Here is a 57,671-nt window from a genome sequence, read left to right on the forward strand (position 1 = left end):
TAATCGATGATAAAAATAATGGACTTTTATTTAAGATGGGTGATTTTAATGATATGGTTTTAAAAATATCACTTTTAATGCAAGATGAAAACTTGAGACAAGAAATTGTTAAAAAGGCCAAAGAAAAAGTTGAATCTTATAAAATAGAAGGCGTGATGAAAAAATGGGACGAATTGTTTGATATGATTAAAACTACTTAATATATTTCCAAAAAGTATATTGGGCATAAAGCTTTGCTATGATAAAACCTCTTTTGCCTTCTAAAAAACCTAATTTTACAAAATAAAGTTTAAAAAAAGTCCAATAAGGATTTATTAAAGCTTTAAGAAGGTTATTTTTTTTAGGATTTAAACTCGAGTATTTGTTTTGCTTATCTATAAATTGCTCGATATTTTCATAAGCATAATGTAAAAAATGATGTTTTAATTTCCCTATTTTTTCTTGACAGATTATGCTTTCATGAACTTCTCTTTCATTAAATTTGGCATATTTTTTATGAAATAATCTTATGTTATAATCAGGATATAGCCCCATTTTTGTTATTGCTTCTCCAAAGAAAAAATTTAATCTTGCTACTTTGTATGCTTTAAATGATGGATTTTTAATTATTTGCAATACTTCCTCTTTTAATTCTTCAGTAAAAACTTCATCACTATCTAAAACAAATATCCAGTCATTATTTGCTTTTTCAACTCCAAATTGTTTTTGCTTTCCAAAACCAAGCCAATTTTGATGGAAAATTTTCACGTTTTTAAAATTTTTTGCTATTATTAAACTATCATCCGTGCTTCCGCTATCTATTAAAATAATTTCATTGGCAAAATTAACACTTTGCAATACTTCTTGAAGATATTTTTGACTATTAAAAGTTAGTATTACTATTGAAATATTCATGAGTATATTCCTTGATTATAACTAGCAAAGCGTCTATGAAAAAAAAAGTATTCCCAAGGTCTTTTTTTAATCATTTCTTCGCAACTTTGTGCTTGATAAAGTGTCAGTTCTTCTAAGCTTGCATTTTGAGAATCTTTTGCTTTAAAAAACTCTATGCAAAATTTACCACCTTCTTTATAGCCATAAACAGGGATGATCAAAGCATTGCTTCTTTGTGCGATAAGGCTTGCTCCCATTTGATAATTCACTTCTTTGTTAAAAAATTTTAATCTTACGCTTTCGTTTTCTGCGCAGTCTTGATCGGTTAAAATTCCTAAAGTTCGCCCCTTTTTTAGGGCACTTAGCATTTGTCTTATACCGCCTTTTTTGTCAATAAGCTCTATGTTAAATTGGGTGCGATTTTTACTTAAAATTTCATACATAACTTCGCTTTTTAACTTTTTCCCCACTATGGAAATCGCACCATATTTAGCTGCATAAGCAAGGCTTAAAATTTCCCAGTTTCCATAGTGTGCAGTTGTGAAGATAATAGGACGCTTTAAAGCTAGAGCGTCTATAAGAAAATTTTCATTGATAAAATTTACTTTATTGAGAATTTTTTCTTTGGTGGTGTTTTGATTTTGTAAACAATCAATTCCAAATTGAGCAAAATTTTCATAAATTTTCAAAGATAGTTTATCGCGTTCTTTTTGAGTGTATTGAGGAAAACAGATTTGCAAATTTATATCGATGATCTTGCGATGTTTTTTGTTAAGATAAAAAGTGATTCTTGCTACAATCAAAGCTAAAAAATGCAAGATACACTCAGGCATAAAAGTAACAAAAAATTTCAAAATATAATAAAGACTAAGATATATTCTATCACTATTTTTCATTAAGTAAGCCTTTGGCAAGTTTGAAGATATCTTCTTCTTCTATACGCGTGATACAAAAATCACTTTTATCGATATGCTTGGCATTTTGGATTTTTTTACCTGCATCAATGATTTTATTGATATGAGTTTGAAAAGCATTGCGGTAGCTTGGTGTTGCACCAAAAATCGTAATAGATGCTTTGTTTAAAGCAAAAGCTAAATGTGTTGGACCACTATCATTTCCTATGATAAGATCCATCATTTTTGTAAAAGCCATTAGTTCTTCAAGGCTAAATTTTGGTGCTAATTCTATATGTGTTTCATCAATGCCGCTAAGATTTAAAACCTCTTTAGCAAATTCGTATTCTTTTACATTTCCCCAAGCGAGCCAAATTTTTGCTTGTTGAAATTCATTGATTAAAAGCTTACAAAGTATAGCAAGTTTGGTTTTAGGATAGATTTTATTTTCTACGCTTGAACCCACGTGTATGAGTATGTTTTTTTCGTTTTTATCGAGCTTGAGTTTATTGTTTAAGAGTTGCTTTAAATTTTCATCCACGCTAAAAATATCTTGTTTAAAGGCTAAATTTTTGACATTAAAATCAGTATTTAACATAAAGGAGGTAAGACTTAAGTATCTTACAAATACATTTTCATTGTAATCTAACTCAAGTTTTTGGTTGTAGAAATTATGAGCAAAACTTTCTTTAAGGCTATTTTTATCAAAACCAAAATTATTTCTACTTAAAATTCGACTTACAATAGCAGATTTTATAAGCCCTTGTAGATCTATTACTGTATTATAGTTGTTTTTTCTTGCTTTAAGAAGAATTTTTAGGCTTTTTAAAATTTTTTTGTCTTTTAAGGGCAGGGCATAGAGTTTGTCTATTAAAGGATGGTTTTTGAGTATGCCTTCAAATTTTTCATCTACAAACCAATGAATTTTTATATCTTTTTTAAAATTTTTGATAAATTGCAAAACCACGGCACTTTGGATAATATCACCAAGTGCTGATAAACGAACAATTGCTATTTTCATTAAAAGCCTAATATTTTAAAATTTTTGCTATGATTTTAGCGAAATTATTTAAAAAAAGGTTAAAAAATGGCAAAAAATGAAGGTTATATTTGTGTTTTTGATTGTGAGAGTGTGCCAGATGTTGAGCTTATCCGCAAAACTTTAGGTTTTGAAGGAAGTGATTTAGAAGTAAGTTTGAAAGCATTTCAGTGGCAAAAAGAACAAAGTGGGAGTGAGTTTTTGCCTTTGCCTTATCATAAAATCATCAGTATTTGCGCGGTTTTAAGTGATAATTTTGGAAAATTTATCAAAGTAAGTAAAATTGATGGGCAAAATGAAAAAGAAATGATTGCTAATTTTTTTAATTTTATAGAAAATTATGAGCCAAAATTAGTCAGCTTTAATGGTAAAAATTTCGATATGCCTGTTCTTGTTTTAAGGGCTTTAAAATACAATTTAAAAGCAGCAACTTATTTAGATACTCAAAGCGATAAATGGAATAATTATAAAACAAGATTTTCAGAATTAAAACATTGTGATTTATTAGAATCCTTAGGATCTAATGGGCGTGGAATAAAGCTTGATACACTTTGCTCTATGGTGGGTTTGCCAGGAAAATATGATGTGCATGGCGATGAGGTGATGAAACTTTTTTATGAAAATGAAATTGAAAAAATTCACGAATATTGTGAAAGTGATGTTCTAAATACTTATATGCTTTTTTTAAAATATGAACTTATTAAAGCTAATGTTAGTGAAGAAGATTATGTTGATTTTCTTTTTTATATGAGGGATTTTTTGCGTGAAAAAAAATCAGATCGTTCTTATACAGAAGTTTTTGCAAAAGCTTGTGAAAGTGAAATTTCAAAAGTTCAATCTTAAGTATTTAAGAAAATATATTAAAATTTATTTTTGACATTTTTAAAAAAAGGAATGATGATGAAAATTCTTATTAGCGGTGGCGCAGGTTATATTGGTTCTCATACTTTAAGACAATTTTTAAAAACAGATCATGAAATTTGTGTTTTAGATAATCTTTCTAAGGGCTCTAAAATCGCAATAGAAGATTTGCAAAAAATAAGAGCTTTTAAATTTTTTGAACAAGATTTAAGTGATTTTCAAGGTGTAAAAGCATTGTTTGAGAGAGAAAAATTTGACGCTATTGTGCATTTTGCAGCAAGCATTGAAGTTTTTGAAAGTATGCAAAACCCTTTAAAATATTATATGAACAACACTGTTAATACGACAAATCTCATCGAAACTTGTTTGCAAACTGGAGTGAATAAATTTATATTTTCTTCAACGGCAGCCACTTATGGCGAACCACAAACTCCTGTTGTGAGCGAAACAAGCCCTTTAGCGCCTATTAATCCTTATGGTCGTAGTAAGCTTATGAGCGAAGAAGTTTTGCGTGATGCAAGTATGGCAAATCCTGAATTTAAGCATTGTATTTTAAGATATTTTAATGTTGCAGGTGCTTGCATGGATTATACTTTAGGACAACGCTATCCAAAAGCGACTTTGCTTATAAAAGTTGCAGCTGAATGTGCCGCAGGAAAACGTGAAAAACTTTTCATATTTGGCGATGATTATGATACAAAAGATGGTACTTGCATAAGAGATTTTATCCATGTAGATGATATTTCAAGCGCGCATTTAGCAGCTTTGGATTATTTACAAGAGAATGAAAGCAATGTTTTTAATGTAGGTTATGGACATGGTTTTAGTGTAAAAGAAGTGATTGGAGCGATGAAAAAAGTTAGTGGAGTGGATTTTAAAGTAGAACTTGCCCCACGCCGTGCAGGCGATCCTAGTGTGTTGATTTCTGATGCAAGTAAAATCAGAAATCTTACTTCTTGGCAGCCTAAATATGATGATTTAGAGCTTATTTGTAAATCTGCTTTTGATTGGGAAAAACAGTGTTAAAAAAACTTTTTTTTATTTTAAGCAAGGAAGATAAAAATTTTTTATTTTTCTTGCTTGTTTTTTCAGTATTTGTTTCTTTTATGGAAACTTTTGCAATTTCTTTGGTAATGCCTTTTATCACTTTGGCTAGTGATTTTTCTTATTTTGATCGTAATAAATATTTAATCAGCCTAAAAGAATATCTTAATATCCCTGTTTTTGAAATCATTGTTTATTTTGGAGTGGGGCTTATTGTTTTTTATGTGTTTAGAGCTTTGTTAAATGCGTATTATTTTCATCTTTTGGCAAGATTTTCTAAAGGGCGTTATCACGCGATTGCTTATAAGGTTTTTTCTAAATTTTTAAATATTAACTATGAAAAATTTACTCAAAAAAATCAATCTGAAATTTTAAAGTCCATTACAGGAGAAGTTTATAATCTAAGCACTATGATTTCATCATTTTTACTTTTGATGAGTGAAATTTTTGTAGTACTTTTGCTTTATGCTTTAATGCTTTTGATTAATTATAAAATCACTTTATTTTTAAGTATTTTTATGGTGTTAAATGCCTTTATTTTAGTGAAAATTTTAAGCCCTGTCATTAAAAAAGCAGGACTAAGACGCGAAGAAGCGATGAAAAATTTCTTCGAAATTTTAAATACAAATTTAAATAATTTTAAATTTATCAAGCTTAAAACCAAAGAAGATGGAGTATTAAGCCTTTTTAAAGCACAAAGTGAAGCTTTTTCTAAAGCAAATATTACCAATGAAAGCGTAGCTGCAGTGCCTAGAATTTATCTTGAAGGAATAGGTTTTTGTGTACTTGTTTTTATCGTGGTATTTTTGGTTTTGAAAAATGAAAGTGATATTTCAGGTATTTTATCCACGATTTCTATTTTTGTTTTAGCGCTTTATCGCTTAATGCCAAGCGCAAATCGTATTATCACAAGTTATCATGATTTGCTTTATTATCATTCTTCTTTGGATATTATTTACCAAAATTTAAGACAAGAAGAAGAAAATTTGGGCGAGGAAAAATTAAGCTTTAATCAAGAGCTTAAAATTTGCAATCTTAGCTTTGGTTATGAGGGAAAAAAATATTTATTTAAAAATCTTAACTTAAACATTAAAAAAGGCGAAAAAATCGCTTTTATAGGGGAGAGTGGTTGCGGAAAAAGTACCTTAGTAGATCTTATCATAGGACTTTTAAAACCAAAAGAAGGGCAAATTTTAATTGATAAGCAAGAGTTAAATGCAAGTAATGCAAAAAATTATCGCCAAAAAATAGGCTATATCCCACAAAATATCTATCTTTTTAATGACAGCATAGCTAAAAATATTACTTTTGGAGATGCGGTTGATGAAGAAAAACTTAACAGGGTTATCAAGCAAGCAAATTTAGAGCATTTTATAAAAAATTTACCTCAAGGAGTGCAAACAAAAGTAGGTGATGGGGGGAGTAATTTAAGCGGGGGACAAAAACAACGCATAGCTATAGCAAGAGCTTTATATCTAGAGCCTGAAATTTTAGTGCTTGATGAAGCAACTTCTGCGCTTGATACTCAAAGTGAAGCAAAAATCATGGATGAAATTTATAAAATTTCTAAAGATAAAACCATGATTATTATCGCACATCGCCTTTCTACGATAACGCAATGTGATAAGGTTTATCGTTTAGAACACGGTAAGCTTAAAGAGGAGAAATGATGAAAATAAGCTTTATTATCGCAACTTTAAATTCAGGAGGCGCTGAGCGTGTTTTGGTAACTTTAGCTAATGCACTTTGTAAAGAGCATGAAGTAAATATTATTAAATTTCATACAGGAGAATCTTTTTATAAGCTTGAAAATGAAGTTAAAGTTACAAGTTTGGAACAATTTAGATTTGACACACTTTATCATAAAATCGCAAGTCGTTTTAAGAAATTTTTTGCCTTAAGAAAGGCTTTAAAAGAAAGCAAGGCTGATGTTTTTATTTCTTTTTTGGATACAACTAATATTGCTTGTATTCTAGCTAATATAGGACTTAAAACTCCACTCATCATTAGCGAGCATAGTAATGAAGCGTATTTAAAACCTAAAACTTGGCGTTTTTTAAGAAGGGTAAGCTATCCTTTTTGTGATGCTTTAAGTGTGCTTGGAAGCAGTGATAAGGTGTATTATGAAAGATTTGTAAAAAGGGTTAAGCTTTTATTAAACCCTTGTCATTTTAGCGATGAAATTCCTTTTGATTCTAGTTTTGAAAAAGAAAATTTGGTTCTTTTTATAGGGCGTTTAGATCACAACAAAAACCCTGCAATGTTTTTAAAAGCTATAGCGCATTTGGATAAAAATTTGCAAGAAAATTATAAATTTGTTATAGCAGGAGATGGAGAGTTAAGGCAAGAACTTGAATACAAGGTAAAATCTTTAGGAATAAAAGTTGATTTTTTAGGACGCGTTGAAAATGTCAAGGCTCTTTATGAAAAAGCAAAAGTGCTTTGCCTTTGTTCTTTTGTAGAGGGTTTGCCAACGGTTTTAATTGAAAGTTTGTATTTTGAGGTTTGTAGAATTTCAAGTTCTTATTATAATGGTGCTAAGGATTTAATCAAAGATAATCATGATGGGCTTTTGGTAGGTTGTGATGATGAAATAGCACTTGCTAAAAAACTTGAACTTGTTTTAAATGATGAAAATTTTAGAAAAGAACTTGTAAATAGTGCCAAACAAAGGTGTAAAGACTTTGAAATTTCTCATATCAAAGAAGAATGGCTTAAGCTTATAGCCGAGGTTAAAAATGCCTAAACTTTCTGTTATAGTACCAACTTTTAATCGTCAAGCTTTGTTGGAAAAGGCTATTAAAAGCATACAAAATCAAGATTTTAAAGATTTAGAAATTATTATAAGTGATGATAATTCTAGTGATGATACTAAAAGTGTGGTGCAAAATTTACAAAAAGATGATGATCGCATTAAGTATTTTTTAAATCAAAATTACAAACAAGGTCCAAATGGCAATAAAAACAATGGCTTAGATCAAGCAAGTGGCGAGTTTGTAACTTTTTTAGATGATGATGATGAGCTTTTATCCGGGGCTTTAAGTACCTTGATGCAAAAAGCAAATGAGGGTTATGCTCATGTTTTTGGAAATTGTTTGATAGAAAAAGAAGGAAATTTAAGCAAGGAATTTAGCGGCAAGGGCTTGGAAAAAGATAGTGAAATTTCTAAAAAAGATTTTTTAATGGCTAAATTTAGCGGAGAGTTTTTTTCTGTTTTTAAAAAATCTCTACTTGAAAACAAGCGTTTTAATGAAGAATTTTATGGCAATGAAGCCACGCTTTGGGTAAATTTATACAAGGAAAAAAGTTTTTATATCCATAAAGCTTTTAGGATTTATAGGATTTTTAGGCAAGATAGCGTGACTTTAGGTGCGAGTAAAAATGCTTATAGGGTGTATTTGGGATATTTAGAGCTTGCTAAAATTTTAGAAAATGAACTTAGAATGAGTAAGGATAAAGATTATAAAAAAACTTGTGCGAGTTATTATAAAATGGCAGCTTATTATGCAAAACTTGCAAAAAATTATAAAGCTCTTTATAAATGTTTGTTTAAAAGCCTGAGTATAAAAATCAACGCTCCTGCTTTGATATTACTCATTTTAAGTATAATTCCAAATAATATGATTGAAAAATTATCAAAAATTCGGGTGGCTTTATGCAAAAATTAGGCATTTTTATTTATTCTTTAGGAAGTGGTGGTGCTGAAAGAGTTGTGGCGACTTTATTGCCTATTTTAAGTTTGAAATTTGAAGTGCATTTGATCTTGATGAATGATAAAATTTCTTATGAAATTCCAGAGTGTCAAATTCATTTTTTAGAATGTTCAAAACCTAGTGAAAATCCTATTTTGAAATTTTTAAAACTACCTTTTTTGGCTTTAAAATACAAAAAACTTTGCAGAAATTTAGGCATTGATACAGAATTTGTTTTTTTAAATCGACCTAATTATATAGCTTTAATGGCAAGAATGTTTGGAAACAAAACTCGCCTTGTGATCAATGAATGCACTACACCAAGTGTGATGTATATGAAAAATAATTTTAATTCTTTGGCAAATAAATTTTTAATTTCTTTACTTTATCCAAGGGCTGATTTAATCTTGCCTAATTCTAAAGGAAATTTAGAAGATTTAGTGCAAAATTTTAGTATAAATCCAAAAAAATGTGAAATTTTATACAATGCCATCGATTTAGAAAACATAGAGCAAAAAGCTCTTGAAGATATAGCTTTAAAAGATAAATTTATTTTAAGTGTAGGCAGGCTTGATAAAGGTAAAAATCATGCTTTATTAATTCGTGCTTATGCGAGATTGAAAACAGATTTAAAGCTTGTGATTTTAGGTGAAGGTGTGCTTAAAGATGAGCTTTTGGCTTTGATTAAAGAGTTAAATTTAGAAGAAAAGGTTTTGCTTTTAGGATTTGATAATAATCCTTATAAATACATGGCTAAATGTGAATTTTTTGCTTTTGCTTCTGTGTTTGAAGGTTTTTCAAATGTTTTAATTGAAAGCTTAGCTTGTTCTTGTGCGGTAGTTTGCACTGATCATAAAAGTGGTGCAAGAGAGCTTTTTGGAGATGATGAATTTGGACTTTTAGTAGAAGTAGATAATGAAAACTCTATGTTTCAGGGTTTAAAGACTATGCTTGAAGATGATAAATTAAGAAAAGCGTATAAAAATAAGGCTAAAACTAGGGCTAAGGCTTTTGATAAAGTAAAAATTGCACGTGATGCTTTGAAATATTTATTAGGATAAAAGATGTTGAAAAAAGAGTATTTAAAAAACCCTTATTTAGTTTTGTTTGCGATGATTATATTAGCTTATGTTTTTAGTGTATTTTGCAGGTTTTATTGGGTTTGGTGGGCAAGTGAGTTTAATGAGTATTTTTTCAATAATCAATTAATGATCATTTCAAACGATGGCTATGCCTTTGCTGAGGGCGCAAGAGATATGATAGCAGGTTTTCATCAGCCTAATGATTTGAGTTATTATGGATCTTCTTTATCCGCGCTTACTTATTGGCTTTATAAAGTCACACCTTTTTCTTTTGAAAGTATCATTTTATATATGAGTACTTTTTTATCTTCTTTGGTGGTGATTCCTATTATTTTGCTAGCTAATGAATACAAACGTCCTTTAATGGGCTTTGTAGCTGCTCTTTTAGCAAGCATAGCAAACAGTTATTATAATCGCACTATGAGTGGGTATTATGATACGGATATGCTGGTAATTGTTTTACCTATGTTTATTTTATTTTTTATGGTAAGAATGATTTTAAAAAAAGACTTTTTTTCATTGATTGCCTTGCCGTTATTTATAGGAATTTATCTTTGGTGGTATCCTTCAAGTTATACTTTAAATGTAGCTTTAATTGGACTTTTTTTAATTTATACACTTATTTTTCATAGAAAAGAAAAGATTTTTTATATAGCTGTGATTTTGTCTTCTCTTACTCTTTCAAATATAGCATGGTTTTATCAAAGTGCCATTATAGTAATACTTTTTGCTTTATTCGCCTTAGAGCAAAAACGCTTAAATTTTATGATTATAGGAATTTTAGGTAGTGCAACTTTGATATTTTTGATTTTAAGCGGTGGGGTTGATCCCATACTTTATCAGCTTAAATTTTATATTTTTAGAAGTGATGAAAGTGCGAATTTAACACAGGGCTTTATGTATTTTAATGTCAATCAAACCATACAAGAAGTTGAAAATGTAGATCTTAGCGAATTTATGCGAAGAATTAGTGGTAGTGAAATTGTTTTCTTGTTTTCTTTGTTTGGTTTTGTATGGCTTTTGAGAAAACATAAAAGTATGATTATGGCTTTACCTATATTGGTGCTTGGGTTTTTAGCCTTAAAAGGGGGGCTTAGATTTACCATTTATTCTGTACCTGTAATGGCCTTAGGATTTGGTTTTTTATTGAGCGAGTTTAAGGCTATATTGGTTAAAAAATATAGCCAATTAACTTCAAATGTTTGTATTGTTTTTGCAACTATTTTGACTTTAGCTCCAGTATTTATCCATATTTACAACTATAAAGCACCAACAGTTTTTTCTCAAAATGAAGCATCATTATTAAATCAATTAAAGAATATAGCAAATAGAGAAGATTATGTGGTAACTTGGTGGGATTATGGTTATCCTGTGCGTTATTATAGCGATGTGAAAACTTTAGTAGATGGTGGAAAGCATTTAGGTAAGGATAATTTTTTCCCTTCTTTTGCTTTAAGCAAAGATGAACAAGCTGCAGCTAATATGGCAAGACTTAGTGTAGAATATACAGAAAAAAGCTTTTATGCTCCGCAAAATGATATTTTAAAAACAGACATTTTACAAGCCATGATGAAAGATTATAATCAAAGCAATGTGGATTTGTTTCTAGCTTCATTATCAAAACCTGATTTTAAAATCGATACGCCAAAAACTCGTGATATTTATCTTTATATGCCTGCTAGAATGTCTTTGATTTTTTCTACGGTGGCTAGTTTTTCTTTTATTAATTTAGATACAGGGGTTTTGGATAAACCTTTTACCTTTAGCACAGCTTATCCACTTGATGTTAAAAATGGAGAAATTTATCTTAGCAACGGAGTGGTTTTAAGCGATGATTTTAGAAGTTTTAAAATAGGTGATAATGTGGTTTCTGTAAATAGTATCGTAGAGATTAATTCTATTAAACAAGGTGAATACAAAATCACTCCAATCGATGATAAGGCTCAGTTTTATATTTTTTATTTAAAGGATAGTGCTATTCCTTACGCACAATTTATTTTAATGGATAAAACCATGTTTAATAGTGCTTATGTGCAAATGTTTTTTTTAGGAAATTATGATAAGAATTTATTTGACTTGGTGATTAATTCTAGAGATGCTAAGGTTTTTAAACTTAAAATTTAAGGGTTGAAAATGAGAATAGGATTTTTATCTCATGCAGGAGCAAGTATTTATCATTTTAGAATGCCTATTATAAAAGCATTAAAAGATAGAAAAGATGAAGTTTTTGTTATAGTGCCACAAGATGAATACACGCAAAAACTTAGAGATCTTGGCTTAAAAGTAATTGTTTATGAGCTTTCAAGAGCTAGCTTAAATCCTTTTGTGGTTTTAAAGAATTTTTTTTATCTTGCTAAGGTTTTGAAAAATTTAAATCTTGATCTTATTCAAAGTGCGGCACACAAAAGCAATACCTTTGGAATTTTAGCAGCAAAATGGGCAAAAATTCCTTATCGTTTTGCTTTGGTAGAAGGCTTGGGATCTTTTTATATAGATCAAGGTTTTAAGGCAAATTTAGTGCGTTTTGTTATTAATAATCTTTATAAATTAAGTTTTAAATTTGCACACCAATTTATTTTTGTCAATGAAAGTAATGCTGAGTTTATGCGGAATTTAGGACTTAAGGAAAATAAAATTTGTGTGATAAAATCTGTAGGGATCAATTTAAAAAAATTTTTTCCTATTTATGTAGAATCGGAAAAAAAAGAGCTTTTTTGGAAAAATTTAAACATAGATAAAAAACCCATTGTGCTTATGATAGCAAGAGCTTTATGGCATAAAGGTGTAAAAGAATTTTATGAAAGTGCTGCTATGCTAAAAGACAAAGCAAATTTTGTTTTAGTTGGTGGAAGAGATGAAAATCCTTCTTGTGCAAGTTTGGAGTTTTTAAACTTGGGTGTGGTGCATTATTTGGGTGCTAGAAGTGATATAGTCGAGCTTTTGCAAAATTGTGATATTTTTGTTTTACCAAGCTATAAAGAAGGCTTTCCTGTAAGTGTTTTGGAGGCAAAAGCTTGTGGTAAGGCTATAGTGGTAAGTGACTGCGAAGGTTGTGTGGAGGCTATTTCTAATGCTTATGATGGACTTTGGGCAAAAACAAAAGATGCCAAGGATTTAAGCGAAAAAATTTCACTTTTATTAGAAGATGAAAAATTAAGAATAAATTTAGCTAAAAATGCCGCCCAAGATGTTTTGCAATACGATGAAAATAATATCGCACAGCGTTATTTAAAACTTTATGATAGGGTAATTAAGAATGTATGAAAAAGTTTTTAAAAGAATTTTTGATTTTATTTTAGCTTTAGTGCTTTTAGTACTTTTTTCTCCGGTGATTTTAATCACTGCTTTACTTTTAAAAATCACTCAAGGAAGTGTGATTTTCACTCAAAATCGCCCTGGGTTAGATGAAAAAATTTTTAAAATTTATAAATTTAAAACCATGAGTGATGAAAGAGATGAAAAGGGTGAGTTATTGAGCGATGAATTGCGTTTGAAAGCTTTTGGAAAAATTGTTAGAAGCTTAAGTTTGGATGAGCTTTTGCAACTTTTTAATGTTTTAAAAGGGGATATGAGTTTTGTTGGACCTAGACCTCTTTTGGTTGAGTATTTACCCCTTTATAATGAAGAGCAAAAATTGCGTCATAAAGTGCGTCCAGGTATAACAGGATGGGCGCAGGTAAATGGAAGAAATGCTATTTCTTGGCAGAAAAAATTCGAGCTTGATGTGTATTATGTGAAAAATATTTCTTTTTTACTTGATTTAAAAATCATGTTTTTAACAGCCTTAAAGGTTTTAAAACGAAGCGGGGTAAGCAAAGAAGGTTATGTTACAACAGAGAAATTTAATGGCAAGAACTGAAAAAATTTATATTTATGGTGCTAGTGGTCATGGGCTTGTTTGTGAAGATGTGGCTAAAAATATGGGTTATAAAGAATGTATTTTTTTAGATGATTTTAAAGGAATGAAATTTGAAAGCACCTTGCCAAAATATGATATTTTTATAGCCATAGGAAACAATGAAATTCGAAAAAAGATTTATCAAAAAATTTTAGAAAATGGCTTTAAAATTGTTAATCTTATTCATAAAAGTGCGCTTATAAGTTCTAGTGCAAGTGTGGAAGAAAATGCAGGAATTTTAATCATGCCTTATGTAGTAGTTAATGCTAAAGCCAAAATAGAAAAAGGCGTGATTTTAAATACTTCAAGCGTGATTGAACATGAATGCGTGATAGGGGAATTTTCTCATGTGAGTGTGGGGGCTAAATGTGCGGGCAATGTAAAAATCGGTAAAAATTGTTTTTTAGGGATTAATTCTTGTGTTTTGCCTAATTTAAGCTTAGCAGATGATAGTATTTTAGGTGGTGGAGCAACTTTAGTTAAAAATCAAGATGAAAAAGGTGTTTTTATAGGAATACCTGCAAAAAGGATGTAAATTGCATTTTAATAACAATCTTGTTGTTCACTATATAGTAAATCCTTCGCCTTTGGGGTGGATTGTCATTAATTTACTAACCATATGTCTAATATGCTACATATTTCCTTTGAAAAATTCTTTAAAACACAAAAAACTTTTTAGTCTTAAAGCAAATGTAAATTCTAAAAATAGTAGGATTGTAAAATATACAGGTATTGCTGCTTTTTTGGGTGGATTAATAGGAATTTGGTATAATTTTGAAGGTTTTTATCAACTTCTTTTTTTCTTTGAATTAGAAAATGAAAATTTAAAAACACTTTGGAGTTTGCAAGTATCAGTTTCTTCTGTGATAACAGGTATGTTATTATTGTTGATGTACGTTATAAATTTAGCAATAGTTTGTGAAAATGGAATTTATATAGTTAGTAAATTTAATCTTTTTTATATGTATTTTATAAAACGAGAAGATTTGGAAATTGTTAAAATAGAAAAAATGAAATTTTTAAATCAAGTTGAAGTTTGTTTTGTTATCAAAACAAAAAATAAAATACTCCTTAAATGCTTTGAAAGTATTTATAAAAAAGAAGACTTAGAAAAGCTTAAAAATTGGTATGAAAACAAGCTTTGACTATAAAAAGAATTTAAATATTTGAATCTTGGTAATTTTTTTTAGATAAAATATATAAGGATAAAAAATTCTGCTTTATATAAAGGATAAAAAATGAGATTTTTTCTTTCTCCTCCGCATATGGGTGGTAATGAATTAAAATACATAGAAGAAGTTTTCAAAAGCAATTATATAGCACCTTTGGGTGAATTTGTAAATCGCTTTGAGCAAAGTGTAAAAGATTATAGCAAAAGTGAAAATGCCTTAGCTTTAAATTCAGCCACAGCGGCTTTGCATTTAGCTTTAAGGGTGGCAGGGGTAAAACAAGATGATATTGTTTTGGCTTCTTCTTTTACTTTTATCGCTTCAGTAGCACCTATTTGTTATCTTAAAGCAAAGCCTGTATTTATAGATTGTGATGAAACTTATAATATTGATGTAGATTTGTTAAAACTCGCCATTAAAGAATGTGAAAAAAAACCAAAAGCATTGATTTTAACTCATCTTTATGGCAATGCTGCAAAAATGGATGAGATTGTTAAAATTTGCAAAGAAAATGACATTGTTTTAATCGAAGATGCTGCCGAAGCTTTAGGAAGTTTTTATAAGAATAAAGCTTTAGGAACTTTTGGAGAATTTGGAGCTTATTCTTATAATGGTAATAAAATCATCACCACTTCAGGTGGAGGTATGCTTATAGGAAAAAATAAAGAAAAGATTGAAAAGGCAAGATTTTACAGCACTCAAGCAAGGGAAAATTGTTTGCATTATGAACATTTAGATTATGGTTATAATTACCGTTTAAGCAATGTTTTAGGAGCTATTGGTGTAGCACAAATGGAGGTTTTAGAACAAAGAGTGCTTAAAAAAAGAGAAATTTATGAGTGGTATAAAGAATTTTTAGAAGAGCATTTTAGCTTTTTAGATGAATTAGAAAATTCAAGAAGCAATCGCTGGTTAAGTACAGCTTTGATTGATTTTGATAAAAATGAACTTAATGCTTGTCAAAAAGATATAAATATCAGTCAAAAAAATATCGCATTGCATCCAAAAATTTCAAAACTCATAGAAGATTTGAAAAATGAACAAATAGAAACAAGACCATTATGGAAAGCTATGCACACTCAAGAAGTATTTAAAGGAGCTAAGGCTTATCTTAATGGCAATAGTGAGTTATTTTTCCAAAAAGGAATTTGTTTGCCAAGTGGCACGGCGATGAGTAAAGATGATGTTTATGAAATTTCAAAACTGATCTTAAAGAGCATAAAGGCTTAAAATGATTTTTTATAAAAGCAAAAGATTAGCATTTTTTTTAACTTCAGATATTGTTTTAATTTTACTTAGCGTTTATCTGGCTTTTTCTTTGAGATTTAGTGGAGATATTCCGAGTATTTTTTATCATGGTATGATGATTTCTGCTATTATTTTGCTTGTTTTAAAACTTTCATTTTTGTTTGTTTTTAGAATTTATAAAGTAGCTTGGAGATTTTTTTCTCTCAATGAAGCAAGAAAAATTTTTATTGCTTTGCTTTTAGCTGAGTTTTGTTTTTTTCTTATTTTTTATTTTTTTAGTGATTTTTTTAATCCTTTTCCAAGAAGTGCTATTGTGATAGATTTTGTTCTTTCTTATATGTTTATAGGTACTTTAAGAATTAGCAAAAGAATGCTTGTGGATTTTAAACCTTCTAAAATGAAAGAAGAAGAAACTCCTTGTGTTGTAGTAGGGGCAACTTCTAAGGCTTTGCATTTGTTAAAAGGCGCAAAAGAAGGTTCTTTAGGACTTTTTCCTGTGGGTGTAGTTGATGCGAGGAAAGAGCTTATAGGGACTTATTGTGATAAATTTATTGTAGAAGAAAAAGAAAAAATAAAATCTTATGTAGAACAAGGGGTAAAAACTGCCATTATTGCTTTAAGACTTGAACAAGAAGAGCTTAAAAAACTTTTTGAAGAACTTGTAGCTTATGGTATTTGCGATGTAAAAATATTTTCTTTTACAAGAAATGAAGCAAGAGATATCAGTATAGAAGACTTGCTTGCTAGAAAACCAAAAGATTTAGACGATAGTGCTGTGGCGACTTTTTTAAAAGACAAGGTAGTTTTGGTAAGTGGAGCAGGTGGAACTATAGGCAGTGAACTTTGTAAGCAATGTATTAAATTTGGCGCTAAGCATCTTATCATGGTTGATCATAGTGAGTATAATCTTTATAAAATCAATGATGATTTAAATTTATATAAAGAAAAAATTACTCCTATTTTGTTAAGTATTTTAGATAAGCAAAGTTTAGATGAGGTATTAAAAACTTATAAACCTGAGCTTATTTTACATGCAGCCGCTTATAAACATGTGCCTCTTTGCGAACAAAATCCACATTCAGCAGTAATTAATAATATTTTAGGAACTAAAATTTTATGCGATAGTGCTAAAGAAAATAAAGTAGCTAAATTTGTGATGATAAGTACAGATAAAGCAGTGCGACCAACAAATATTATGGGTTGCACTAAGAGAGTTTGCGAGCTTTATACTTTAAGTATGAGTGATGAAAATTTTGAAGTTGCTTGTGTGCGTTTTGGTAATGTTTTAGGTTCTAGTGGTAGTGTGATACCGAAATTTAAAGCACAAATTGCCAATAATGAGCCTTTAACTTTAACACACCCTGATATAGTGCGTTATTTTATGCTTGTGGCTGAGGCAGTGCAACTTGTTTTACAAGCTGGAGCTATTGCAAAAGGGGGAGAACTTTTTGTTTTGGATATGGGTAAGCCTGTAAAAATCATAGATTTAGCTAAAAAAATGCTTTTACTTTCTAATCGTAATGATTTAGAAATTAAAATCACAGGCTTAAGAAAAGGCGAGAAGCTTTATGAAGAGCTTTTGATTGATGAAAATGATGCTAAAACGCAATATGAGAGTATTTTTGTAGCAAAGAATGAAAAGGTTGATCTTGATTGGCTTAATAAAGAGATAGAAAATTTACAAATATGTGAAGATATTTCAGAAGCTTTATTAAAGATTGTGCCTGAATTTAAACACAATAAAGAAGGTGTATAATGTATATAAAAGATATACAAAGATTTGAAGATAATCGCTATCGCGCTAGAGCTTATATGAGTTATATTTTAACAAGAAATTTACCTAATAAACTTCCTGACATTCACCTTGAAACGATTAAAACAGCTTTAGATAAAATAGCTCATGAAGTTGTTGTTTTTGATGCTCTGTATATTTTAGATATTTCAGGCATGCAAATAGAAAATGCAATTTCCTTAAATAAGGCTCATGAAATAGGGCAGGGTGAGGATAGAAGTACTCGTTCTTATTTTTACAGAGCTGTAAAATTAAGACGATGCGTTTTAAGCGATCCTTATCCTTCGGTTTTAAACAACGAACTTTGCGTGACAGCTTCTATGCCAATTTACGATGATAAAAATAACTTGCTTTTTGTTGTTTGTATCGATATCAAGCTTGAAGATATTTTAAGGATTATTCAAGCAGGAAAATTTGAGTTTGTTTTTACTCAATTTAGTCGTTTGGTATATTTTTGTTTCGCACTGGTTTTATTTGTGATTACTTGCTTTTTATTTCAAAAAGGTTTTTTTAGTCTTTTTGATAATCAAGCTATAGGTATAGAACATATGTTTGAAAGTACTATTGCTATAACTTTAGCTTTAGCTATTTTCGATTTGGCAAAAACTTTGATCGAACAAGAAGTATTAGGAAAAACAAAAAAAGAAGAAGGCGGAATTCAAAAAACTATGGTGAGATTTTTAGGTTCTATTATCATTGCTTTGGCTATAGAAGCTTTGATGTTGGTATTTAAACTTGCTATTGGTGATTTTTCTCAGATGATTTATGCGATTTATCTTATCGGTGGAGTGAGCTTGCTTCTTTTAGGTTTAAGTGTATATTTATTTACGGTTAAGTATAAAAATAATAATATTTGAGTAAAATTTTAAATAAAAGATGATATAATGCTATTTTTTAAAATTTTTTAGCTTGATTAATAAGGCTAAAAAGGGTAAAATAAAACTATAAAAACTTTGAAAGGACGAAATTGTGAAATTGTTAGTTGTTGATGACAGTTCTACTATGAGAAGGATTATTAAAAATACCCTAACAAGACTTGGACACGATGATGTTTTAGAAGCCGAGCATGGCGTTGAGGCTTGGGATTTATTAACTAAAAATGAAGATGTAAAAGTTTTAATTACAGATTGGAATATGCCAGAAATGAATGGCTTGGAGTTGGTAAAAAAAGTAAGAGCAGAGAAAAAATATGAAGATATGCCTATTATCATGGTTACAACTGAGGGCGGAAAAGCTGAAGTGATTACTGCTTTAAAAGCTGGCGTAAATAACTATATTGTAAAACCTTTTACTCCACAAGTTTTAAAAGAAAAGCTTGAAGATGTTTTAGGAATAGGAAGTGGAGAAGGTACAGCTGAGTAAAGGCTGATTTTTAAAATTCTAAATGCAAAAAAAATATTACGAATTGTTCTTTATCGTAGAAGAGCAGTATAAAAATTTATTTCTTGATTTTGCTTTTGATTTAGGTATAGAAGCTATAGAAGAGAAAGATAATGGTGTTTATATTAGATCCCATGAGAGTTTAGAAGAGCTTTCATGGGCACTTGAAATATTTGCTCAAAAACTTACAACTACTTTCAATTTAAACCATAAAATTATTTCTAATTTAAGTCTTGTAGAGAAAGAAAACAAGGACTGGATACAAGAATATAAAAACGGCATAAAACCTATTTTAGTGGATAATGTTTATATCCATACCACTTGGCAAGAAGAAAAAAAGAATTATATAAATATAAAGATTAATCCAGCCTTAGCCTTTGGCTCAGGACATCATGAAAGCACATATTCTTGTGTAAAATTTTTACAAAAATTTTCTAAAAGTAAATTAAGAGCCTTAGATCTTGGTTGCGGTAGTGGAATTTTAGGTATTATCATGGCAAAGTTTGGCTGTAATGTTGAAATTTGTGATACTGATGAGTTGGCTATTGATAGTTCTTTGGAAAATGCAAGATTAAATGATGTCGATTTTCATAAGACTTGGTGTGGATCTATAGATAAAGCAAATGGTTTATATAACCTAATTGTTGCAAATATCATTGCAGATGTGATTTTAATTTTAGAAAAAGATATTAAAAACCATTTAGAAGATAATGCTATACTTATTTTGTCAGGAATTTTAGATAAATATTCAACAAGAATTAAAGAAAAATTTCAAGATTTAGAACTCATTGATGAAATGCAAATCAATGAGTGGTGTAGTTTTGTATATAAAAACAATAAAAAGGATAAGTAATGAATAATAATACCCCAAATAATAAGGGTAATCCGCAGGGTAATAATTTTTTTAACAAAAATCCCATTTTTATTTTTGCGATTTTTGCAATTGTAATGATAATTATTTTTAAGGGATTTTTTGATGGCAATGGTTCTTTTGGTGGGGCATTGAATGGTAATGAAGTAAATAAAAATGTCCCTTATTCTGAGTTAAAAAAGCTTATTGAAAGTGGACAAATCAATCAAGTTAGTATAGGACAAACAACAATCAAAGCAATTTCAAGCTCTCACAATACTGTTTATACAGCAAAAAAAGTTAACGATCCTGAGCTTGTGAGTTTACTAGATAGTAAAAATATCGCTTATGGTGCCTATTCTGAAACAAATTGGTTTACGGACATACTTTTTTCATGGGTTTTGCCAGTATTTATTTTCTTTGGTATTTGGATGTTTTTGGCAAGTCGTATGCAAAAAAATATGGGAAGTTCTATATTGGGTATAGGAAGTTCTAAGAAGCTTGTAAATTCAGAAAAACCTAAAGTAAAATTTAGCGATGTAGCTGGTGTTGAAGAAGCTAAAGAAGAAGTAAAAGAAATTGTAGATTTTTTAAAGTATCCTGAAAGATATATTAAATTGGGAGCGAAAATTCCAAAAGGACTTTTGCTTGTTGGACCTCCAGGTACAGGAAAAACTTTGCTTGCAAAAGCAGTTGCAGGTGAAGCTGATGTGCCGTTTTTTAGTGTTTCAGGTTCGTCTTTTATAGAAATGTTTGTGGGTGTAGGTGCTTCTCGTGTGAGAGATTTGTTTGAAAATGCAAAAAAAGAAGCTCCTGCTATTGTTTTTATTGATGAAATAGATGCTATAGGTAAAAGTCGTGCGGCAAGTGGCATGATGGGTGGAAACGATGAAAGAGAGCAAACTTTAAATCAGCTTTTGGCTGAAATGGATGGCTTTGGGACAGAAAGTTCTCCAGTCATTGTTTTAGCAGCAACAAATCGCCCAGAAGTTTTAGATGCAGCGCTTTTAAGACCAGGAAGGTTTGATAGACAAGTTTTAGTTGATAAACCTGATTTTAAAGGTAGGTGTGATATTTTAAAAGTGCACATGAAAGATGTAAAAATCTCCCCAAAAGTTAAGGTAGAAGACATAGCACGCTTAACCGCAGGGCTTGCAGGAGCTGATCTTGCAAATATTATTAATGAAGCGGCACTTTTAGCGGGTAGGGATTCTAAAAAATATGTAGAACAAAATGATTTAGTTGAAGCTGTTGAAAGAGCTATAGCAGGACTTGAGAAGAAATCACGTCGTATTAATGAAAAAGAAAAGAAAATTGTTACTTATCATGAATGCGGTCATGCTTTAATCGCTGAAACTACCAAAGGTGCAAAACGTGTAAGTAAGGTTTCTGTGATTCCGCGTGGTCTTGCGGCTTTAGGTTATACTTTAAATACTCCTGAGGAAAATAAATTTTTAATGCAAAAACATGAACTTATCGCTGAAGTAGATGTACTTTTAGGTGGTCGTGCAGCTGAAGAAGTGTTTATAGGTGAAATTTCAACGGGTGCAAGTAATGATTTAGAAAGAGCAACCGATATCATAAAAGCTATGATTTCTATGTATGGTATGAGTGAAATTGCAGGACTTATGGTGCTTGAAAAACAAAGAAATACTTTCTTAAGTGGTGGACAAACCATAAAAGATTATTCTGAAAAGATGGCAGAATCTTTAGATGATTATGTAAAGAAAACCTTAGATGAACGCTATAAAGATGTTAAAGATACTTTAAATACTTATAAAGGAGCGATTGAGACTATGGTTGCAGCCCTTTATGAAGAAGAAACTATTGAAGGTACTAAAGTGCGCGAGATTATTAAAGAGTTTGAGGATCAAAATAGTCTACCAAGTCGTTTACAAGAACTTGAAGAAGTTAAAACTGAAGTTAAAGTAGAAGAATGAAAGATTTTATTGCAAAAGATGGATATTTAAGTCTTATTATTTTAAGCTTGATTTTTATTTTTGTGTGGATTTTTTATTCTTTTTCCATCTTGCTATTAACATTAATTGTAATTTGTATTTTTCTTTTTAGAGTGCCTAAAAGAGAACTTGTTTGTAGTGATGAAAAAGCTATTTTTGCACCTATAGATGGTAGGGTTACTAAAATAGAAAATATTCATCATAAAGATTTGGGTGAATGTGTTGAAATTACTATTAAAAATGCTCTTTATGATGCTGGAAATTTTAATACACCTTTTGCAATGACTATAACAGATATTCGTTTACGACATGGCCTTTTTTTGTGCAGTGAATTAAAATCTGCAAAAATGATGAATCAAAGAGTTTTTATTTTGGCAAAAGTTAAAGAGAATAAAACGATAGCTTTGCGAATCTATGCAGGTTCTTTTGATAGAAAATTAAAGCTCGATAATATTTCTCATGATTTAAAAGCAGGAGATAGAATGGGTTTTTTAATTAATGGCTCTATAAGTTTACTTTTACCAAAAGATACTAGAATTCATATAGGCTTAAATGATGAAATTAAAGCAGGTTCATTGTTAGGCTATTTTGCGTAAGGAAAAATAATGAATAACAGACCGCAATTAATTTATATTTTACCCAATCTTTTTACAGCTGCTTCAGCTTTTTTAGGGGTTATTTCTATTATAGCTTCAATACATGGAAATTATTATACAGCTTTGATTTATATTATTTTATCTTTGATTTGCGATGGGCTTGATGGCCGTGTTGCAAGACTTACAAATTCTACTTCAAAATTTGGAGTAGAATTTGATTCTTTAGCCGATCTAGTAGCTTTTGGAGTTGCTCCAGCGGTTCTTTTTTATATGGCTATAGGTTATGATTTTGGAAAACTTGGATCTTTGATTACGGCTTTTTTTGTGGTTTTTGGAGCCATTCGTTTGGCGAGATTTAATGTTACCACGGGTACTTATGAACCTTCTGTTTTTATAGGTCTTCCTATACCTACTGCAGCAGTTGTGAGTGCTATATGGACTTATGCGTTTATCAGTTATGATTTTTTAAAGCCTTATGGTGTAGTTTTTTTGGTGCTTCAAGCAATTTTAGGGCTTTTAATGGTAAGTAATATACGCTATCCCAGCTTTAAAAAGCTTGATTTTAATCGTTCTAGCGTTTTAAAAGTTTTGATTATTTTAATTATAATATTTTCATTTTTATATCTTTACCCCCTTGAAAGTTTAGTAATTTTAGCAAGCTTGTATGTGCTTTATGGAATTATTCGGGTTTTATATACCATTATTGTTTCAAAATTTAAGATAAGAAATCAAGAGTAAAATTTTTCAATGACTTCGCATTCTTCTTGAGTAAAACCAGCTTTGATTCTTGCCTGAATGTTAAGTTTTTTTCCTGCAAGAGAGAATTGTTTAAATGTTTTGCAAAGTTCGATAAAATCATACTTGTTTTGATTTGAAAATTTCCACCAAGTATCTCCTTTTTTAACGTGTTTTATTTCATCATTAAGTATAATTTCAAGATATTCCATTAAAAGATTTTTAATGGAGTGATTGGAGCTTTCAAGTTTTTGAACAACAAAGGGGTTGGCATCAAGCCCTTTAGCTTCTAAACCTCTATGAACTACTCCCATTCTAAAGCTTAAAGAGTCTTTTGTAGCTTCTAGAGCAGATTCTAAATTATCATGCACTGGAAAATCTCCATATTTGTAACCAAGTTCTTCAAGTACTGAATTTAAAAGTTTGAAATGTTTAATTTCCTCATCTGCTACCTCCAGCCAATCGTAATAAAATTGCAAAGGTAGATTTTTAAAGCGATAACTAGCATCTAAAGCTAGGTTAATTGCATTAAATTCTATATGAGCGACTGAATGAATTATTTTAGCAAGCGCATGAGTTGAATTGACAAATTTAGGTCTTCTTATACGCGTAGGATGAAGTAAGGTAATTTGTTGTGATGTATTTTTTTTGAAAATGCTTTGATTCTCGTGATTAAAAATAAATTTGTGGCTTTTAAAGTCTTCATAAAAATTTTGAAAAGAGTGAAATTTTATATTTGTATTTTTTTCATATAAAATATTTTGAAGCTCTTGAAAAAATTCTTTTTGCATTTAAAACTTTCTTGAAAATTATAAAAATTTATCATTTAAAATTGAAATTTTAATTATATAATATAAAAATTATTTTACAAGGGTAGATCATGAAAGAATTAAATGAAGAAGAAAAAAAAGTAATTTTAAATAAAGGAACAGAAGCTCCTTTTAGTGGGAAATATAATGATTTTTATGAAAAAGGAATTTATCAATGCAAGCAATGTGGAGCTTCGCTTTATAAATCCGAAGATAAATTTAAATCAGGTTGTGGATGGCCTAGCTTTGATGATGAAATAAGAGGAGCTATTAAAAGAATTCCTGATAAAGATGGGATTAGAACCGAGATTGTGTGTGCAAACTGCAATGGACATTTAGGTCATGTTTTTGAAGGAGAGGGGTTTTCTGCTAAAAATGTAAGACATTGTGTAAATTCTATTTCTTTGGAATTTGTAAAAACTAAGGATTGATAATGTTTTCTAGTATGGGTTCTGAGCTTTATTTGATATTTTTTGCTGCAATTACTTTACTTGCCATCTTAAATCCTTTTGGTAATTTAACTCAATTTTTGGCTATGAGTGATGGATTGCCTTTAATGCTTCGGAAAAAACTTTTTAGAACTATTGTCTATACAGCTTTTACTATAGTTTTGGTATTTTTATTATCAGGACCTTTATTTATGAACTATATTTTTAGAGTTTCATTAGATGATTTAAGGGTTTCTGGTGGTTTGGTTCTTATTGTAATGGCTATTAAAAATTTACTTTTTTCAACAAAAATTGTAACTAAGGATTTTAGTTCTTATCAGGATATGGATGATAAGGAAATTTTAAGACAGAGTTTAATACCTATGGCATTTCCTATGCTTGTTGGACCTGGAACTTTAGCTAGTATTGTCGTTATAGCCGAAGATGGTGGGCTTGATGTTGCTCTTGGCGGAGTAATGATAGCTTTTATATTTATGTTTGTACTTTTTCATTTTGCAGCTACTATAGAAAAAATAGTTGGAAAATTGATTTTACATGTTTTTTCTCGCATAGCACAAGTGTTTATTGCTGCTATGGGATTTAAGATGATTATTGTAGGTTTAAAGGATATATTTAACTTATAAATTAATATAATTTTAAGTAAATAATACTATATAAATATGATATAATTTTAAAATAATTTATTATTAAAAAGGTGAGTTTTATGTTTGGTGCTAAGAAAAATAATACTGAAATAATTGAACAACTTGAAAAAAAGTGCAATGGTTTAGGAGATATTTTAAGATCTATTGGGAATACCATGGCGGTAATTGAATTTACCACCGATGGCGTTATTTTAGAGGCAAATCAAAATTTTTTAACAACTATGAAATACTCCCTTTCAGAGATCAAGGGCAAGCATCATAGTATGTTTTGTTTGCCTGAAGTTGTTAATTCTTCAGCATATAGTGATTTTTGGAAAGATTTAAGAGATGGAAAAGCTAGAAGTGGTCTTTTTAGACGTATAGCTAAGGGAGGGATAGATGTTTATTTAGAAGCAAATTATCTTCCAATTAGTGATAATAATGGTCATGTTTATAAAATTATTAAATTTGCCAATGATATAACTCAAAGACATTATGAAATGCTTGATCTTAGAAATACTATTGCTGCTGCTAATCGTTCTATGGCTATTATTGAATTTAAACCTGATGGGACTATTATTACGGCTAATGAAAATTTTTTAAGAACTATGGATTTTAATATTGATGAGATTAAAGGAAAGCATCATAGTATGTTCTGTGATTCTAATTATAGACACTCTAAGGACTATGTTCAATTTTGGGAAGATTTAAGAGAGGGCAAATTTCAATCAGGTAAATATATAAGATACGGAAGAAATAATAAAAAAGTATACCTTGAAGCAAGTTATAATCCGGTTAAAAATGATGATGGGAAAATTTACAAGGTTATTAAATTTGCTACAGATATAAGCGAACAAGTTAAAAAAGATCAAGAAAAACTTCGCCTCATAAGCGAACTTGCAGAAAAAAATGATAATCTTACTCAAGATGGAGATCGTGTAATTGAAAACACTGTTTCAAATGTTCAGAATATTGCTGATATGATGTCTCAAAGTTCAAATCTTGTTTCTTCATTAAATCAACAATCAGATGAAATTAAATCTATTATTCAGACTATTAGTGATATTGCTGATCAGACTAATCTGCTTGCTTTAAATGCTGCTATTGAGGCAGCGCGTGCTGGTGAACATGGTAGAGGTTTTGCTGTTGTTGCTGATGAAGTAAGAAATTTAGCCGAAAGAACAGGGCATTCAGTTAATGAAATTACCACTACGATTAATTCTATTCGTAATGTTACATCACAAGTGGTTGAGAGTATTAAAAGCGGTTTAGAGGATGTTAATCAGAGTGTTGAACTTGCAAAAGAAGCAAGAGAATGTATGGAGAAAATTCGTGAAAGCTCTGCTGAAGTTGCTAAAGCAATGTCATAAGCGTGATTTTCACGCTTATTTTTTAAGTAATTAAATCTTTAAAATTTTTAAAACCACTTTCTTGATTGCATTTTTCTTTTAAAATATTTAAAAATTCTTTCCTAGAAATATTATGAGCACCCATAAATTCTAAATGTTGGTTATAAACTTGACAATCTATGATAAAATCATAAGGTTTTAATAAATCACAAAGTTTAATCATGGCAACTTTAGATGCATTTTTTTTAATGCTTACCATACTTTCACCAAAGAAAACCTTGCCTAAAATTAAACCATAAATTCCACCTATAAGTTCATTATTTTCATAAAGTTCAAGGCTATGCGCATAGCCTTGGGTAAATAACTTATAATAAGTGGTAATAAATTCATCATCTATCCAGCTTTGAGAGCGTGTATCGCGACATAATGTAATTAATTTTAAAAAATCATAATCAAGTTTAATTTGATAGAGATTAATAAATTTTTTCATATTTTTTTGGATGTGAATTTGATTTGGAATTAAAATGCATCTAGGATCTGGACACCACCAAGTTACAGGTTTACTTGTCCATGGGAATAGACCAAAAGTATAAGCTTTTACAATAAAATCAGCTTCTAAATTTTGACTTAAAAATACAGGAGCATTTTTAGGTGCATTGAGTAATTTAGAATATAAATTCGAGCTTTCCATTTTTACCAAGTTTGATTTTAGCTATACCGCCTTTTTTAAGCTTTCCGAATAAAATTTCATCACTGATTTTTTCTCCTATCTCCTCAGAAATTATGCGTTTTAAAAGCCTTACTCCAAATTCTTTATTATAGGCTTTTTTAGCTAAATAAATTTTAGCTTTATCATCCGCTGATAATTTTATATTATTTAAATTTTTAGAAATTTCATCAAGTTCTTTTTCGATAATTTTAACAAGTATAGCATCGTTTAAATCATTAAAATGTAAAATTTTATCAATGCGATTAATAAATTCTGGAGCAAAAAAGTCTTTGATAGCACGATTACTTTTTTCTTCATTTTTACTTAAAAAACCAAGCTCATTGCTTTCTTTAAGTCCTAGATTGGATGTCATAATAATGATTGTATTTTTAAAATCTACTTTAAGACCGCTATTGTCGGTGAGTTCAGCATTGTCAAAAATCTGTAAAAAGGTATTACTTAAATCAGGATGAGCCTTTTCTATTTCGTCAAAAAGAACAAGACTGAAAGGATTTTTGCGGATAGCATTGCTTAAAAGTCCACCCTCTTCAAAACCTATATATCCAGCTGGAGATCCTATTAGTTTACTTATAGCATGTTTTTCTGCATATTCACTCATATCAAAGCGTTCTAAATTTAAACCTAAAAATTCAGCTAAAGCTTTGCAAAGTTCTGTTTTTCCAACTCCACTTGATCCAGTAAACAAAAACACTCCGCGTGGTGTATTGGAATTTTTAAATCCTGCGAAACTTTGCTTAAGTGATGAAACAAGGCTATCTATAACTTCATCTTGGCCAAAAATTTTTGCTTTTAAATTTGCTTTTAAATTCATTAAAGCTTTATTTTGATCGAATTCAAACATTTTGTGATGGTGGGTCATTTTTGCTAAAACATTTTCTAAATCTTTTAAATTGGCATTTTTTTTAGCTTTTGGATTTAAAGCAAAAGAAGCACCAAGTTCATCGACCAGATCTATAGCACAATCAGGTAAAAATTTATCATTAAAAAATTTTTTACCCCAAATTACAGCATATTGAAGAATTTCATCGTTTAATTTTATATGATGAAATTCTTCATATTTGTTTTTTAATCCTTTCAGAATTTGCAAGCTTTCTTCTTGGCTTGGTTCATCTACATTTATTTTAGCAAAACGGCGACTTAGGGGTTTATTTTTATCAAAAGTATTTTTATATTCCATAAAAGTTGTTGCACCTATGCATTTTAAAGTTCCATTACTTAGAGCCGGTTTTAAAAGATTGGAAAAATCAGTATGAGATTCTCCTGTATTTCCAGCTCCTACTATAGTGTGAATTTCATCAATAAATAAAATAGCATTGGGTATTTTCTCAAGTTCATTTAAAATTTCTTTAATTCTTTTCTCAAAATCTCCACGGTATTTTGTTCCCGCAAGTATACTAGCCATATCAAGACTAAAAATTTTTGCATTTTGTAAGTTTTTAGGCACCTTTTTTTCCGCAATAGCCAATGCTAATCCTTCTACAATGGCCGTTTTACCAACTCCTGCCTCTCCTACTAAAATAGGATTATTTTTTTTGCGACGTGAAAGAATTTGCATCATTCTTTCAAGTTCAAATTTTCTTCCTATTAAAGGATCAATCTTGCCATTTTGAGCTAAAAGTGTTAAATCACTTGTGTGGTTGCTTAAATTTTGTATATTTTCATGATTTTGAAGTTCTTGAATTTTGTTAAGATTTATGTTGTGTTTTTTTAAGAGATAGCTAGAATAACTTCTTGAATCCTGTATGAGCTTTTCTAAAAAATCTATAATTTTAATTTCATTATTTTTATTTTTAAGTGAAAGTAAGATTTCATCTAAAACAACAGATATTGTAGGTTCTATTTCTTGTTTAATAATTTGATTGTTTTGAGAAATGTAATTTTTTAATTCAGTTTCTAGAAGTTCAAGATCTCCATCTGAAAATTCTTCAAATATATCCTTAAAATCAGTGCTTAGTTTTAGTAATGCAAACAGTACATGCTCACAGGTAACAAATTCATGGTGGTTTATTAAGCTTAGATTTTTGGCATTATCAAGATATTTTTGTAAATTTTCTTGGTATTTCATTCTTCTTCTACCTTTGCTTGTAGTGGAAAATTAGCAAGTTTAGCCGCATCTATAACTTTTTTTTGTTTTGAAAGAGCTATTTCTTGAGTGTAAATGCCACAAATTCCAGAACCATTGTGATGAATTTCTAACATTGTTTGACTTGCTTTTTCAAGGTTTTGATGAAAAATATTCATCAAAATTTCTATGACAAAATCCATGGTTGTTACATCATCATTTAAGAGTATAACTTTATACATTTTTGGTTCACTAAGTTTTGTCTGCTCTAGAGTTTGGGTTTTTGGCATTATTTTCCTTTGTAGATTTTATTTAAATCTTCTTGCATGAGTTCTGTTGGAATTTTGCCAAGATAAAAATTTGTTGGAGTATTATTATTCCAGTAATCGCTTATTTTTTGATAAATTCCATTTTTTAAAACAACTTTAAAAGGAAGTTGCTCCATATTTTGATAGTCTATATCTTTTAAAATTTGAGCAATAATACGATCATTAGAACTGCCATTGCTTAGAAAATAGTAAGCACCATAATCATCTGCGAATTTTTTAACTGTTTCATCGCTAACATCTTCAAAATGTGTAAGTCCTATAATGATAAATTTGCTAGAATTATTTTTCCAAAGTTTGCTAAGATCTAAAGCTTCTTCTTTGCATGGGGTGCAAAAAGTGCCAAAAAAATCAAACATTAGAACTTTTCCTTCCTCTCCTTCTACCACAAAACCTTTATCTGTTCTTATTAAAGTTTTGCTTCCACCATTTACACTATTTAAGACTATTTTATCTCCTTTGTGATACTCTTCAAACATAAAATCATTTTGAATTTCTTCTTCTTTGGAGCAAGCATTAAGAAAAAATGCTAAACTTATTAAAAATAGGGTTAAAATTTTTTTCATTTAATTTCCTTTATTTATAATTTTTCATAGCAGCTCTAGCTTCTAAATCGGCTTGCTTTTTCTTTAAAGTTTCACGCTTGTCGTGTAAATTTTTCCCTTTAGCTAAAGCAAGAGTGGCTTTTACTTTATTTTTCGTGTTAAAATAAAGATCTAATGCAACGATAGTATATCCTTCTATACTTACTTTACCTAATAATTTATCAATTTGCTTTCTATGTATTAAAAGCTTTCTAGCGCCTCTTTCTTCGTGTTTATAGAAAGAATGTGTAGTATGAAGTAATGAAATATGAGAATTAAGTAAAAAAATCTCATTTTTTATAATGCGAACAAAAGAGTCTTTAAGATTTGCTCTTCCTGCCCTTAAGGCTACAACTTCACTTCCTTTAAGGACAATTCCGGCTTCAAAGCGTTCTATGATGCTATAATCAAATAAAGCTTTTTTATTTCTCGCAATAATTTTCATCGATCAACCTTAAAAACACTACTACCGCTACCGCTTAGAAAAAAATCTTCTTGTAAGTAAGACTTCATTTTAGGATATAAAGTTGCACAAGGAGTAAATAAATCATTTAATTCTTTGTTTTTAAAATTTTGTAACAACTCTTTTGTGCTGAGTTTTTTGTATATTTGCGCTTGATTATTGTTTTTTTGAAAGTCAAATATTCCTCTATCAAATTCATCATAAACAGCTTTAGTTTGGCAAGATATTTGTGGAAAAGTCCATTTTAAATTAGGTATGTCATCTTCAAATTCTTCTATAATTTCGCCACAGCTACTTACATTAGCAGAGTGAAAGCCACTTAAAAAAAAGGCAATATCACTTCCTAGTTGTATGCTTAAATTTATAAGTTCTTGTAGGTTTAATTTTAAATTTAGGGTTTCATTTATTAGTAGTAAAAAACTCGCACAATCGCTACTTCCACCACCAAGCCCAGCACATACTGGGATATTTTTTGTGAGTTTTAGACTTTTTTTGCTAAATAATTCTTTTAATTCGTTATTATATCTTCTAGAAAGTAGCAAATAAGCCTTTTGAATAATATTATTTTCGCATTTAAAATTACTAATGATTTCAAATTCTTTTTTAGAATCTGATTCTTTATCAACAAGCTCAAGCTCATCAAAAACATCTTTTAAAAGTATAAATCGTGATTCTAAAAGATGATATTTTCTTGAGTCAAAACCGGTAAGTTTTAAAAAAATATTTGCTTTAGCGTAAGCTTTCATTTGATTAGTTTTTTGCTTAAGTCATCAAGTTTAATATCATTCTGAACAACAGAATGCAAATTTTCATCCTTTACTTGTTGAACAAGTTCTTTTCTAAGTATCATAAGGGATTTTGGAGCTTCTATACCTATTTTGGCATATCCTTTCCCTGTTTGAACGACTTTGATTTCTATACCTTCTCCGATAATTATACTTTCATTTTCTTTTCTTGATAATATTAACATTTTTCAACCTTATTTAGAAGATATTTTACTGTATTTTCTTTAATATTAATTATGCTAAAATATTTTTCTGTTTCAATATAATAATCTCCTTCATCATGAAATTCTAATTCTTCGACAAAAATTTTAGCACCATTTTCGAGTTTATTTAAATCCTTGATAAAATTTGGCTTTAGGTTAATGTATTTTAACACATTTAAGCTTTTCTCATTATTATAAACAAATTTGCCTTCTTTAATGCGCTCTAAAGAGCTTAAAGTCGCATTAATACCTAGTTTTCTAGCAAAAAGTTCGCAATAAGATCTTATATAAGCACCTTCACTGACTGTGATTTCAATATTTAAAAAAGGATGATTATAGCTTAAGATCTTGCAATCAAATACTTCCATTTGACAAGGTTTTAAATTTACTTCTATACCTTTTTTTGCAAGTTCATAGGCGCGAGTTCCATTGATTCTTTTGGCGCTAAATTGCGGTGGTGTATAGGAGATAATTCCTTGCATTTGATCAACGATTTGTTGTAAATTTGCAAGATCAAATTCTTTTATATTTTTAATTTCTTTTATATTTTGATCATCAAGACTTAAGGAGTAAACTCCAAGCCATAAAGTAGCTTTATAGGTTTTTGGAGTTTTTTTTAAAAAACGGAAAAGTTTTGTGTATTGTCCAAATGCAACGATTAAAATCCCTTTGGCGAAAGGATCAAGAGTGCCAGAATATCCTGCTTTTTTATTTTTATATTTTTTCTTTAAAGTGCTTAAAAAGGCATTAGAGCTCAAACCCCTTGGTTTAAAGGCTGCAAAGATCTTGTTCATACTGCTTTTTCCACAAAGCTTGCCATGATTACACGCATTATGCCGCCAAAATTAATATTAAGCTGTTCCTCTTTTCCTCTTTTATTAACTTCAACAACCCTGCCAATGCCAAAAATTTTATGTTTAACTAGATCTCCTTTACAAAAGCTAGTTTTTTGTATATTTTGATTTTTTGATTTTTCATTGATTAATTTACTTTCTTCTAAGAAGCGACTAGGATTGATATTTGCTCTTGAACCATGATAAAAACGAGAATTTGCAACACTTATTGTGAGAAATTTTTTGGCGCGAGTGATGGCAACATAAGCAAGACGGCGTTCTTCTTCGAGATTTTCTTCGCTATTTAAAGGAAAAAATCCTTCATCAAAGCCTATTATAAAAACATAATCAAATTCCAAACCTTTGCTAGCATGAATACTCATCAAGCAAACACATTCTTCATCTAAATTATCTTGATCACTTAATAAAGAAATTTCACTAAGTAGATCTTCTAAAGAAGCTTCGGGATCTTCTTTGAGTTTTTCTCTTAGATTAGCATAAAACTCATCAAGATTTCTGATTCTTTCATCTCCATCATCTTGCTCTGAAAAATAATCTTTGATTTTAAATAATTCTTCTATATTATCAAAAACCTTTTTTGCATTATCGTAGCTTTTTAGAGTGTGAATATTTTGTATAAAAATATTTGCTTCATTTTGTGCTTTTTTTGTTGTTAAAATTCCTACACCGCCATCGCTTTCACATAAGGCATCAAAAAGTGAAATTTGACGTTTTTTTGCATATTCTTCTAAATTTTTTAGGGCTTTTTCTCCTATGGATCTTTTAGGGCGATTAATAATACGCCTAAATGACAAATCATCGTTTGGATTTAAGATAAGTCTAAGATACGAGATTAAATCTTTTATTTCTAATCTTTCATAAAAACGCATACCGCTAAGCAGTTTATAAGAAATTTTTTCCTTCATAAATGCTTCTTCTATTGCTCTTGATAGTGCATTAACTCGAAATAAAACGGCGATCTCTTTAGCTTCTACTCCAGAATTTAGCAATTTTTTCACTTCTTGAGCGATATATAAACCTTCATCTTTTTCGTTTTCGTTTTTTAATATTTTAATATTTTCCCCAGTATCTTTAGTGCAGATTAAAGTTTTTCCAAGTCGTTGCTCATTGTGAGATATGAGATTATTTGCTGCTTGTAAAATAGTCCCTACTGAACGATAGTTTTGTTCAAGTTTTACAAGTTTAACATTTTTAAAATCGTTTTGAAAATTTAAAATATTTTCAATTTTTGCTCCACGCCAACTATAAATACTTTGATCATCATCACCAACAACTGTGATATTTTCATGCATACAACATAGATTTTTTAGAATTTTATATTGCAAGGTATTAGTATCTTGATACTCATCAACTGTAATGTAATTATAAAGTAAGCTTTGTTCTTTGGCAAAATTTATATCATTTTCCAAAATGAGATTGCTTAGCAATAAAAGATCATCAAAATCTACAAAATTTTGTTTTAATAAGTATTCTTCATAAGCACGGTAATAGTTGGCAAATTTGTATTCATTTTGATATTTTTCAAAATTATGTTCTTTTAGTAAATTTAAATCTTCAAAGACATTGCTTACTCTTTTGCCTTCATTTTTGCAATAAGATATGTATTTGATAATATCATAGACATTATCTTTGTTTTTATCATGGATTAAGTCTTTAATTATTTTTTTTGTATCATCTGTATCGATAACAATAAAACTATTTTTACGCTCCAATCTTTCAAAATGGAGTTTTAAAAATAAAAGTCCAAATTTATGAAAGGTGCAAAGCAAAGGATTGTGATTGCCTTGTAGAAAATTTAATGCTCTATGACGCATAACACTAGCTGCTTTATTTGTAAAAGTAAGAGTAAGAGTGTTATGCGAGGGGATGCCTACTTCACCGATAAGATAAGCAAGACGAGTAGTAATAGTTTTAGTTTTTCCACTACCTGCACCTGCTAGGATAAGCATAGCTCCATCAATGTGGCTTACTGCCTGTTTTTGACTATCATTTAAATCTTCAAATAGATTCATTTTTTGAAAATATCTTTATTTTTTGGATTATTTAAAAATATATTTTTAGATTTTTGTAAATTTTTACTATCTTCGCGTTTATAAAGGCTAAAATTAACAAATAAAATGCTATTTTCTATTTGAATTTGCGTGATAGCTCCTAAATCAACCTTTACAAAACTATCAAAATCATCATTTCCAAAACCTGCGTGAAATTGAATGAAATCTTTATTTAGTTGTATGGATTCAAAGGTGTATCCTCCAAGAGCAAAAAGAGCATAAGGATTTTGTTTAACATCAAGCTCTTTGGGAAGTTCAGGGTTAAAATCTATGAAATTTGTATTTGCAACTATAGAAAATTCTATATTTTCTTCTATAAGATGTGAAATAACTTCATAGCAATGCTTTTGCATGGTATGGATAAAATTTTCATTTTTTAAGATTGTTTCTAGCATGATTGTAACTCCATAAATTCATTGATGAGTTTTTGAATTTCTTTTATGCCTATTTCCCAAAAATCTTCATCTTCTATATCAAATCCAAACATTCCTACTAGTTCTTTTGGACTCACGCTTCCACCCAAAGAAAGCATTTTGATATAGAGTTCTTTAAAATTTTCACATTTTTTTCTTTTGTAAAGTCCATAAAGAGCTAAAACTAAAAGTTGAGCATAAGCATAAGCATAGCAGTAAAAAGGAGAATGGATAAAATGAGGAATATAACTCCACCAAGAAGCATAATTTTTTGTAAGTTTTACGCTGTCTTGAAACATCTTTTGAGATTCTTCCATCCAAATTTTATTGATTTCTTCGGTGCTAAGTTCATTTTCTTGAGCATGTAAGCGTCTTTCAAAACAAGTAAAATTAATTTGTCTATAAAAAGTTGCAAAAATATCTTCGATTTTATTTGCATATAAAGATAGGAGTTCTTCTTTTTTTAACTTATCTTTAATAAAATCAAATACGAGCATTTCAGCAAAAACTGAAGCTGTTTCTGCGGTGGTTAAAGGCGTGTTTTGATTTAAATAGCTTACATTATAAGAAAGTTTTTGATGGATGGTGTGTCCTAATTCATGTGCAAGTGTAAAAAGATCACGCCTTTTATCGGTGTAGTTTAATAAAACAAAAGGATGTGCATCAGAAGTTGCAGAATGTGAAAAAGCACCCCCTTGTTTATTTTCTTGTGGATAAACATCAATCCAGCCTTGATCAAAAGCATTTTTTGCTATATCATAAAATTGAGAAGAAAAAGCTTGAAATGCCTCTAAAACAATATTTTTACTTGTTTTAAAATCAAAACTTGCTTCTTTTCCTATGGGTGCATATCTATCATAGTCTTTAAGCTCATCATAGCCCAAAATTTGTTTTTTTCTTTTGTAAAATTGCGATACTAAGTTAAAATGTTTTTGCGCACTTGCTATCAAGGAATCAACGCTTTTTTGCGAAATTTGATTGCTGATATGTCTTGAAATTTCAGCATTTTCATAACCTCTTAATAAGCTTATATTTTTTCTTTCTGTTTTTATCATATTGATAATAAAACTTAAAAGTCTGCTATTTTTTTGCAAAACTTTACTGAATTTTTTAGCAGCTTTTTTGCGTATCTTTCTATCTTCGTCATACATTTTGCTTAGAATTTCTTCTTCGCTAAGTTTTTTACCTTCAAAAGGGATTTTTAAAGCACTCATACTTTCATCAAAAAGCCTACTAAAAGCATTTGCACCTGTATTTGAAAGATAGAGCATAATGCGTTCTTCGTTTTTGCTAAGATTATAGCGTTTGTTTTGCAATAAATTAGAAAGATAAAAATCATAATCTTTACAAAAAGTTGTAAATTCTTGACTTTTTTCAGGAGCTAACTCACAAAATTCAAGCTCGAAAAAGAGTAAATTTTCTTCTATTTTTTTGCATTCTTCTTCGTATTGTGCATAAAAAGAACCATTTTGAGTGTTTTTAGCAAAAAGTAAATAAGCATAAGTCATGATTTTGCCAAGGGCTTGATTTAAATTTTCATAATCTTTTAAAGCTTGTAAAAACTCATTAGCATTTAATGTATAAAGTTTATTTTCATAGTTTTTTTTGAAATTTAAACTTTGTTGGATTTGATCTTGTGTAAAATTTTGTAATGCTTCTTTATCGTGGAATAAAGCACTTAAATCCCATTCTAACATTTTTTATCCTTCATTTTCTAATATGAGTTTTTTAAGAACAGCCATTCTAATGGCCACTCCATTTTTAACTTGTTTTAAAACTAAAGTTCTTTCATCGCTCATCATTTCATCGCTTATGTCAATATTGCGATTTACAGGGCCTGGATGTAGTAAAATAAGCTTTTTATCTTTTGCTAAGCTTTTTTGAATACAAAAATCATTTGCATAGTCTTTAAGTGAAGCGTAAACGGTTTTATTATGTCTTTCTGTTTGTGTTCTAAGACTCATGATAATATCTGAATTTGCTATGATATTCTCATCAAGCTTATAATGTTTTTTAAGATGGGTATTAGGCATAAAATGTGGTGGAGCTACTAGGGTGATATCAAGATTAAATCTGCTTAAAAGTTCTATATTGGACGCTGCAACGCGGGAATTTTTGATATCACCTACGATGCAAATTTTCTTACCTTCGACATCGCCTTGAAAATGATTATAAATAGTGAATAAATCTAGCAAAGCTTGGGTAGGATGGGCGTGTTTTCCATCTCCTCCATTAACAACTGGACAATGCATATGCTTTGCTAATATCAAAGGAACTCCTGAGTTTGCGTGTCTTACAACAATAGCATTAGGACTCATGGCATCTAAATTAGCAGCAGTATCATAAAGAGTTTCTCCTTTGCTAGAGCTTGATCTTGAAACATCAAGGCGTAAAACCCTAGCGCCTAATCTTCTTGCAGCGCTTTCAAAAGATGAAAGGGTGCGTGTAGAGTTTTCAAAAAAAATTGTCGTGATACTTTTTCCTTTAAGAAAAGTTCTAGGTTTTTCATCTAAGAAATCACTTGCTTCTTTAAAAAGCTCCATAATTTCGACTTTATTAAAATCTTTTGTAGTGATGAGATGACGCAATACTTTTACCTTATTTGATATTGTAATTTAATTCATTTTTAGAACAAATTGCTGTAAAAAGAACATCTGTAGAACTATTTAAAGCAGTTTCAACACTATCTTGAATAACCCCTATAATAAAACCTATGGCAACTACCTTCATAGCAATATCATAGTCTATATTAAATAAAGAACAAGCCAAAGGTATAAGCAGTAAGGATCCACCCGCAACTCCGCTAGCCCCGCAAGCTGCAAAGGTGGCAATAATGCTTAATAAAAGGGCTTGCAAAAGACTGATTTCTATACCAACGGTATTGGCTGTAGTAAGACTTAAAATAGCTATAGTAACTGCCGCTCCTGCCATGTTGATAGTAGCTCCTAAAGGTATAGAAATGCCATAAAATTCTTTATCTATGCCAAGTTTGGCGCAAAGTGCCATATTAACAGGGATATTTGCCGCTGAACTTCTTGTGAAAAAAGCAAAAAATGCACTGTGTCTTAAGCAGATAAAAATCAAAGGAAAAGGATTTTTTCTTGTATAAAAAAAAACTATTAAGGCATTGATAACAAAAGTAACAAAAAGCATAGTAGCTACAAGTAAAAATAAAAGTTTTATATAGCTTAGTAAGCCTTGTGCTCCTGTTTGTGCTACAGAATTAGCCACAAGTCCAAAAATTCCAAAAGGAGCAAGTTTTACTACAAATTTAACAATTTTCAAAACCCCTTCATTGATATCTATAAAAACTTGTTTTACTTCGTTAGAGCAGTGTTTTAATGCTATGCCTCCAGCTATTGCCCAGGTTAAAATTCCTAAATAATTCCCACTTGAAAGAGCATTTATAGGATTATCGACAATTTTAAATAAAAGATCTTTAAAAATCTCACTCATGTGGGTTGGAGATGAGTTTGTAGCGGTTTGAATTCCATCTAAAACAAGCTTTACAGGAAAGAAAAAATTAGCAAGAACCGCACAAGCTGAAGCAAGAAAGGTGCCTACTATATATAAAATGATAATATTTTTGATCTTAGCACCACTTTGAGAAAAATCTTTAGTGCAAATTGAAGTTAAAATCAAAACAAAAACAAGCATAGGAGCGATAGCTTTTAAGGCACTTGTAAAAAGTATTCCGAGTAAATTTGCAATTTCAGATATTTCTTTAGAACTAATGCCTATAAGTATTCCTAGTACTATACCTATGCAAATTTGAACTATGAGGTTGCCTTTAGCGTAGCTTTGAATGATTTTAGAAAACATAAAAACCTTTTAAATATTTTTTATATCAGAAGTTGATTTTAGCTAATTTTTGCTTAATTTTAGAGAATTTTTAATTTATCAAGCTTTGATAAGTTTATTTGGATACAATTGTGGTTCATTTTAAATGAAAGGACTTTTTATGTATCTATTCACTTCAGAAGTCGTAAGTGCAGGTCATCCAGACAAGTGCGCTGATATAATCGCTGATACGATAGTGGATATACTCTTGAAAAATGACAAAAATTCAAGGGTGGCGAGTGAGGTTTTTGTCGCAGGAAATAAGGTTGTGATAGGAGGCGAAGTTAAGTCAAATCACAAACTTAGTAAAGCTGATTACGATAATTTAGTTAAAGATGTTTTAAAAAACATTGGTTATGATGGGGCAGGGCATTTTAACAAAGAGCAGTGTTTGCATCCTGATGAAGTTGATGTTATGGTGTTTTTAAATGAACAAAGCCCTGATATCAATCAAGGTGTTGATCAAGAAGATGGCGAAACAGGAGCAGGTGATCAAGGCATTATGTTTGGTTTTGCAAGTTGTGAGGCTGAAGAATACATGCCAGCAGCCATTAGCTATGCAAGAATGCTATGTGATAAAGTCTACGCTTATGCAAAAGCAAATCCACACGAACTTGGCGTGGATATTAAAACTCAAGTAACTATTGATTATGGCACTAAGGCGAATTTTGAAAATTGCAAACCGCAAAGTATTCATACTATAGTAGTTTCTGCGCCTTGTGTTGAAAGTATGAAAATAGAAGATTTAAGATCTTTGGTGATGAAACTTATCTTAGATAGTAATTTACCAAAAGAACTTTTTGATCCTAATAAGACTAGAATTTTAATCAATCCAACTGGTAAATATATTAATCATTCTTCTTTACATGATAGTGGTTTAACAGGAAGAAAACTTATAGTAGATAGTTTTGGAGGTTATTCTCCAATAGGTGGTGGCGCACAATCAAGCAAAGATTATACTAAAGTTGATAGAAGTGGACTTTATGCAGGTAGATGGCTAGCTAAAAATATAGTTGCAGCAGGGCTTGCTAAAAAATGTATTGTTCAACTTAGTTATGCTATAGGTGTTGCAAAACCTACTTCGGTAAGTGTGGATTGTATGGGCACAAATACCAGTGTAAATGATGATGTTTTAAGTGATTTTGTTATGCAAAACTTCTCTTTAACGCCAAATTGGATCCGTGATAAATTTCATCTGGATAAACCAAGTAAAGAAACTTTTCTTTATGCGGACGTAGCGGCTCGTGGGCAAGTAGGACAAAAGGACTATCCTTGGGAACAACTTGATGCTCTAGAACAGTTTAAAAAGCTGCTTTAAAAAATTAACAATATTATACAAGCTTAAATAAGGCTTGTATAATTATAAAGAATTAATGAAGTTGTATTAATTTTTGACTTAGAGGGATATTTTTCAATATCCCCCATAAATATAAAAGTTAGGAAGGAAGCTAAATTAATTTAGCTTTGGGGCAAAAACCCCTCTAAGTCAAAATATTATTTGACAGAATTATAATATAAAATAACTTAAATTACTTTAAAATTAAAATTTTAATATTATTTTTTATCATTAAATATTTCTTTGGATAAATTTTTTCCAATCTTTACTTAAAAGCTTTTTAGGGAGTATAACTATATTCTCTTTACCATTTGTAGCATGATAAACACTAACCCCATATTTACTTGCATAAAATTTCATTAAGAGTTGTTGGAGTTTGTATTCGCTGCTATTATTAAACCAAGCATTGTTGCTTAGAGCTATAATAATTTGTGAATTTTGATAGTTTTGTTCTTTGGTAGCTTCATAACAAATTGCATTTGTAATAATTTGATTGTCTAATTTATATTTGCTTTGTATAGGACCTTGGGAAAATTCTTCAATATTTTTAAGAAAATATTTTTTTATTAAGTCTTTAAAAAATGGAATTTCTTCACCAAAGGGAACTAAAAAATGCTTATTTAAAATATAGACATTGCCTTTTTTAAAGATATACGTGCTATTGTAAGTATGCTCTTTTTCAGTATAAAATGCTCCCGTAATAATGGTAATTTTATAAGATAATTCTTTAAGCATAAGTTCATATTTGGTATTTTTTAAATCAAAAGCAAAAGCGGTTTCAGGCAAGATTACAAGTTCTTTTTTTTCATTTATAGCTTGAAATATATCTTGAATTAGGATATCAGAATTTGATTTTAAATTTTCTTGTAAAAATTTTTGATCTTGAGAGATATTAGTATTGATGAGTTTGTAGTTTAAATTAAGAGTTTGAGCTTGTTTTTCATTATATTGAAATCCACTAAAGAATAAAACAAGAATAATTGCTATTTTATAATATCTTGATATATAACCCTCATAGATGAAATATGCTATTAAAAATATGCAAATAATGCCACGATAACTTGGGTCAAAAAAACCATAAACTGTAAAAATTCCCCAATTAAGCCAATCAAATCCTAAAGGATGGATAAAACTTATGCAAAAAATTCCACAAAGTCTTAAAAAATCAAATTTTAATAAATAACATAATCTAAAAAGTAGTCCATAAATAAAACCAATGATAATTGGTATAATTGGTACTAAATAGTTTAGATTAAAATAAATTGAAGATAAAGCAATCCACCAAAACCAAAGAATCCCTACAAAAAAACCTATCCAAAAATATTGTTTAGAAGTTTTACTTTTTAGGAGTAAAACTAACCCCCAAATAGCTAAAAACGGGCTAATGGTTTGTGTAAAAATATTTTCAAAAAATGATAGATAAATAGAATTTGAAAGTAAAATTGCAATAAAAAAGACTTTTATTATTTTAAAAATGATAGAATTAGTGTTTAATTTTTTTGGAATAAAGGAAAAATATGGCAGAAAATTCAATTTTAACTTCATTGTTACCTCTTGTAGTGTTATTTGCAATTTTTTATTTCTTGGTGATCAGACCGCAACAAAAACAAGCAAAAGCACATAAACAAATGCTTGAGTCTTTGCAAAAGGGAGATAAAATCATCACTAATGGCGGACTTATTTGTGAAGTCGTAAAACCAGAGGAGGATTTTATCAAAGTTAAGCTTAATGAAGACAATGTTACTGCAAAAATTTCAAGAGAATTTATAGCAAAGAAAATTGATGCGTAATTCTAAAATCAATTATCGCTTGATTATTTTTATAGCGGTATTTATTTTTGGAGTAGCTTTTTCACTCCCTTCTTTTTTGCAGTCAGAACGTGGTGCGAAGATTAATTTAGGGCTTGATTTGCAAGGTGGGCTTTATATGCTCTTAGGTGTAGATAATGAAGAAGCTGTAAAATCTAAGATAAAATCAATTGCATCTTCATTGAGTTATTCTTTTAATAAAGAAAATATTTTAAATGATGGCTTAAATACCCATGATGATATTTTAGAATTTACTTTGCTTGATAATGCGGATATTGCAAAAGTTGAAAATTTGCTTAAAGAAATAAAAGGAATTAATATACAAAGTGAAAATATGCACTATAAAATTTCTTTTACCTCAGAAGAAGTAAAAAATATAGAAAATTTTGCACTTTTGCAAGCAGTTGAAACCATAAGAAATAGGCTTGATCAATTTGGTTTAGCAGAGCCAACAGTTGCTAAACAAGGTGATGATAAGATTTTGGTTGAACTTGCAGGGATTAAAACCAAAGAAGATGAACTAAGAGCAAAAGAACGCATCACAAAAGCAGCACATTTACAACTTATGGAAGTTGATGATTCTAAAATGGGTCAAGCTTCCACAATGAGCGACGCTGAGGCTGCGAGTTATGGACTGATTTTAGTGCCTGATTCTAGAAATCCAAATTTAAAATATACCTTAAAAAGCATACCTATTTTAGATGGATCTATGCTTACTGATGCTAGAGTAGGGATTAGTGATAAGAGTAATTATCCTGTGATTAATTTTACTTTAAATGCCGAGGGTTCTAAAAAATTTGCTGATTATACAGGAGCAAATGTTGGAAAGCGTCTTGCTATTGTACTTGATAATAAAGTGTATTCTGCCCCATCTATCAATGAACGCATAGGTGGAGGTAGTGGGCAAATCAGTGGAGCTTTTACCCAAGAAGAAGCGCGTGATGTGGCGGTAGCTTTAAGAAGTGGAGCTTTGCTTGCGCCTGTAAAATTACTTGAACAAAGAAGTATAGGACCATCTTTAGGTGCTGATAGTATTAAAATGAGTATGATAGCCTTAATTGGTGCATCGGTTTTTATTGTAATATTTATGATGATGTATTACGGTGTGGCAGGAATTTTTGCAAATATTGCAATGTTAGTTAATGTTTTGGTAGTAGTGGCTGTTATGGCTATGTTTGGAGCAACTTTAACTTTACCAGGGATGGCAGGACTTGTTTTAACTGTGGGTATGGCAGTAGATGCAAATGTGATTATCAATGAACGCATACGAGAACTCTTGCGAGATGGAGTAAATATAAGAGCTAGTATAGAGCAAGGTTATAAAAATGCTATGAGTGCGATTATAGATTCAAATATCACTTCTTTAGTTACTTCGGTAGCACTTTATGCCTATGGAACAGGAGCAGTTAAAGGTTTTGCTGTGACTTTGGGAATTGGTATCGTTGTTTCTATGATTACAGCTATTTTAGGAACTCATGGAATGTTTGATTATTTTATGCAACGCATAGAAAAAAGTAATAATACAAGATTTTGGTTTGGCTATAGGAGAAGATAATGCAGTTTTTTAGCGAAAAGAAAATTTATGATTTTATGAGAATGCGTTTTGCTGCTATTTCTCTTTCTTTTATTTTGTTTTTTGGTTCTATTTATTTGCTTTGGGATAGGGGTTTGCAATATGGTATTGATTTTAGCGGAGGAACTTTAGTTCAGCTTAAATATGAAAATGCGGCTCCTATAACACAAATTCGAGAAATTTTAGAAAATCAAGGAACTTTTCAAAATTTATCTGTAACTGAATTTGGAAGCAATGAAGAAGTAACCATACGCTTTTTAGGAAGTAATGATAATGTAAGCAATGATATAGGTGAGCATATAAGCACTCTTTTAAAGGATACGGGAAAATTTGAAGTGCGTCGTGCTGATGTGGTAGGTCCAAAAGTAGGTGATGAACTTAGAAATAAAGGACTTATGGCTATAGCTGTATCTTTGATAGCAATTTTAATTTATATAGCGTTGCGTTTTGAGTGGCGTTTTGCTCTCGCGGCTATAATCAGTGAAATTCATGATGTTGTGATTACTTTAGGGGCAATTTCTTTATTTAAAATTGATGTCAATCTAGATACCTTGGCTGCTGTTTTAACTGTGCTTGGGTACTCTTTGAATGATACAATTATTATTTTTGATAGAATCAGAGAAGGCATTAAAACAAGTAAAAAAACCGAACTTGCACCTATTATCAATGAAAGTGTTTCAGCAACTTTATCAAGAACGGTTTTAACTTCAGGGTTAACTTTAGCAACCGTTGTGATACTTTATTTCTTTGGCGGGGAAATGATACAAGGATTTTCTTTGGCTTTAATTGTAGGTATTATAGCGGGAACTTTAAGCTCTATTTTTGTTGCAAGTCCGACATTATTATGGTTTAAATTTAGTGTGCTTGAGTTTAGAAATAAAGAAATTGAAAAAGCAAAAAGAAAACAAGATAAAGAACGCAATCGTGCAATGTATGAAAAAGGAACAGTGTAAGGAGAATTTATGGCTTATGAAGCAAGTTTAATAGAAAAAAAATGGCAAAAAATTTGGGATGAAAATGAATATTTTGAGCCAAAAGATGATTTAAATTTGCCTAAAAAATATATTTTATCGATGTTTCCTTATCCTAGCGGACGCATTCACATGGGGCATGTAAGAAATTATACTATAGGTGATGCTTTAGCAAGATATTATCGCAAGATAGGATTTAATGTTTTACATCCTATAGGTTTTGATAGCTTTGGTATGCCTGCTGAAAACGCAGCTATTAAACATAAAATTCATCCTAAGTCATGGACTTATGAAAATATAGCTTATATGAAAAAAGAACTTTTTTCTTTAGGTTTTTCTTTTTCTAAAAAAAGAATGCTTGCTACTTCAGATCCACTTTATACAAAATTTGAGCAAGAATTTTTTATTAAGATGTTTGAAAAAGGTTTGATTTACACTAAAGAAGCAAATGTGAATTGGTGTGAGCAAGATCAAACGGTTTTGGCTAATGAGCAAGTTGAAGACGGAAAATGTTGGCGTTGTGGTCATGAAGTGGTGCAGAAAAAAATGCCAGGTTATTATGTAAAAATCACTGCTTATGCTGAGGAACTTTTAAAAGATTTAGAAGAATTAAAAGATAAATGGCCTAATCAAGTTTTAACTATGCAAGAAAATTGGATTGGTAAAAGCGAAGGTTTGGAATTTTCTTTAAATTTAGACGAAGAAAGCAAGCAAAAAACCAAAGAAAGTTCTTTAGAAGTTTTTACTACAAGAGCAGATACAATTTATGGAGTTTCGTATATCGCTTTAGCTCCAGAACATAAGATTGTTCAAAATTTGCTTTCGCAAAATTTATTAAATCAAGATGTATTAAATAAAATCAAAACTATTCAAAATCAAAGCCCAAGAGAAAGACAAAGTTCTGAAAAAGAAGGTTATTTTTTAGGAATTTATGCCATTCATCCTTTAAGCGGAGAAAAAATTCCTTTATGGGTGGCTAATTTTGTCTTGGCTGATTATGGTAGTGGAGCGGTTATGGCTGTTCCAGCTCATGATGAAAGAGATTTTGAATTTGCAACAAAATATAATCTTGCCATCAAACAAGTTATTCAAACTCAAGAAAATTTACCTTATACGCAAAAATCAGGAAAATTAATCCATAGTCAAGAATTTGATAATCTTGATTGTAATGAGGCAAGATTAAAAATTATTTCTCAGTTTGAAGCTAAAAATATAGGAAAAAGGGTTGTAAATTTTAAAATTCGTGATTGGGGTGTTTCGCGTCAAAGATATTGGGGTGCGCCTATTCCTATGATTAAATGTCAAAGCTGTGGTATAGTACCTCAAAAACTAGAAAATTTACCTATTACTCTGCCTGAAGATGTGCAAATTACAGGAGAGGGCAATCCACTTGATAAACATCCAACTTGGAAAAATTGTATTTGTCCCAAATGTGGCAAAGAGGCTCAAAAAGAAAGCGATACTTTAGATACTTTTTTTGAAAGTTCTTGGTATTTTACACGTTTTGCAAGTGATGAGAAAACTTGGCAGGAAAAAGCTTTAGATGAAAAAAGTGTGAAGTATTGGATGAGTGTGGATCAATATATAGGTGGTATTGAACATGCAATCTTGCATTTACTTTATGCGAGATTTTTCCAAAAAGCTTTAAGAGACTTGGGTTATTTAATACAAAATGAACCTTTTGATAGACTTTTAACTCAGGGTATGGTGTTAAAAGATGGTGCTAAAATGTCAAAATCAAAAGGCAATGTTGTAGATCCTGATGAGATTATAGAAAAATACGGTGCTGATACCGCAAGACTTTTTATACTTTTTGCCGCACCTCCGGCTAAAGAGCTTGAATGGAATGATGATGCGGTTGAAGGGGCTTATAGATTTATTTGTAAACTCTATGATAGGGCGCAAAATGTTAAAAAAGGTGAGCTTGTAGAATTAAAACAAGAAAATTTAAACAAAGAAGAAAAATATGCAAGATTAAAAGTGTATGAAGCTTTGAAAAAATCTTTTGAAGTTTATCATCAAAGTTTTGCTTTTAATACTTTAATTGCAGCTTGCATGGAAGCTTTAAATGCTTTAGCGCTTTGTAAAAATGAAGCTTTGGAGCAAGAGGCTTTTTATATTATTTTAAATATTTTAGAGCCTATTATTCCTCATGTTTGTTTTGAGCTTAGCGAGGAGCTTTTTAAATGTAAAAATTTCAAAAAATTAGAACTTAAAGAAGAGGTTTTTGTAAAAGATACTTTAAATTTGGCTGTAAGTATTAATGGTAAAAAAAGGGCTGAATTTGAAATTTCAAGTAGTGCGAGTAAAGAAGAAATTTTAACTTTTGCAAAAGAAAATACTGCTAAATGGCTTGAAGGTAAAAATATAGTTAAAGAAATTTATGTGGAAGGAAAGCTAGTTAATCTAGTGATTAAATGAAAAAGATTTTAATTTTTTGCATAGGTTTATTTTTAGGTGCTTGTGGATATGTTCCTACATCAAAGATTGCTAATAATATTTTCGATGAGAAAGTTTATGTTAATGTTGAATTAAGTCAACAAGACCCAAAAAATAGCATCTATGTTGCCGATACTTTAAAAGAAATGGTAATTTCAAAATTAGGGCGTAAACTTGCTTTAAAACACGAGGCAGATGATGTAATTAATGTTAAAATGAATAATTTAGAATTTATTCCTTTAGCTTATGATAAAAATGGCTATGTCATTAGTTATAAAGCTAAATTAAATTTAGATTTTAATGTTGTCTTTAAAGATGGTTCAAGTCAGGCTTTTAGTACAAGTGGAAGTTATAATTTTGAAATTTCTCCAAATAGTATTATTAGTGATTCTGCAAGGTATGAGGCTATTCGAGCAGCTTCAAGCGAGGCATTTGATGAGTTTATTTCCGTAATTGCTATTAAAGGGCAAAAACGTGATTCCAAATACTAATGAAATGGCAAAGCAAACTTTAATTGCATTAAAAGAAAGAAAACTAAAACCAACTCCTGAAAATTATACGGAAATTTTTGAAGAATTATCTTTAAAATATGGTATCACAAGCTCAAATAAAGCTAAACTTGACAAATACAAAACCTTGCTTTTACCGATTTATCAACAAGAATTAAATTCTAAAACTATAAGAAGTTTAGAAGAACTAATTAGTTTTTTAATTTCTGTTTTAAATAGACAAAGCGGAAAACAATTTAGTGAATTTTTTGATTTTTTATATACCATATCTAAAACTTTGCAAATAAGTAAGGATAAAAAGATAAGAGATTTGGCTAAGGTGACTTCGATTAGAATTTCTAAAACTATGGATAGTGAAAGTATTTACTTGCTTACCAAAAAATGGAAAGAGCTTGAAAGAAATTATGATGAAAATAATTTAGAAGAACAAGCTCGTAAATATGGCATTAGCAAATATGATGATTATGATAGCGTGATTAAAAAACTCTTAGTTAAACTTGAAGAGCGTAGTTATGAGCACTTTAGTGAATTATTATGCTTGGGTTTAAATCCTTCATTGGTGGAAGATTTAAAAATTCAAGGTTTTATACAAAATTTAACACAAAAGCCTTTTGTAATAGGCGAAGAAAATTTTAAAAACGAACTAATGGAATTTATCAATCATCGCATAATGGTTGATAATATGTATGTCCAAAAAAATTTAAATTTTTTTAATGATAATCTAAAAAAAATCTATGAATTGCTTATTTTGCTTAATAAATCAAATGAACAAAACATGGATTTTATCAATACCTTAAAACCAGATGAAAATGGGGAAGTAAAACTTAGTTTTGAGGATTTAAAACTAAAATTTAAACAACTTGGAGAAAAAATTACATCTTTAAATAATCAAATTGAATTCACGCAAAGTTTGGAGGAGAGAGAGGCTTGGAGTGTTCTTAAAGAGCTTGATAAAATGGATGAAAATTTTAATAAGTATAAAGTTAATTACTCTTTAGCTTTATTTTCTATAGTAAATTACCGTTTCATTATGGAAAAATATGGTATGGGAAGTTTGAATGAAATTTTTGTTCGATTTAAAAAAATTTTAAAAGATTCTTGTAGCGAATTTGATGAACTATGGATGATAGATGAAAAGAGTTATTTGATTGTTTCGCCAGGAAAAAGTAAAGATGAGATTACACGGCTTGTAAATACAAATCTTAAAACTATAGAAAATTTTAGATTTATTTATAAGCAAGATATTATAACTCCTAAAATTCAAGTGGCTTATCTTGATAAGCAAAGTAAGCCAAGTATTAATATTTTAGATGAGTTAATAAAGCAAATTACAGCGGTTAATGAGCAATATAATGAAAGTTGAGAATTTTTTAGCCCAAAAAAGTATAAATTACGATAAAATTGACCGTTTTTTGATGTTTAGAATGTATGAAAAATATAAGAAATGTTTTAAAAATATTCCTATAATCCAACTTATAGGCACAAATGGTAAAGGTAGCACGGGTAGATATTTAACCCAACTTTTAGAAAATTTAAATTATAAAATAGGGCATTATACTAGCCCGCACATTTTCAGTTTTAATGAAAGATTTTATCTTGGTGGTAAGATTGCGAATGATGAAGAATTAGAACAAGCTCATATAAGACTTGAAGAAATTTTTAAACAAGACTTGCAAAAATTAAGTTATTTCGAATATGCTACTTTTTTAGCTATGATTTTATTTCAAAAATGCGATTTTATTGTTTTAGAAGCAGGAGTGGGTGGAGAATATGATGCTACTTCTGTTTTTGAAAGAAGAATGAATATTTTTACAAGAATTGGATTTGACCATATTCAAATTTTGGGCAATTCTTTAGAAGATATTGCAAGAACCAAGCTTAAAGTTATGGCGCCTATAGCACTTATAAGTGATGAGCAAGAGCAAAATGTTTTAAATTTAGCAAAAAAAATTGCTTTTTTAAAAAAAGCTAATTTGCAAGTTTCTTCCTTAAATCCTTTTTTGAAAGAAAAATTTGAGATTTATTGTAAAAAGTTTGTTTTACCTTGTTTTTTAAAGCATAATTTAAAGCTTGCATTAAAGGCTTGTGAAATTTTAACTTCGCAAGAAAAAACCTTAGAAGCTTTAAAAAAGTTACAAGAGTTAAATTTGCAAGGAAGATGCCAAGAAATTTCTCCAAATTTTTTTGTTGATGTGGGTCATAATCCCATGGCTGCTAAGGCTATGCTTGATAAATTTCAAGGAGAAAAAATAAATCTTATTTATAATGCTTATTTGGATAAGGATATTTTTCAAATTTTAAATGCATTAAAGCCTATTATTGATACAATACAAATATATAAATATAAAAGTTCAGAACGAAAGCTGGCTGATGATGAAATTTATAGTATTGCATCAAAGCTAGGCATACAATGTAAAGAATTTGTAAAATTAGAAGAAAATAAAAAAAATCTAGTTTTTGGCTCTTTTATGCTGGTAGAAAATTTTTTAAAGGAGTGGTGTGGTAAAAAATAAATTCACTATTACCATTACAGATATTAACGGTTCAAGACATTTTTATTTAAATCAAATAATCAAAAAAATAGTTTTTTATACTATTGCTTTTATTGTTTTATTTTTATTTTTTAGTGGTTTTTATATCAAATATCTCGATAGCAAACTTAGTGATATCAGTGAAAAGCGTGAGGAGCTTTTGAAAAAAAGTAAAGAATTGGAATTATCTAATTCGCAAATGCAAAAAAGCATAGAAGAAAAAACTCAGCAGTATGCAGCTATAGAAGATAAAATAGCTTCTTTTGAAGAGGCTTTGGGCTTAGAAGCAGAAAATAATCTTACAATTAGTGCAAGACTTGATAATCTTCAGCTTACCAATGAGCAGCAACTTGGAATTTTGGGACAAATTCCTAATGGATGGCCTATTGAAAATAAGGGTATTACGGGAAATTTTGGCTGGAGAGAGCATCCGCTTTTAAAAAGAAGGGAATTTCATCCTGGCATTGATTTAAGAGCAGAAATTGGTACTCCTATTTATGCACCAGCAAGTGGAGTGGTGGAATTTTCAGGTTATAGTGATAATGGCTATGGCTATAATGTAATTTTATTGCATAATTTTGGTTTTAAAACAGTATTTGCTCATATGATGCGCAAAGAAGTAGTCAAAGCAGGTCAATTTGTTAATAAAGGGCAGTTGATAGGTTATAGTGGCAATACAGGTCTTTCTACGGGACCGCATTTGCACTATGAGGTAAGGTTTATTAATAAAACTTTAGAACCTTTGTACTTTTTAAATTTGCAAAGAAAAAATATGAATGATTTTTTTAATCAAGAAAGGAGAGTTCCATGGCAATCTTTAATAAAGGCGGTATCAGCCCAACATCCAGCTCTAGCTCAGAAACAACAGTAATTTCTTCAGGTGCGAGAATTGAGGGTAAATTTTATTTTGCTTCTATGCTTCATGTTGATGGAGAGTTAAGTGGTATTATTCATTCTGAAAGTATTGTAGTTATCGGAAAAAATGGAAATTTAAAAGGTGAATTACAAGCAGATAAAATTGTAGTAAATGGGTATTTTGAAGGGCAGCTTGAGGCTAATAGTTTAGAAATTTTAGCGGGCGGAGTTGTTAATGGCGATATTTCAACGCAAAAAATTTCTATAGAAAATGGCGGTCGCTTTAATGGAACTAGTAAAATTAAAGAAGATACTATCAAACTTATTGAAAATAACAACGAAGAATAATGCAAGCTTCATTTTATGAATACTTACAAAATCCAAAAATTTGTGAACTTTTGCTTTGTAAAGATGAAAAACAAGCAGATTTGCTCGCTCAAGTTTCACGATTTAAGGGTTTAAAAACCTTTGTTTTACCTGATTTTAGAGCGCAGTTTGGAGATGATTTAAGGGCTTTTTCCAAAGAACTTTTTGATCTTTGCAAGATTTTAAATGCTTATCATAAAGAAGAAGAAAAAAAAATCCTTATTTCTCCTTTAAATACTGTTTTAAAAAAACTTCCTTCAAAAAAACATTTGCAAAATTATTATATCGATAAAAAACAAAATTTTGATTTGAAATGTTTTGAAGATGAAATTTCAAGATTGGGATACGAATTTGTAGATATAGTTCAGGATAAAGGTGAAATTTCAATTCGTGCGGATATTATTGATATTTTTTGTATCAATGAAGAAAATCCTATTAGAATTTTACTTTTTGGCGAAGAGATTGAAAGCATAAGATATTTTGATTTGCAAAGTCAAAAGTCTATTCCTAATGAACTAGAACATTTTGAAATTTGTCCTTTTTTAAAATATTTTGACAAAGAAAATTATGAAATTTTTAAGGACAAATTAGAAGATTTTCAAAGCGATACTTTAATACATGATATCAATTCTTTAGGGTTTTGGTGTATTGATGATTTTTTTGATTATTTAGAACTTGATTTTTTAGCTTGTGAAAAGTTTGATATTAATGAATATGAAAAAGATATAAGTTTTGTGAATGCAAAAATTTTACCTCAAGCTAAAAAATTTAAAGAATTGCAAAGTTCTTACAATAAAGATTTTTTTGAATTTCATAAAAATAAAAAAATCACACTTTTAGCTAAAAATGAAGCTTTGTTTAAAGCTTTGGAGCTTGAAGATACTCAAAATATCCATTTTGTAAAAAGTGATTTAAGGCTTAATCTTATTAGTCCTGAAGAGCTAATCATTTCTTTAAATCAAAAAGAAAAACAAAAAACAAGAAAAAAAGCTAGTTTGATTATAGATGAGCTTAAAAATGGGGATTATATAGTACACGAAGATTATGGGGTAGGTAAATTTTTAGGTCTTGAGATGATAGTGATAAGCGGAGCAAAAAAAGAGTTTGTTGCTATAGAGTATCAAAATTCTGATAAGCTTTTATTGCCAGTGGAAAATCTTTATTTAATTGATAAATATTTGGGCGTGAGTGGATCTATTCCAAGTTTAGACAAACTAGGTAAAACAAGCTTTATTAAACTTAAAGAAAAATTAAAAACTAAACTTTTAGCCATAGCTTCTGAAATTGTTATTATGGCAGCTAAAAGATCTTTGGTGCAAGCAAAAAAAATCACAGTGGATTTAAATAGACAAGCTGATTTTATAGCTAGTGCGGGTTTTATTTATACAAGCGATCAAGAGAAAGCTTGTCATGAAATTTTGCAAGATTTTCAAAGTGGAAAAGTCATGGATAGGCTTTTAAGCGGTGATGTGGGTTTTGGAAAAACTGAAGTTGCCATGAATGCTATTTATCCAGTGGTTAAAAGTGGATTTTGCGCATTTTTATTTGCGCCTACAACTTTGCTTTCTCATCAGCATTATAAAACCTTAAAAAAGCGTTTTGATCCTTTTGGTATAAAGGTTTTTAAACTTGATCGCTTTACAAGTAGTGCAGAAAAAAAACAAGTTTTACAAAATTTAAAAGAAAATAAAGCTTGTGTAGTTGTAGGAACTCATGCGCTTTTAAGTGTAGAATGTGAAAATTTAGCTCTTGTTATTATTGATGAAGAGCATAAATTTGGAGTGAAGCAAAAAGAAAAGCTTAAGGAAATCACTCAAAATTCACATATTTTATCTATGTCAGCAACTCCTATACCAAGAAGCTTAAATCAAGCTTTAAGCTCTATAAAATCTTATAGTGTTTTGCAAACTCCACCAGAAGATAGGATGGATGTAAGAACCTTTGTTAAAGAAAATGATGACGCGCTTTTAAAAGAAGTTATAGCAAGAGAGTTAAGACGTGGTGGGCAAATTTTTTATATTCATAATCATATTGCAAGTATAGAGCAGTGTAAAAAACATTTATTAGAACTTTTTTCTACTTTGCGTATTTTGATTTTACATTCTAAAATCGATGCCAAGGTGCAAGAAGAAGAAATGTTAAAATTTGAAAACAAAGAATATGATTTGCTTTTAAGTACCTCTATCGTAGAAAGTGGGATTGATTTACCTAATGCAAATACTATTATAGTAGAAAAAAGCGATCGTTTTGGTATAGCTGATCTACATCAATTGCGTGGGCGTGCGGGAAGAAGTGATAAGCAAGGTTATTGTTATTTTTTAATCGAAGATAAAAATACTATCACAAAAGATGCTTTAAAGCGTCTTGTTTCCTTAGAAAGCAATTCTTTTTTGGGCGCAGGTTCTGTTTTGGCTTATCATGATCTTGAAATTCGTGGCGGTGGAAATTTATTAGGTGTGGATCAAAGTGGACATATCGAGCAAATTGGATATAGTTTATATCTTAAAATGTTAGAAGATGAACTTAATGCTTTAAGTAAAAATGAAGTGGATCAAAAAGAAAATAAACTTGATTTAAAACTCAATGTTAATGCCTTTTTAAATAGCGAGCTTATCAGTGAAGATCGCCTAAGATTAGAACTTTATAGAAGACTTAGCAAGTGCGAGCAAGTTCATGAGGTTTATGAGATTGAAGGTGAAATTGAAGATCGCTTTGGAAAACTTGACATTTATACTAAGCAATTTTTATCTTTGATTATTATTAAAATTTTAGCTTTAAATAAATTTAAAAGTATTAGCAATTATGAGCAAAATATTCAATTTACTGCTTTAAATGATGAAAAAGAACTCATCAAAGCAAAAAGCAAAGACGATGATGATATTTTAGAGGCAATTTTAACGCATTTAAGAAAGGCTTAAAATGGATTGGAATAAAACTTATGCAGCAATTTATAGAGCAAGAAAAGACTATTTAAAGCCTATTTTTGAAATCGATCCTATCACTTTAAAAGATTTAGTAGGTATGGAAAGTCAAAAAAAAGCACTTTATGAAAATACTTTAAATTTCATTCAAAATAAGGGAGCAAATCACGCACTTTTATGGGGATCTAAGGGCACTGGAAAATCAAGCTTAATTAAAGCTACATTTAATGAATTTAAAGAACAGGGCTTAAGACTTGTCGAATTAAATAAAGAAGATTTATTTGCCTTAGCAGATATCATCGATGAAATCAGATTAGAAAATTTTAAATTCATACTTTTTTGTGATGATTTTTCTTTTGAGAAGGGAGATGATAGTTATAAATTTTTAAAACCTTTACTTGAGGGAAGCATAGAAAAAGCCCCAAATAATATAATTATTTATGCAAGTTCAAATCGTAGGCATTTATTAAGTGAAAGCATTATTGATAATCTTGATACGCAAATTGCACATACAGAACTTCATTTAAGCGAGGCTGCTGAAGAAAGATTAAGCTTGAGCGATAGATTTGGTTTGTGGTTAAGTTTTTATCAGGGAAATTTAGAAGAGTATTTAAAGATGATAGATTTTTATTTTAAAGATTATTCTTGTGATAAAGAGCTTTTACACACTAAAGCTAAAGAATTTGCTACTCTAAGAGCAAGTAGAAGTGGTCGTACTGCAAAGCAATTTTATTTGGCTTTTAAGGAGAATTTTAAATGACTGGAGCGCAAATTTTTACCAAGCTTTTAAATTTGGATTTAAATTATCATGATTTTGATTGGCTTGAAAATCAAGGATTGAGTGAATTTGAGCTTTTAATTTCTGTGATTTTAACTCAAAATACAAATTGGAAAAATGTCTTAAAAGCTTTAGAAAATTTAAAAAAAGAAAATATTGCAAGCTTAGAACAAATCAATGCTTTATCCAATTTAGAACTTGCAACTTTAATTAAGCCTAGCGGATTTTATAATACCAAAGCCAAGCGTTTAAAAGGCTTAGTAGAAAGTATCACAAACACTTATGAAAATTTAGAAAATTTTAAAACAAATGTAAGCAGAGAGTGGCTTTTAAATATCAAAGGTTTGGGTTTTGAAAGTGTTGATGGTATTTTAAATTATCTTTGTAAAAGAGAGATTTTGGTTGTAGATAATTATAGTTTGCGTTTGGCTTTTCACTTAGGCTATGAGTTTGAAAATTATGAAGAATTAAGAGAATTTTTTCAAAGTGGTATAGAAAGTGAGCAAGAAAATTTGTGTAAAATTTTAGGGAGAAAATGCGAACTTTACGAACTTTATCAAATTTTTCATGCTTTGATCGTAGCTTTTGCAAAACAGAGTTTTAAAGGACAAAAATTAAGCTCTAAGGGTGAAGAATGGATCAAAATTTTAAAGGAAGATTTATGAAAGCAAAAGGAAGCGAACTTATACCTGTTTTAACTATAGCAGGGAGTGATTGTAGTGGTGGAGCAGGGATACAAGCCGATCTTAAAACCTTTAGTGCGCACAATCTTTTTGGTATGAGTGTGGTTTTAAGTGTGGTAGCTGAAAATACCGCAAGGGTGATTTCTGTACACGATATACCTACTCAAAGCGTGGACGAACAAATGCTTGCCGTGTTTGAAGATATAGCGCCAAAGGCAACTAAAATTGGAATGATAGGTTCTTGTGAATTAATGAGCTGTGTAGCTAAAAATTTAAGCGAGTTTAAACCTCAAAACATAGTGATCGATCCTGTAATGTTTGCTAAAAATGGTTATGCTTTAATGCCGCAAGAAAATTGTGATTTTTTCAAGCAAACCATAGTAAAATTTGCAGACATTCTTACGCCTAATATTCCTGAAGCAGAGTTTTTATGTGGTTTTAAGATCACTAATGAAGAGCAGATGATAAAGGCAGCTAAGCATTTATGTAGCTTGGGGGCTAAGGCAGTTTTACTTAAAGGCGGACATAGTGAAGAAAATGCCAATGATGTGCTTTATGATGGAAAAGAAATTTATATTTTAAAAGGCGAACGCATAGAAACTAAAAATACTCATGGTACAGGTTGTACGCTTTCTTCGGCTATTGCTAGTAATTTAGCTAAAGGCAAGGATTTATTTCATGCCGTTAGTGAAGCTAAAGAATATGTAAGAAATGCGATTTATTATTCACTCAATCTTGGAAAAGGTTGTGGTCCTACAAATCATTTTTTCAAGTTTTTAGATGAAAAATAAATTAGATCTTAGTCTTTATCTAGTTGCCTCTCAGGGAAATAAAAGCGAGGAGTGTTTTTTAAATACTTTAGAAAATGCTATAAAAGGCGGAGTGAGTATCATACAACTTCGTGAAAAAGAGCTTAATGCAAGAGAATTTTATAAACTAGGTTTAAAGGTACAAAAACTTTGCAAGGCCTATAAAATACCTTTTTTGATTAACGATAGAGTGGACATAGCTTTAGCCTTAGATGCTGATGGGGTGCATTTAGGGCAGGAAGATTTAGAAGTAAAACTAGCTAGAAAGCTTTTAGGAGATGAAAAAATCATAGGCTTAAGCCTTAAAAAGCTAGAACAACTTGAGTTTATACAGGGAGCAAATTATCTAGGTTGTGGAGCTATTAAGGCAACACCTACTAAAGAAAGTTCGCTTTTAAGTCTTGAGCTTTTAAGTCAAATTTGTGATAAAAGTCCTATAGGGGTTGTAGCTATAGGAGGGATTGATAAAGAAGCACTTGTTGAGTTAAAGGGTATAAATTTAAGCGGTGTGGCTGTGGTTAGGGCGATTATGGATGCTAAAGATGCTTTTTTGGCAGCTAAAGATCTAAAGTGTAAAATCTATGAAAATTTACCTCTTAAATGAAACTCCTTTTGAAGGGGTGGAAAATCTTATTTTAAATGAGATTGTTTTTTATGATTTTAGTGTGGATTTGAGTTTATATGATGCTTTAATCTGCACCTCAAAAAATGCTTTAAAAGCTTTGCAACATGCAAAAATCACTTTAAATTTCAAACTCAATTTATACGCTGTGGGACAAAGTACAGCTCAATACGCTAAAAATTTAGGTTTTAAAAAGATTAAAATTCCATCAAAGGCTTACGGAAAAGATCTTTTTCTTGAATTTAAAGAGGAATTAAAAACGCAAAAATGTTTGTATTTAAGGGCTAAAAATATTGTTTCGACTTTAAATTTGGATCTTAAAAATGCAGGTGTGGATTTAGATGAAATGATTGTTTATGAAAATGTTTTTAAAAAAGGTGATAAAAAACTTACTCATCCTGCTATTTTTATATTTACCTCTCCTTTAAGTGTAGAAAATTTTTTAAAATTTTATAGCTTAAAAGAAGAAGATAAGGTTGTAGTTATAGGACAAAGCACAGCAAAGAAGCTTTTAAATTTTAAAAATCTTTATATATGCGAAAATCAAAGTCTTTTAGAGTGTGTTAAGCTTGCTAAGACTTTGGTTTAATTTTTTAAATTCCAAAAATTTTCTTTGGGATAAATGATAATGCTTTTTGTGAGTAAAATTTCATCATTGACGTTTTTATCACGATTTAAAGCAATGCTAATGTGGGCTATAATAACACCATCTTTGCTTAAATTTGCATCGGGATTAAAGTTGGAAAATTTAAAATTAACACATTGTGCAATAGGATAAAAATATTTTATTTTAATCAAAGCTTTTGCGTAATTAAAATA

General features: G+C 29.9%; 57 protein-coding genes and 1 pseudogene (2 of these 58 running past the window's edge). 39 read left to right on the top strand and 19 right to left on the bottom strand.

Going from position 1 to position 57,671, the window contains the following annotated elements:
- Positions 1-200 carry the 3' portion of a glycosyltransferase gene (locus ELQ12_RS10345; protein WP_243834118.1) on the top strand. 328 nt of this gene lie to the left of the window's left edge, so the window shows 200 of its 528 coding nt (coding positions 329-528); its start codon lies beyond the left edge, outside the window; its stop codon occupies positions 198-200.
- Here ELQ12_RS10345 and ELQ12_RS00910 read toward each other — a convergent pair.
- Genes ELQ12_RS00910 through waaC form a run of 3 tightly spaced genes read right to left on the bottom strand, consistent with a single transcriptional unit; the run spans position 193 to position 2,787 of the window.
- A complete protein-coding gene (locus ELQ12_RS00910) occupies positions 193-894 on the bottom strand; it encodes a glycosyltransferase family 2 protein (protein ID WP_134264508.1) in 702 nt (233 codons plus the stop codon). The two genes, ELQ12_RS10345 and ELQ12_RS00910, sit on opposite strands and share 8 nt — an antisense overlap.
- Complete coding sequence (gene htrB / locus ELQ12_RS00915; RefSeq protein ID WP_053872410.1) at positions 891-1,769, bottom strand: lipid A biosynthesis lauroyl acyltransferase HtrB; 879 nt, start codon at positions 1,767-1,769, stop codon at positions 891-893. Before htrB ends, ELQ12_RS00910 begins: the two co-directional genes overlap by 4 nt.
- Complete coding sequence (waaC, locus tag ELQ12_RS00920; RefSeq protein ID WP_070233012.1) at positions 1,759-2,787, bottom strand: lipopolysaccharide heptosyltransferase I; 1,029 nt, start codon at positions 2,785-2,787, stop codon at positions 1,759-1,761. The genes htrB and waaC overlap by 11 nt, the downstream gene beginning before the upstream one ends.
- A 66-nt stretch (positions 2,788-2,853) precedes the next feature.
- On the opposite strand from waaC, the gene ELQ12_RS00925 reads away from it, so the two are divergent.
- The 19 genes from ELQ12_RS00925 to pssA all read left to right on the top strand — a co-directional run bounded on the left by ELQ12_RS00925 (position 2,854) and on the right by pssA (position 23,113).
- Positions 2,854-3,648 (top strand): 3'-5' exonuclease, encoded by a 795-nt coding sequence (locus ELQ12_RS00925; protein ID WP_002870503.1) that lies wholly within the window; start codon positions 2,854-2,856, stop codon positions 3,646-3,648.
- A 57-nt stretch (positions 3,649-3,705) separates the two neighbouring features.
- Positions 3,706-4,692, top strand: coding sequence for a UDP-glucose 4-epimerase GalE (galE, locus tag ELQ12_RS00930; RefSeq protein WP_002870504.1), 987 nt, complete (start codon positions 3,706-3,708; stop codon positions 4,690-4,692).
- Entirely contained in the window at positions 4,686-6,380 is a 1,695-nt protein-coding gene (gene pglK / locus ELQ12_RS00935; RefSeq protein WP_070261243.1) for an ABC-type lipopolysaccharide transporter PglK, read from the top strand. The genes galE and pglK overlap by 7 nt, the downstream gene beginning before the upstream one ends.
- Positions 6,377-7,456, top strand: coding sequence for a GalNAc-alpha-(1->4)-GalNAc-alpha-(1->3)-diNAcBac-PP-undecaprenol alpha-1,4-N-acetyl-D-galactosaminyltransferase (gene pglH / locus ELQ12_RS00940; protein WP_134264509.1), 1,080 nt, complete (start codon positions 6,377-6,379; stop codon positions 7,454-7,456). Before pglK ends, pglH begins: the two co-directional genes overlap by 4 nt.
- A complete protein-coding gene (gene pglI, locus ELQ12_RS00945; RefSeq protein WP_052857549.1) occupies positions 7,449-8,378 on the top strand; it encodes a GalNAc(5)-diNAcBac-PP-undecaprenol beta-1,3-glucosyltransferase in 930 nt (309 codons plus the stop codon). Before pglH ends, pglI begins: the two co-directional genes overlap by 8 nt.
- A complete protein-coding gene (pglJ, locus tag ELQ12_RS00950) occupies positions 8,366-9,463 on the top strand; it encodes an N-acetylgalactosamine-N,N'-diacetylbacillosaminyl-diphospho-undecaprenol 4-alpha-N-acetylgalactosaminyltransferase (RefSeq protein WP_002861842.1) in 1,098 nt (365 codons plus the stop codon). The genes pglI and pglJ overlap by 13 nt, the downstream gene beginning before the upstream one ends.
- 3 nt (positions 9,464-9,466) lie before the next feature.
- Positions 9,467-11,608, top strand: coding sequence for an undecaprenyl-diphosphooligosaccharide--protein glycotransferase (gene pglB, locus ELQ12_RS00955; RefSeq protein WP_002861841.1), 2,142 nt, complete (start codon positions 9,467-9,469; stop codon positions 11,606-11,608).
- Between the two features lie 9 nt (positions 11,609-11,617).
- Complete coding sequence (gene pglA / locus ELQ12_RS00960) at positions 11,618-12,748, top strand: N,N'-diacetylbacillosaminyl-diphospho-undecaprenol alpha-1,3-N-acetylgalactosaminyltransferase (RefSeq protein ID WP_070233030.1); 1,131 nt, start codon at positions 11,618-11,620, stop codon at positions 12,746-12,748.
- The gene (gene pglC, locus ELQ12_RS00965) at positions 12,741-13,343 is read left to right on the top strand and encodes an undecaprenyl phosphate N,N'-diacetylbacillosamine 1-phosphate transferase (protein ID WP_070261241.1); all 603 of its coding nucleotides are present in this window, start codon (positions 12,741-12,743) and stop codon (positions 13,341-13,343) included. The genes pglA and pglC overlap by 8 nt, the downstream gene beginning before the upstream one ends.
- Positions 13,330-13,917 (top strand): UDP-N-acetylbacillosamine N-acetyltransferase, encoded by a 588-nt coding sequence (gene pglD / locus ELQ12_RS00970; RefSeq protein ID WP_070261267.1) that lies wholly within the window; start codon positions 13,330-13,332, stop codon positions 13,915-13,917. The genes pglC and pglD overlap by 14 nt, the downstream gene beginning before the upstream one ends.
- Positions 13,901-14,527, top strand: a complete 627-nt coding sequence (locus ELQ12_RS00975) for a hypothetical protein (RefSeq protein WP_223209410.1) — start codon at positions 13,901-13,903, stop codon at positions 14,525-14,527. The genes pglD and ELQ12_RS00975 overlap by 17 nt, the downstream gene beginning before the upstream one ends.
- Positions 14,528-14,620: 93 nt before the next feature.
- Positions 14,621-15,781, top strand: a complete 1,161-nt coding sequence (gene pglE / locus ELQ12_RS00980; RefSeq protein ID WP_070261240.1) for a UDP-N-acetylbacillosamine transaminase — start codon at positions 14,621-14,623, stop codon at positions 15,779-15,781.
- 1 nt (position 15,782) lies between these two features.
- Complete coding sequence (gene pglF / locus ELQ12_RS00985; RefSeq protein ID WP_070210816.1) at positions 15,783-17,555, top strand: UDP-N-acetylglucosamine 4,6-dehydratase (configuration-retaining); 1,773 nt, start codon at positions 15,783-15,785, stop codon at positions 17,553-17,555.
- Positions 17,555-18,448, top strand: a complete 894-nt coding sequence (locus tag ELQ12_RS00990) for a PDC sensor domain-containing protein (protein WP_002861835.1) — start codon at positions 17,555-17,557, stop codon at positions 18,446-18,448. The genes pglF and ELQ12_RS00990 overlap by 1 nt, the downstream gene beginning before the upstream one ends.
- Positions 18,449-18,560: 112 nt before the next feature.
- Positions 18,561-18,953, top strand: a complete 393-nt coding sequence (locus tag ELQ12_RS00995) for a chemotaxis response regulator CheY (RefSeq protein ID WP_002870513.1) — start codon at positions 18,561-18,563, stop codon at positions 18,951-18,953.
- Between the two features lie 22 nt (positions 18,954-18,975).
- Positions 18,976-19,824 carry a 50S ribosomal protein L11 methyltransferase gene (locus ELQ12_RS01000; RefSeq protein WP_002861833.1) on the top strand — a complete coding sequence of 283 codons (849 nt, stop codon included), beginning with the start codon at positions 18,976-18,978 and terminating at the stop codon, positions 19,822-19,824.
- On the top strand, positions 19,824-21,761 hold the full coding sequence (gene ftsH, locus ELQ12_RS01005) for an ATP-dependent zinc metalloprotease FtsH (protein ID WP_052857560.1): 1,938 nt from the start codon (positions 19,824-19,826) through the stop codon (positions 21,759-21,761). Before ELQ12_RS01000 ends, ftsH begins: the two co-directional genes overlap by 1 nt.
- Entirely contained in the window at positions 21,758-22,375 is a 618-nt protein-coding gene (locus tag ELQ12_RS01010; RefSeq protein ID WP_070210818.1) for a phosphatidylserine decarboxylase, read from the top strand. The genes ftsH and ELQ12_RS01010 overlap by 4 nt, the downstream gene beginning before the upstream one ends.
- A 9-nt stretch (positions 22,376-22,384) precedes the next feature.
- Positions 22,385-23,113 (top strand): CDP-diacylglycerol--serine O-phosphatidyltransferase, encoded by a 729-nt coding sequence (gene pssA / locus ELQ12_RS01015; RefSeq protein WP_002859122.1) that lies wholly within the window; start codon positions 22,385-22,387, stop codon positions 23,111-23,113.
- On the opposite strand, the gene ELQ12_RS01020 is transcribed toward pssA, so the two are convergent.
- Positions 23,104-23,901 (bottom strand): ferritin-like domain-containing protein, encoded by a 798-nt coding sequence (locus ELQ12_RS01020; protein WP_002870517.1) that lies wholly within the window; start codon positions 23,899-23,901, stop codon positions 23,104-23,106. The genes pssA and ELQ12_RS01020 overlap by 10 nt on opposite strands.
- An 89-nt stretch (positions 23,902-23,990) precedes the next feature.
- On the opposite strand from ELQ12_RS01020, the gene ELQ12_RS01025 reads away from it, so the two are divergent.
- The 3 genes from ELQ12_RS01025 (at position 23,991) to cetZ (ending at position 26,361) form a co-directional block, all read left to right on the top strand.
- Positions 23,991-24,350 carry a methionine-R-sulfoxide reductase gene (locus tag ELQ12_RS01025; protein WP_002861829.1) on the top strand — a complete coding sequence of 120 codons (360 nt, stop codon included), beginning with the start codon at positions 23,991-23,993 and terminating at the stop codon, positions 24,348-24,350.
- A gap of 14 nt (positions 24,351-24,364) precedes the next feature.
- Positions 24,365-24,991 carry a MarC family protein gene (locus ELQ12_RS01030; protein ID WP_074486966.1) on the top strand — a complete coding sequence of 209 codons (627 nt, stop codon included), beginning with the start codon at positions 24,365-24,367 and terminating at the stop codon, positions 24,989-24,991.
- An 80-nt stretch (positions 24,992-25,071) separates the two neighbouring features.
- Positions 25,072-26,361, top strand: a complete 1,290-nt coding sequence (gene cetZ / locus ELQ12_RS01035) for an energy taxis response protein CetZ (RefSeq protein WP_002861827.1) — start codon at positions 25,072-25,074, stop codon at positions 26,359-26,361.
- Positions 26,362-26,383: 22 nt separating this feature from the next.
- Here cetZ and aat read toward each other — a convergent pair whose 3' ends face one another.
- The 13 genes from aat to sstT are packed head-to-tail and all read right to left on the bottom strand — an operon-like array spanning position 26,384 to position 38,633.
- The gene (aat, locus tag ELQ12_RS01040; protein WP_002826100.1) at positions 26,384-27,031 is read right to left on the bottom strand and encodes a leucyl/phenylalanyl-tRNA--protein transferase; all 648 of its coding nucleotides are present in this window, start codon (positions 27,029-27,031) and stop codon (positions 26,384-26,386) included.
- A complete protein-coding gene (locus ELQ12_RS01045) occupies positions 27,006-29,135 on the bottom strand; it encodes an AAA family ATPase (RefSeq protein WP_044793935.1) in 2,130 nt (709 codons plus the stop codon). The genes aat and ELQ12_RS01045 overlap by 26 nt, the downstream gene beginning before the upstream one ends.
- Complete coding sequence (locus tag ELQ12_RS01050) at positions 29,132-29,422, bottom strand: ATP-dependent Clp protease adaptor ClpS (protein WP_002856038.1); 291 nt, start codon at positions 29,420-29,422, stop codon at positions 29,132-29,134. The genes ELQ12_RS01045 and ELQ12_RS01050 overlap by 4 nt, the downstream gene beginning before the upstream one ends.
- On the bottom strand, positions 29,422-30,024 hold the full coding sequence (locus ELQ12_RS01055) for a TlpA disulfide reductase family protein (RefSeq protein ID WP_002888338.1): 603 nt from the start codon (positions 30,022-30,024) through the stop codon (positions 29,422-29,424). Before ELQ12_RS01055 ends, ELQ12_RS01050 begins: the two co-directional genes overlap by 1 nt.
- Before the next feature lie 10 nt (positions 30,025-30,034).
- Entirely contained in the window at positions 30,035-30,487 is a 453-nt protein-coding gene (gene smpB / locus ELQ12_RS01060) for an SsrA-binding protein SmpB (protein ID WP_070292685.1), read from the bottom strand.
- On the bottom strand, positions 30,484-31,251 hold the full coding sequence (locus tag ELQ12_RS01065) for a 4-(cytidine 5'-diphospho)-2-C-methyl-D-erythritol kinase (protein ID WP_002859130.1): 768 nt from the start codon (positions 31,249-31,251) through the stop codon (positions 30,484-30,486). Before ELQ12_RS01065 ends, smpB begins: the two co-directional genes overlap by 4 nt.
- Entirely contained in the window at positions 31,248-31,475 is a 228-nt protein-coding gene (gene csrA / locus ELQ12_RS01070; protein WP_002852854.1) for a carbon storage regulator CsrA, read from the bottom strand. The genes ELQ12_RS01065 and csrA overlap by 4 nt, the downstream gene beginning before the upstream one ends.
- A complete protein-coding gene (truB, locus tag ELQ12_RS01075) occupies positions 31,469-32,287 on the bottom strand; it encodes a tRNA pseudouridine(55) synthase TruB (RefSeq protein WP_074497725.1) in 819 nt (272 codons plus the stop codon). Before truB ends, csrA begins: the two co-directional genes overlap by 7 nt.
- Positions 32,284-34,359, bottom strand: coding sequence for a 3'-5' exonuclease (locus ELQ12_RS01080; protein ID WP_002870523.1), 2,076 nt, complete (start codon positions 34,357-34,359; stop codon positions 32,284-32,286). The genes truB and ELQ12_RS01080 overlap by 4 nt, the downstream gene beginning before the upstream one ends.
- Positions 34,356-34,793: a hypothetical protein gene (locus ELQ12_RS01085; protein ID WP_002861821.1), complete on the bottom strand. Its 438-nt coding sequence runs from the start codon at positions 34,791-34,793 to the stop codon at positions 34,356-34,358. Before ELQ12_RS01085 ends, ELQ12_RS01080 begins: the two co-directional genes overlap by 4 nt.
- A complete protein-coding gene (locus ELQ12_RS01090) occupies positions 34,787-36,508 on the bottom strand; it encodes a M3 family oligoendopeptidase (RefSeq protein ID WP_070242917.1) in 1,722 nt (573 codons plus the stop codon). The genes ELQ12_RS01085 and ELQ12_RS01090 overlap by 7 nt, the downstream gene beginning before the upstream one ends.
- Before the next feature lie 3 nt (positions 36,509-36,511).
- Positions 36,512-37,399, bottom strand: a complete 888-nt coding sequence (locus ELQ12_RS01095; protein WP_134264510.1) for an aspartate carbamoyltransferase catalytic subunit — start codon at positions 37,397-37,399, stop codon at positions 36,512-36,514.
- A 10-nt stretch (positions 37,400-37,409) separates the two neighbouring features.
- Positions 37,410-38,633: a serine/threonine transporter SstT gene (gene sstT / locus ELQ12_RS01100; RefSeq protein ID WP_044780199.1), complete on the bottom strand. Its 1,224-nt coding sequence runs from the start codon at positions 38,631-38,633 to the stop codon at positions 37,410-37,412.
- 139 nt (positions 38,634-38,772) lie between these two features.
- Between sstT and metK the strand changes: the two genes are divergently transcribed.
- On the top strand, positions 38,773-39,969 hold the full coding sequence (metK, locus tag ELQ12_RS01105) for a methionine adenosyltransferase (protein ID WP_002861817.1): 1,197 nt from the start codon (positions 38,773-38,775) through the stop codon (positions 39,967-39,969).
- Between the two features lie 236 nt (positions 39,970-40,205).
- Here metK and ELQ12_RS01110 read toward each other — a convergent pair.
- Positions 40,206-41,532 (bottom strand): annotated as a pseudogene (locus tag ELQ12_RS01110) (apolipoprotein N-acyltransferase).
- Between ELQ12_RS01110 and yajC the strand changes: the two are divergent.
- From yajC to ELQ12_RS01185, 15 genes are read left to right on the top strand one after another with little or no spacing between them, the layout of a single operon-like run.
- A complete protein-coding gene (gene yajC / locus ELQ12_RS01115; protein ID WP_002786346.1) occupies positions 41,505-41,777 on the top strand; it encodes a preprotein translocase subunit YajC in 273 nt (90 codons plus the stop codon). The pseudogene ELQ12_RS01110 and the gene yajC sit on opposite strands and share 28 nt — an antisense overlap.
- Complete coding sequence (gene secD, locus ELQ12_RS01120; RefSeq protein ID WP_002855740.1) at positions 41,770-43,350, top strand: protein translocase subunit SecD; 1,581 nt, start codon at positions 41,770-41,772, stop codon at positions 43,348-43,350. Before yajC ends, secD begins: the two co-directional genes overlap by 8 nt.
- Positions 43,350-44,321 carry a protein translocase subunit SecF gene (gene secF, locus ELQ12_RS01125; protein ID WP_002858025.1) on the top strand — a complete coding sequence of 324 codons (972 nt, stop codon included), beginning with the start codon at positions 43,350-43,352 and terminating at the stop codon, positions 44,319-44,321. Before secD ends, secF begins: the two co-directional genes overlap by 1 nt.
- Positions 44,322-44,330: 9 nt before the next feature.
- Complete coding sequence (gene leuS, locus ELQ12_RS01130; protein WP_134264512.1) at positions 44,331-46,760, top strand: leucine--tRNA ligase; 2,430 nt, start codon at positions 44,331-44,333, stop codon at positions 46,758-46,760.
- Positions 46,757-47,269: an LPS assembly lipoprotein LptE gene (gene lptE, locus ELQ12_RS01135; RefSeq protein ID WP_002860199.1), complete on the top strand. Its 513-nt coding sequence runs from the start codon at positions 46,757-46,759 to the stop codon at positions 47,267-47,269. The genes leuS and lptE overlap by 4 nt, the downstream gene beginning before the upstream one ends.
- The gene (locus ELQ12_RS01140; RefSeq protein ID WP_134264513.1) at positions 47,253-48,650 is read left to right on the top strand and encodes a hypothetical protein; all 1,398 of its coding nucleotides are present in this window, start codon (positions 47,253-47,255) and stop codon (positions 48,648-48,650) included. The genes lptE and ELQ12_RS01140 overlap by 17 nt, the downstream gene beginning before the upstream one ends.
- Positions 48,640-49,800, top strand: coding sequence for a folylpolyglutamate synthase/dihydrofolate synthase family protein (locus ELQ12_RS01145; RefSeq protein WP_070286176.1), 1,161 nt, complete (start codon positions 48,640-48,642; stop codon positions 49,798-49,800). The genes ELQ12_RS01140 and ELQ12_RS01145 overlap by 11 nt, the downstream gene beginning before the upstream one ends.
- On the top strand, positions 49,787-50,689 hold the full coding sequence (locus tag ELQ12_RS01150; RefSeq protein ID WP_134264514.1) for a M23 family metallopeptidase: 903 nt from the start codon (positions 49,787-49,789) through the stop codon (positions 50,687-50,689). Before ELQ12_RS01145 ends, ELQ12_RS01150 begins: the two co-directional genes overlap by 14 nt.
- Positions 50,626-51,021: a polymer-forming cytoskeletal protein gene (locus ELQ12_RS01155; protein ID WP_002868630.1), complete on the top strand. Its 396-nt coding sequence runs from the start codon at positions 50,626-50,628 to the stop codon at positions 51,019-51,021. Before ELQ12_RS01150 ends, ELQ12_RS01155 begins: the two co-directional genes overlap by 64 nt.
- A complete protein-coding gene (locus ELQ12_RS01160) occupies positions 51,021-53,957 on the top strand; it encodes a DEAD/DEAH box helicase (protein ID WP_134264515.1) in 2,937 nt (978 codons plus the stop codon). Before ELQ12_RS01155 ends, ELQ12_RS01160 begins: the two co-directional genes overlap by 1 nt.
- Before the next feature lies 1 nt (position 53,958).
- Complete coding sequence (locus ELQ12_RS01165) at positions 53,959-54,720, top strand: ATP-binding protein (protein ID WP_070261226.1); 762 nt, start codon at positions 53,959-53,961, stop codon at positions 54,718-54,720.
- Positions 54,717-55,403, top strand: coding sequence for an endonuclease III domain-containing protein (locus ELQ12_RS01170; protein WP_070261225.1), 687 nt, complete (start codon positions 54,717-54,719; stop codon positions 55,401-55,403). The genes ELQ12_RS01165 and ELQ12_RS01170 overlap by 4 nt, the downstream gene beginning before the upstream one ends.
- Positions 55,400-56,212: a bifunctional hydroxymethylpyrimidine kinase/phosphomethylpyrimidine kinase gene (thiD, locus tag ELQ12_RS01175; protein ID WP_002870538.1), complete on the top strand. Its 813-nt coding sequence runs from the start codon at positions 55,400-55,402 to the stop codon at positions 56,210-56,212. Before ELQ12_RS01170 ends, thiD begins: the two co-directional genes overlap by 4 nt.
- On the top strand, positions 56,202-56,834 hold the full coding sequence (gene thiE, locus ELQ12_RS01180; RefSeq protein ID WP_052949318.1) for a thiamine phosphate synthase: 633 nt from the start codon (positions 56,202-56,204) through the stop codon (positions 56,832-56,834). Before thiD ends, thiE begins: the two co-directional genes overlap by 11 nt.
- The gene (locus tag ELQ12_RS01185) at positions 56,812-57,441 is read left to right on the top strand and encodes a uroporphyrinogen-III synthase (RefSeq protein WP_002870540.1); all 630 of its coding nucleotides are present in this window, start codon (positions 56,812-56,814) and stop codon (positions 57,439-57,441) included. Before thiE ends, ELQ12_RS01185 begins: the two co-directional genes overlap by 23 nt.
- Here ELQ12_RS01185 and ELQ12_RS01190 read toward each other — a convergent pair.
- Positions 57,438-57,671, bottom strand: the 3' portion of a protein-coding gene (locus ELQ12_RS01190) for a hypothetical protein (RefSeq protein WP_002870542.1). It continues 219 nt past the right edge of the window; 234 of the gene's 453 nt are visible here — the last part of the coding sequence; its start codon lies beyond the right edge, outside the window — the gene reads right to left on this strand; the stop codon is at positions 57,438-57,440. The genes ELQ12_RS01185 and ELQ12_RS01190 overlap by 4 nt on opposite strands.

Source organism: Campylobacter sp. US25a, assembly GCF_004379075.1.
Lineage (GTDB): Bacteria > Campylobacterota > Campylobacteria > Campylobacterales > Campylobacteraceae > Campylobacter_D > Campylobacter_D jejuni.

Coding starts and splice junctions, on each gene's coding strand:
- ELQ12_RS00910 (WP_134264508.1), bottom strand. CDS start 894: ATGAATATTTCAATAGTAATACTAACTTTTAATAGTCAAAAATATCTT.
- htrB (WP_053872410.1), bottom strand. CDS start 1,769: ATGAAAAATAGTGATAGAATATATCTTAGTCTTTATTATATTTTGAAA.
- waaC (WP_070233012.1), bottom strand. CDS start 2,787: ATGAAAATAGCAATTGTTCGTTTATCAGCACTTGGTGATATTATCCAA.
- ELQ12_RS00925 (WP_002870503.1), top strand. CDS start 2,854: ATGGCAAAAAATGAAGGTTATATTTGTGTTTTTGATTGTGAGAGTGTG.
- galE (WP_002870504.1), top strand. CDS start 3,706: ATGAAAATTCTTATTAGCGGTGGCGCAGGTTATATTGGTTCTCATACT.
- pglH (WP_134264509.1), top strand. CDS start 6,377: ATGATGAAAATAAGCTTTATTATCGCAACTTTAAATTCAGGAGGCGCT.
- pglI (WP_052857549.1), top strand. CDS start 7,449: ATGCCTAAACTTTCTGTTATAGTACCAACTTTTAATCGTCAAGCTTTG.
- pglJ (WP_002861842.1), top strand. CDS start 8,366: ATGCAAAAATTAGGCATTTTTATTTATTCTTTAGGAAGTGGTGGTGCT.
- pglB (WP_002861841.1), top strand. CDS start 9,467: ATGTTGAAAAAAGAGTATTTAAAAAACCCTTATTTAGTTTTGTTTGCG.
- pglA (WP_070233030.1), top strand. CDS start 11,618: ATGAGAATAGGATTTTTATCTCATGCAGGAGCAAGTATTTATCATTTT.
- pglC (WP_070261241.1), top strand. CDS start 12,741: ATGTATGAAAAAGTTTTTAAAAGAATTTTTGATTTTATTTTAGCTTTA.
- pglD (WP_070261267.1), top strand. CDS start 13,330: ATGGCAAGAACTGAAAAAATTTATATTTATGGTGCTAGTGGTCATGGG.
- pglE (WP_070261240.1), top strand. CDS start 14,621: ATGAGATTTTTTCTTTCTCCTCCGCATATGGGTGGTAATGAATTAAAA.
- pglF (WP_070210816.1), top strand. CDS start 15,783: ATGATTTTTTATAAAAGCAAAAGATTAGCATTTTTTTTAACTTCAGAT.
- ELQ12_RS00990 (WP_002861835.1), top strand. CDS start 17,555: ATGTATATAAAAGATATACAAAGATTTGAAGATAATCGCTATCGCGCT.
- ELQ12_RS01000 (WP_002861833.1), top strand. CDS start 18,976: ATGCAAAAAAAATATTACGAATTGTTCTTTATCGTAGAAGAGCAGTAT.
- ftsH (WP_052857560.1), top strand. CDS start 19,824: ATGAATAATAATACCCCAAATAATAAGGGTAATCCGCAGGGTAATAAT.
- ELQ12_RS01010 (WP_070210818.1), top strand. CDS start 21,758: ATGAAAGATTTTATTGCAAAAGATGGATATTTAAGTCTTATTATTTTA.
- pssA (WP_002859122.1), top strand. CDS start 22,385: ATGAATAACAGACCGCAATTAATTTATATTTTACCCAATCTTTTTACA.
- ELQ12_RS01020 (WP_002870517.1), bottom strand. CDS start 23,901: ATGCAAAAAGAATTTTTTCAAGAGCTTCAAAATATTTTATATGAAAAA.
- ELQ12_RS01025 (WP_002861829.1), top strand. CDS start 23,991: ATGAAAGAATTAAATGAAGAAGAAAAAAAAGTAATTTTAAATAAAGGA.
- ELQ12_RS01030 (WP_074486966.1), top strand. CDS start 24,365: ATGGGTTCTGAGCTTTATTTGATATTTTTTGCTGCAATTACTTTACTT.
- cetZ (WP_002861827.1), top strand. CDS start 25,072: ATGTTTGGTGCTAAGAAAAATAATACTGAAATAATTGAACAACTTGAA.
- aat (WP_002826100.1), bottom strand. CDS start 27,031: ATGGAAAGCTCGAATTTATATTCTAAATTACTCAATGCACCTAAAAAT.
- ELQ12_RS01045 (WP_044793935.1), bottom strand. CDS start 29,135: ATGAAATACCAAGAAAATTTACAAAAATATCTTGATAATGCCAAAAAT.
- ELQ12_RS01050 (WP_002856038.1), bottom strand. CDS start 29,422: ATGCCAAAAACCCAAACTCTAGAGCAGACAAAACTTAGTGAACCAAAA.
- ELQ12_RS01055 (WP_002888338.1), bottom strand. CDS start 30,024: ATGAAAAAAATTTTAACCCTATTTTTAATAAGTTTAGCATTTTTTCTT.
- smpB (WP_070292685.1), bottom strand. CDS start 30,487: ATGAAAATTATTGCGAGAAATAAAAAAGCTTTATTTGATTATAGCATC.
- ELQ12_RS01065 (WP_002859130.1), bottom strand. CDS start 31,251: ATGAAAGCTTACGCTAAAGCAAATATTTTTTTAAAACTTACCGGTTTT.
- csrA (WP_002852854.1), bottom strand. CDS start 31,475: ATGTTAATATTATCAAGAAAAGAAAATGAAAGTATAATTATCGGAGAA.
- truB (WP_074497725.1), bottom strand. CDS start 32,287: ATGAACAAGATCTTTGCAGCCTTTAAACCAAGGGGTTTGAGCTCTAAT.
- ELQ12_RS01080 (WP_002870523.1), bottom strand. CDS start 34,359: ATGAATCTATTTGAAGATTTAAATGATAGTCAAAAACAGGCAGTAAGC.
- ELQ12_RS01085 (WP_002861821.1), bottom strand. CDS start 34,793: ATGCTAGAAACAATCTTAAAAAATGAAAATTTTATCCATACCATGCAA.
- ELQ12_RS01090 (WP_070242917.1), bottom strand. CDS start 36,508: ATGTTAGAATGGGATTTAAGTGCTTTATTCCACGATAAAGAAGCATTA.
- sstT (WP_044780199.1), bottom strand. CDS start 38,633: ATGTTTTCTAAAATCATTCAAAGCTACGCTAAAGGCAACCTCATAGTT.
- metK (WP_002861817.1), top strand. CDS start 38,773: ATGTATCTATTCACTTCAGAAGTCGTAAGTGCAGGTCATCCAGACAAG.
- yajC (WP_002786346.1), top strand. CDS start 41,505: ATGGCAGAAAATTCAATTTTAACTTCATTGTTACCTCTTGTAGTGTTA.
- secD (WP_002855740.1), top strand. CDS start 41,770: ATGCGTAATTCTAAAATCAATTATCGCTTGATTATTTTTATAGCGGTA.
- secF (WP_002858025.1), top strand. CDS start 43,350: ATGCAGTTTTTTAGCGAAAAGAAAATTTATGATTTTATGAGAATGCGT.
- leuS (WP_134264512.1), top strand. CDS start 44,331: ATGGCTTATGAAGCAAGTTTAATAGAAAAAAAATGGCAAAAAATTTGG.
- lptE (WP_002860199.1), top strand. CDS start 46,757: ATGAAAAAGATTTTAATTTTTTGCATAGGTTTATTTTTAGGTGCTTGT.
- ELQ12_RS01145 (WP_070286176.1), top strand. CDS start 48,640: ATGAAAGTTGAGAATTTTTTAGCCCAAAAAAGTATAAATTACGATAAA.
- ELQ12_RS01155 (WP_002868630.1), top strand. CDS start 50,626: ATGGCAATCTTTAATAAAGGCGGTATCAGCCCAACATCCAGCTCTAGC.
- ELQ12_RS01160 (WP_134264515.1), top strand. CDS start 51,021: ATGCAAGCTTCATTTTATGAATACTTACAAAATCCAAAAATTTGTGAA.
- ELQ12_RS01165 (WP_070261226.1), top strand. CDS start 53,959: ATGGATTGGAATAAAACTTATGCAGCAATTTATAGAGCAAGAAAAGAC.
- ELQ12_RS01170 (WP_070261225.1), top strand. CDS start 54,717: ATGACTGGAGCGCAAATTTTTACCAAGCTTTTAAATTTGGATTTAAAT.
- thiD (WP_002870538.1), top strand. CDS start 55,400: ATGAAAGCAAAAGGAAGCGAACTTATACCTGTTTTAACTATAGCAGGG.
- thiE (WP_052949318.1), top strand. CDS start 56,202: ATGAAAAATAAATTAGATCTTAGTCTTTATCTAGTTGCCTCTCAGGGA.
- ELQ12_RS01185 (WP_002870540.1), top strand. CDS start 56,812: ATGAAAATTTACCTCTTAAATGAAACTCCTTTTGAAGGGGTGGAAAAT.